The 56,327-nt window shown below is 60.1% G+C and carries 55 protein-coding genes and 2 pseudogenes (1 of these 57 cut by a window edge); 24 read left to right on the forward strand and 33 right to left on the reverse strand.

The window, feature by feature from the left end:
• Positions 1-27, reverse strand: partial view of a DUF6436 domain-containing protein gene (locus M5C71_RS29615; protein WP_247263352.1) — the 5' portion only. 549 nt of this gene lie to the left of the window's left edge; the window shows 27 of its 576 coding nt (coding positions 1-27); it begins with the start codon at positions 25-27; its stop codon lies off the left edge, out of view.
• Between the two features lie 110 nt (positions 28-137).
• Here M5C71_RS29615 and M5C71_RS29620 point away from each other — a divergent pair, with 110 nt between their 5' ends.
• Both M5C71_RS29620 and M5C71_RS29625 read left to right on the forward strand, forming a co-directional pair.
• Entirely contained in the window at positions 138-1,082 is a 945-nt protein-coding gene (locus M5C71_RS29620) for an alpha/beta hydrolase (RefSeq protein ID WP_248769395.1), read from the forward strand.
• A gap of 14 nt (positions 1,083-1,096) precedes the next feature.
• On the forward strand, positions 1,097-1,525 hold the full coding sequence (locus M5C71_RS29625) for a thioesterase family protein (protein WP_103495432.1): 429 nt from the start codon (positions 1,097-1,099) through the stop codon (positions 1,523-1,525).
• Here the strand turns inward: M5C71_RS29625 and M5C71_RS29630 are convergent.
• The 11 genes and pseudogenes from M5C71_RS29630 to yrfG all read right to left on the reverse strand — a co-directional run bounded on the left by M5C71_RS29630 (position 1,510) and on the right by yrfG (position 15,257).
• Positions 1,510-2,166 (reverse strand): response regulator transcription factor, encoded by a 657-nt coding sequence (locus M5C71_RS29630; protein WP_103495431.1) that lies wholly within the window; start codon positions 2,164-2,166, stop codon positions 1,510-1,512. The two genes, M5C71_RS29625 and M5C71_RS29630, sit on opposite strands and share 16 nt — an antisense overlap.
• A 285-nt stretch (positions 2,167-2,451) precedes the next feature.
• The gene (locus tag M5C71_RS29635) at positions 2,452-3,264 is read right to left on the reverse strand and encodes a CheR family methyltransferase (protein WP_103495430.1); all 813 of its coding nucleotides are present in this window, start codon (positions 3,262-3,264) and stop codon (positions 2,452-2,454) included.
• A gap of 834 nt (positions 3,265-4,098) precedes the next feature.
• Positions 4,099-5,001 carry a hypothetical protein gene (locus M5C71_RS29640; RefSeq protein WP_103495428.1) on the reverse strand — a complete coding sequence of 301 codons (903 nt, stop codon included), beginning with the start codon at positions 4,999-5,001 and terminating at the stop codon, positions 4,099-4,101.
• Positions 5,002-5,186: 185 nt separating this feature from the next.
• Positions 5,187-5,651 (reverse strand): hypothetical protein, encoded by a 465-nt coding sequence (locus M5C71_RS29645; RefSeq protein ID WP_103495427.1) that lies wholly within the window; start codon positions 5,649-5,651, stop codon positions 5,187-5,189.
• 207 nt (positions 5,652-5,858) lie between these two features.
• On the reverse strand, positions 5,859-6,941 hold the full coding sequence (locus tag M5C71_RS29650; protein ID WP_103495426.1) for an NAD(P)/FAD-dependent oxidoreductase: 1,083 nt from the start codon (positions 6,939-6,941) through the stop codon (positions 5,859-5,861).
• Positions 6,942-8,966: a LodA/GoxA family CTQ-dependent oxidase gene (locus tag M5C71_RS29655; RefSeq protein WP_248769396.1), complete on the reverse strand. Its 2,025-nt coding sequence runs from the start codon at positions 8,964-8,966 to the stop codon at positions 6,942-6,944.
• Between the two features lie 222 nt (positions 8,967-9,188).
• Positions 9,189-10,646, reverse strand: a complete 1,458-nt coding sequence (locus M5C71_RS29660) for an RNA-binding domain-containing protein (protein ID WP_248769415.1) — start codon at positions 10,644-10,646, stop codon at positions 9,189-9,191.
• A gap of 201 nt (positions 10,647-10,847) precedes the next feature.
• Complete coding sequence (locus tag M5C71_RS29665) at positions 10,848-13,196, reverse strand: FdhF/YdeP family oxidoreductase (protein WP_248769397.1); 2,349 nt, start codon at positions 13,194-13,196, stop codon at positions 10,848-10,850.
• A complete protein-coding gene (gene fdhD, locus M5C71_RS29670; RefSeq protein ID WP_248769398.1) occupies positions 13,193-14,032 on the reverse strand; it encodes a formate dehydrogenase accessory sulfurtransferase FdhD in 840 nt (279 codons plus the stop codon). The genes M5C71_RS29665 and fdhD overlap by 4 nt, the downstream gene beginning before the upstream one ends.
• A gap of 218 nt (positions 14,033-14,250) precedes the next feature.
• Positions 14,251-14,535 (reverse strand): annotated as a pseudogene (locus M5C71_RS29675) (LysR family transcriptional regulator); the annotation flags it as partial.
• 56 nt (positions 14,536-14,591) lie between these two features.
• Complete coding sequence (gene yrfG / locus M5C71_RS29680; protein WP_103495421.1) at positions 14,592-15,257, reverse strand: GMP/IMP nucleotidase; 666 nt, start codon at positions 15,255-15,257, stop codon at positions 14,592-14,594.
• An 89-nt stretch (positions 15,258-15,346) separates the two neighbouring features.
• Between yrfG and nudE the strand changes: the two genes are divergently transcribed.
• Together nudE and cysQ are read left to right on the forward strand one after the other, a co-directional pair.
• Entirely contained in the window at positions 15,347-15,913 is a 567-nt protein-coding gene (gene nudE / locus M5C71_RS29685; protein WP_103495420.1) for an ADP compounds hydrolase NudE, read from the forward strand.
• Positions 15,910-16,752: a 3'(2'),5'-bisphosphate nucleotidase CysQ gene (cysQ, locus tag M5C71_RS29690; RefSeq protein ID WP_103495419.1), complete on the forward strand. Its 843-nt coding sequence runs from the start codon at positions 15,910-15,912 to the stop codon at positions 16,750-16,752. The genes nudE and cysQ overlap by 4 nt, the downstream gene beginning before the upstream one ends.
• 86 nt (positions 16,753-16,838) lie before the next feature.
• On the opposite strand, the gene M5C71_RS29695 is transcribed toward cysQ, so the two are convergent.
• The 7 genes from M5C71_RS29695 to rfbB are packed head-to-tail and all read right to left on the reverse strand — an operon-like array spanning position 16,839 to position 23,931.
• On the reverse strand, positions 16,839-17,294 hold the full coding sequence (locus tag M5C71_RS29695) for a YiiD C-terminal domain-containing protein (protein WP_103495418.1): 456 nt from the start codon (positions 17,292-17,294) through the stop codon (positions 16,839-16,841).
• Positions 17,295-17,316: 22 nt separating this feature from the next.
• Positions 17,317-18,705 (reverse strand): sigma-54 dependent transcriptional regulator, encoded by a 1,389-nt coding sequence (locus M5C71_RS29700; RefSeq protein ID WP_103495417.1) that lies wholly within the window; start codon positions 18,703-18,705, stop codon positions 17,317-17,319.
• Positions 18,702-20,516 (reverse strand): ATP-binding protein, encoded by a 1,815-nt coding sequence (locus tag M5C71_RS29705; protein ID WP_103495416.1) that lies wholly within the window; start codon positions 20,514-20,516, stop codon positions 18,702-18,704. Before M5C71_RS29705 ends, M5C71_RS29700 begins: the two co-directional genes overlap by 4 nt.
• Before the next feature lie 37 nt (positions 20,517-20,553).
• A complete protein-coding gene (gene rfbD, locus M5C71_RS29710) occupies positions 20,554-21,438 on the reverse strand; it encodes a dTDP-4-dehydrorhamnose reductase (protein ID WP_103495415.1) in 885 nt (294 codons plus the stop codon).
• Positions 21,435-21,980, reverse strand: a complete 546-nt coding sequence (rfbC, locus tag M5C71_RS29715) for a dTDP-4-dehydrorhamnose 3,5-epimerase (RefSeq protein ID WP_103495414.1) — start codon at positions 21,978-21,980, stop codon at positions 21,435-21,437. Before rfbC ends, rfbD begins: the two co-directional genes overlap by 4 nt.
• Entirely contained in the window at positions 21,977-22,852 is an 876-nt protein-coding gene (rfbA, locus tag M5C71_RS29720; protein WP_103495413.1) for a glucose-1-phosphate thymidylyltransferase RfbA, read from the reverse strand. Before rfbA ends, rfbC begins: the two co-directional genes overlap by 4 nt.
• Positions 22,849-23,931: a dTDP-glucose 4,6-dehydratase gene (gene rfbB / locus M5C71_RS29725; RefSeq protein ID WP_103495412.1), complete on the reverse strand. Its 1,083-nt coding sequence runs from the start codon at positions 23,929-23,931 to the stop codon at positions 22,849-22,851. The genes rfbA and rfbB overlap by 4 nt, the downstream gene beginning before the upstream one ends.
• A 186-nt stretch (positions 23,932-24,117) precedes the next feature.
• Here rfbB and M5C71_RS29730 point away from each other — a divergent pair, with 186 nt between their 5' ends.
• The 8 genes from M5C71_RS29730 (at position 24,118) to M5C71_RS29765 (ending at position 35,486) form a co-directional block, all read left to right on the forward strand.
• Positions 24,118-27,030: an aminotransferase gene (locus M5C71_RS29730; RefSeq protein WP_248769399.1), complete on the forward strand. Its 2,913-nt coding sequence runs from the start codon at positions 24,118-24,120 to the stop codon at positions 27,028-27,030.
• Between the two features lie 233 nt (positions 27,031-27,263).
• Entirely contained in the window at positions 27,264-28,142 is an 879-nt protein-coding gene (gene aguB, locus M5C71_RS29735) for an N-carbamoylputrescine amidase (protein WP_103495410.1), read from the forward strand.
• A 5-nt stretch (positions 28,143-28,147) separates the two neighbouring features.
• The gene (aguA, locus tag M5C71_RS29740; protein ID WP_248769400.1) at positions 28,148-29,254 is read left to right on the forward strand and encodes an agmatine deiminase; all 1,107 of its coding nucleotides are present in this window, start codon (positions 28,148-28,150) and stop codon (positions 29,252-29,254) included.
• 246 nt (positions 29,255-29,500) lie between these two features.
• A complete protein-coding gene (locus tag M5C71_RS29745) occupies positions 29,501-29,701 on the forward strand; it encodes a hypothetical protein (RefSeq protein WP_103495408.1) in 201 nt (66 codons plus the stop codon).
• 195 nt (positions 29,702-29,896) lie between these two features.
• Positions 29,897-30,589: a DsbA family protein gene (locus tag M5C71_RS29750; RefSeq protein WP_103495407.1), complete on the forward strand. Its 693-nt coding sequence runs from the start codon at positions 29,897-29,899 to the stop codon at positions 30,587-30,589.
• Between the two features lie 306 nt (positions 30,590-30,895).
• Positions 30,896-32,182 (forward strand): OprD family porin, encoded by a 1,287-nt coding sequence (locus tag M5C71_RS29755; RefSeq protein WP_248769401.1) that lies wholly within the window; start codon positions 30,896-30,898, stop codon positions 32,180-32,182.
• Positions 32,183-32,328: 146 nt separating this feature from the next.
• Positions 32,329-33,231, forward strand: coding sequence for an alpha/beta fold hydrolase (locus M5C71_RS29760; RefSeq protein WP_103495405.1), 903 nt, complete (start codon positions 32,329-32,331; stop codon positions 33,229-33,231).
• 176 nt (positions 33,232-33,407) lie between these two features.
• Positions 33,408-35,486 (forward strand): multicopper oxidase family protein, encoded by a 2,079-nt coding sequence (locus tag M5C71_RS29765; protein ID WP_248769402.1) that lies wholly within the window; start codon positions 33,408-33,410, stop codon positions 35,484-35,486.
• A 211-nt stretch (positions 35,487-35,697) separates the two neighbouring features.
• Here the strand turns inward: M5C71_RS29765 and M5C71_RS29770 are convergent, their stop codons facing one another.
• The 3 genes from M5C71_RS29770 to M5C71_RS29780 are packed head-to-tail and all read right to left on the reverse strand — an operon-like array spanning position 35,698 to position 37,894.
• Positions 35,698-36,567: a nucleotidyl transferase AbiEii/AbiGii toxin family protein gene (locus M5C71_RS29770; RefSeq protein WP_248769403.1), complete on the reverse strand. Its 870-nt coding sequence runs from the start codon at positions 36,565-36,567 to the stop codon at positions 35,698-35,700.
• Positions 36,555-37,610, reverse strand: coding sequence for a type IV toxin-antitoxin system AbiEi family antitoxin (locus M5C71_RS29775; protein ID WP_248769404.1), 1,056 nt, complete (start codon positions 37,608-37,610; stop codon positions 36,555-36,557). The genes M5C71_RS29770 and M5C71_RS29775 overlap by 13 nt, the downstream gene beginning before the upstream one ends.
• A 14-nt stretch (positions 37,611-37,624) precedes the next feature.
• Positions 37,625-37,894, reverse strand: coding sequence for a hypothetical protein (locus tag M5C71_RS29780; protein ID WP_177104465.1), 270 nt, complete (start codon positions 37,892-37,894; stop codon positions 37,625-37,627).
• Between the two features lie 70 nt (positions 37,895-37,964).
• Here M5C71_RS29780 and M5C71_RS29785 point away from each other — a divergent pair, with 70 nt between their 5' ends.
• On the forward strand, positions 37,965-38,165 hold the full coding sequence (locus tag M5C71_RS29785) for a hypothetical protein (protein ID WP_248769416.1): 201 nt from the start codon (positions 37,965-37,967) through the stop codon (positions 38,163-38,165).
• A gap of 283 nt (positions 38,166-38,448) precedes the next feature.
• On the opposite strand, the gene M5C71_RS29790 is transcribed toward M5C71_RS29785, so the two are convergent.
• Together M5C71_RS29790 and M5C71_RS29795 are read right to left on the reverse strand one after the other, a co-directional pair.
• The gene (locus M5C71_RS29790; RefSeq protein ID WP_247263354.1) at positions 38,449-38,982 is read right to left on the reverse strand and encodes a hypothetical protein; all 534 of its coding nucleotides are present in this window, start codon (positions 38,980-38,982) and stop codon (positions 38,449-38,451) included.
• Positions 38,983-39,091: 109 nt separating this feature from the next.
• Entirely contained in the window at positions 39,092-39,862 is a 771-nt protein-coding gene (locus M5C71_RS29795) for an NERD domain-containing protein (protein WP_248769405.1), read from the reverse strand.
• Positions 39,863-40,275: 413 nt separating this feature from the next.
• Here M5C71_RS29795 and M5C71_RS29800 point away from each other — a divergent pair, with 413 nt between their 5' ends.
• A complete protein-coding gene (locus M5C71_RS29800) occupies positions 40,276-40,674 on the forward strand; it encodes a carboxymuconolactone decarboxylase family protein (RefSeq protein ID WP_248769406.1) in 399 nt (132 codons plus the stop codon).
• Positions 40,675-40,717: 43 nt separating this feature from the next.
• Entirely contained in the window at positions 40,718-40,996 is a 279-nt protein-coding gene (locus M5C71_RS29805; RefSeq protein ID WP_248769407.1) for a hypothetical protein, read from the forward strand.
• A gap of 95 nt (positions 40,997-41,091) precedes the next feature.
• Here the strand turns inward: M5C71_RS29805 and M5C71_RS29810 are convergent, their stop codons facing one another.
• The gene (locus M5C71_RS29810) at positions 41,092-42,147 is read right to left on the reverse strand and encodes an AraC family transcriptional regulator (protein ID WP_248769408.1); all 1,056 of its coding nucleotides are present in this window, start codon (positions 42,145-42,147) and stop codon (positions 41,092-41,094) included.
• A 239-nt stretch (positions 42,148-42,386) separates the two neighbouring features.
• On the opposite strand from M5C71_RS29810, the gene M5C71_RS29815 reads away from it, so the two are divergent.
• The 4 genes from M5C71_RS29815 (at position 42,387) to M5C71_RS29830 (ending at position 48,225) form a co-directional block, all read left to right on the forward strand.
• On the forward strand, positions 42,387-43,805 hold the full coding sequence (locus M5C71_RS29815) for a glutamate decarboxylase (RefSeq protein ID WP_248745416.1): 1,419 nt from the start codon (positions 42,387-42,389) through the stop codon (positions 43,803-43,805).
• An 89-nt stretch (positions 43,806-43,894) separates the two neighbouring features.
• On the forward strand, positions 43,895-45,583 hold the full coding sequence (gene aspT / locus M5C71_RS29820; protein ID WP_103495393.1) for an aspartate-alanine antiporter: 1,689 nt from the start codon (positions 43,895-43,897) through the stop codon (positions 45,581-45,583).
• A gap of 59 nt (positions 45,584-45,642) precedes the next feature.
• Positions 45,643-47,238, forward strand: a complete 1,596-nt coding sequence (locus tag M5C71_RS29825; RefSeq protein ID WP_103495392.1) for a bifunctional aspartate transaminase/aspartate 4-decarboxylase — start codon at positions 45,643-45,645, stop codon at positions 47,236-47,238.
• A gap of 498 nt (positions 47,239-47,736) precedes the next feature.
• Entirely contained in the window at positions 47,737-48,225 is a 489-nt protein-coding gene (locus M5C71_RS29830; RefSeq protein WP_248769409.1) for a GNAT family N-acetyltransferase, read from the forward strand.
• Between the two features lie 370 nt (positions 48,226-48,595).
• On the opposite strand, the pseudogene M5C71_RS29835 reads toward M5C71_RS29830, so the two are convergent.
• Positions 48,596-48,769 (reverse strand): annotated as a pseudogene (locus tag M5C71_RS29835) (integrase); the annotation flags it as partial.
• A gap of 30 nt (positions 48,770-48,799) precedes the next feature.
• Between M5C71_RS29835 and M5C71_RS29840 the strand changes: the two are divergent.
• Positions 48,800-49,060 carry a hypothetical protein gene (locus M5C71_RS29840; RefSeq protein WP_248745415.1) on the forward strand — a complete coding sequence of 87 codons (261 nt, stop codon included), beginning with the start codon at positions 48,800-48,802 and terminating at the stop codon, positions 49,058-49,060.
• A 419-nt stretch (positions 49,061-49,479) separates the two neighbouring features.
• Complete coding sequence (locus M5C71_RS29845; RefSeq protein WP_248745414.1) at positions 49,480-49,701, forward strand: hypothetical protein; 222 nt, start codon at positions 49,480-49,482, stop codon at positions 49,699-49,701.
• On the opposite strand, the gene M5C71_RS29850 is transcribed toward M5C71_RS29845, so the two are convergent.
• Positions 49,677-49,934 carry an ogr/Delta-like zinc finger family protein gene (locus tag M5C71_RS29850; RefSeq protein ID WP_248745413.1) on the reverse strand — a complete coding sequence of 86 codons (258 nt, stop codon included), beginning with the start codon at positions 49,932-49,934 and terminating at the stop codon, positions 49,677-49,679. The genes M5C71_RS29845 and M5C71_RS29850 overlap by 25 nt on opposite strands.
• Before the next feature lie 188 nt (positions 49,935-50,122).
• Here M5C71_RS29850 and M5C71_RS29855 point away from each other — a divergent pair, with 188 nt between their 5' ends.
• The 3 genes from M5C71_RS29855 (at position 50,123) to M5C71_RS29865 (ending at position 51,760) form a co-directional block, all read left to right on the forward strand.
• Complete coding sequence (locus M5C71_RS29855; protein WP_248745412.1) at positions 50,123-50,455, forward strand: hypothetical protein; 333 nt, start codon at positions 50,123-50,125, stop codon at positions 50,453-50,455.
• 17 nt (positions 50,456-50,472) lie between these two features.
• Positions 50,473-51,090: a DUF2335 domain-containing protein gene (locus M5C71_RS29860; protein WP_248769410.1), complete on the forward strand. Its 618-nt coding sequence runs from the start codon at positions 50,473-50,475 to the stop codon at positions 51,088-51,090.
• Between the two features lie 190 nt (positions 51,091-51,280).
• A complete protein-coding gene (locus M5C71_RS29865) occupies positions 51,281-51,760 on the forward strand; it encodes an RICIN domain-containing protein (protein WP_248769411.1) in 480 nt (159 codons plus the stop codon).
• A 222-nt stretch (positions 51,761-51,982) separates the two neighbouring features.
• Here the strand turns inward: M5C71_RS29865 and M5C71_RS29870 are convergent, their stop codons facing one another.
• The 6 genes from M5C71_RS29870 to M5C71_RS29895 form a co-directional block, all read right to left on the reverse strand.
• Positions 51,983-52,903 carry a phage portal protein gene (locus M5C71_RS29870; RefSeq protein WP_248745518.1) on the reverse strand — a complete coding sequence of 307 codons (921 nt, stop codon included), beginning with the start codon at positions 52,901-52,903 and terminating at the stop codon, positions 51,983-51,985.
• 180 nt (positions 52,904-53,083) lie between these two features.
• Positions 53,084-53,698, reverse strand: coding sequence for a Fic family protein (locus tag M5C71_RS29875; RefSeq protein WP_152737815.1), 615 nt, complete (start codon positions 53,696-53,698; stop codon positions 53,084-53,086).
• Positions 53,695-53,862, reverse strand: a complete 168-nt coding sequence (locus tag M5C71_RS29880; RefSeq protein WP_090234743.1) for a YhfG family protein — start codon at positions 53,860-53,862, stop codon at positions 53,695-53,697. Before M5C71_RS29880 ends, M5C71_RS29875 begins: the two co-directional genes overlap by 4 nt.
• A gap of 370 nt (positions 53,863-54,232) precedes the next feature.
• A complete protein-coding gene (locus M5C71_RS29885; protein ID WP_248769412.1) occupies positions 54,233-54,859 on the reverse strand; it encodes an HAD-IA family hydrolase in 627 nt (208 codons plus the stop codon).
• A gap of 255 nt (positions 54,860-55,114) precedes the next feature.
• On the reverse strand, positions 55,115-55,627 hold the full coding sequence (locus M5C71_RS29890) for a bifunctional diaminohydroxyphosphoribosylaminopyrimidine deaminase/5-amino-6-(5-phosphoribosylamino)uracil reductase RibD (protein ID WP_349294022.1): 513 nt from the start codon (positions 55,625-55,627) through the stop codon (positions 55,115-55,117).
• A gap of 81 nt (positions 55,628-55,708) precedes the next feature.
• A complete protein-coding gene (locus M5C71_RS29895) occupies positions 55,709-56,308 on the reverse strand; it encodes a histidine phosphatase family protein (protein ID WP_248769413.1) in 600 nt (199 codons plus the stop codon).
• Positions 56,309-56,327 lie beyond the last annotated feature (19 nt).

Here is a 56,327-nt window from a genome sequence, read left to right on the forward strand (position 1 = left end):
TAATGTCTTGTGACGCATCTGGGGCATGACGATTATGTCCTCGAAGGTCGCGTAGCTTGCCATGCCTGCCCTGACAGATGAATATCGCAGGTCTGTAAAACGCCCTTGGCGTTGCCGTGCCTTTATCTGGAAAGCCTATGTCCGCCACCTTTGCCGCCGATTCCCTGCGTTCCAGCCTGCGACCCTTGGCCGAGGCGCAGCCGTTGTCGGAGGAGGCACGAGCCTATCAGCGTTTCTATGGCCTCGACTTGCCCCAGCGCAAGTCGCCTGTCGTGCGTCGCCTGGGCCGCTTCAGCAGCGGCACTTTCGAGCTGGCGAGCCAGCTCTGGCTGCCGCCCGATCCGCTGGCCACGCTATTCCTGTTCCACGGCTTCTACGATCATATGGGCCTGTTCCGCCATGTCGTGGACTGGGCGCTGGACCAGGGCTTCGCGGTGATTGCCTGCGACCTGCCGGGGCACGGCCTGTCCAGCGGCGAGCGGGCCAGCATCGATGACTTCGGCCAGTACCAGCAGGCGTTGCAAGGCCTGTTCAACGAGGCCCGCACCCTCGGCCTGCCGCAACCCTGGCACCTGTTCGGCCAGAGCACCGGCGGCGCGATTATCATCGACCACCTGCTCAAACACGGCAGCGACAGCCCGGCCCAGGGCCAGACGGTCCTGCTTTCGCCACTGGTGCGGCCACGGGCCTGGGGCTGGTCGAAGTTCAGTTATTACCTGCTCAAGCCTTTCGTCAAAGGCATCGCCCGGCGTTTCAGCGAGAACACCAATGACCCGGCGTTCATGCCGTTCCTCCAGGCCGACCCCTTGCAGCCGCAGCGCCTGCCGACCGCCTGGGTCGGTGCCCTGGCCCGCTGGATCCCCGGTATCGAGTCCGCGGTGAAAAGCCCGCGCCGACCCCTGATCGTACAAGGCGAGGCCGACATGACCGTCGACTGGACGCATAACCTCGACGTGCTGCGCAGTAAGTTCGACCATCCCGAAGTGCTGATGCTGCCCGGCGCCCGGCACCACCTGGCCAATGAAATTCCGGCCTATCGCGAACGCTATTTCCACTTTATCAGCGAGCACCTGCAGCCATGACCCAAGAGTCCGCCATGACCGACCGCCTGCCGCAACGCGCCGACTATCGCCACTTCCAGCCGATCATCACGCGCTGGCACGACAACGATGTCTACGGCCACGTGAACAACGTCACCTACTACAGCTTTTTCGACACGGCGGTGAACACCTACCTGATCGAAGAGGGTGGCCTGGATATCCATGACGGCGAAGTCGTCGGTTTCGTGGTCAGTTCGGCCTGCGATTATTTCGCCTCGATCGCCTTCCCCGAACACATCGAGATCGGCCTGCGGGTCGGCAAGCTGGGCAATAGCTCGGTGCAATACGAACTGGCGGTGTTCAAAGCCGGTGAAGACGATGCCTGCGCGGCCGGACGCTTTGTCCACGTGTTCGTCGATCGCGCCTCGAACCAGCCGGTGACGATCCCTGCCACCTTGCGCGAGGCCCTTCAGTCGTTGAGCTGAATGATCCCTTCGCGCACCGCGAACAGCACCAGTCCGGCAATATCGTGAATCCGCAGCCGGTGCATGATCTGCGAGCGGTGCGCCTCCACGGTCTTGACGCTCAGGCCAAGCCCCACCGCGATGGAGCGGGTGGTCTCGCCCCGGGCGATCAGCCTGAGGATTTCCAGTTGCCGCGCCGTCAGCGCGACCTGGTTGGCCTTGATCGGCTGGTTGTGGGTCTGGCGCACCGCCTGGTCGACCACCAGCGGCACCACCGCCGAGGACAGGTACTGGCCGCCGTGGCGCAAGGCCTTGAGCGCCAGCTCCAGTTCCAGCACCGTGGCGTTTTTCAGCAGGTAGCCGTGGGCGCCGAGTTGCAGGCACTTCATCACGAAGTGGCTGTCGGTGTGCATCGACAGCATCAGCACCTTGCTGCGCGGCGCGTGCAACGACAGCTCCTTGAGCGCCGCCACGCTGTTCATCCGCTCCATGGACATGTCCAACAACACGATATCCGGCTTGAGCCGTGAGGCCAGCTCGATCGCCGCCTGGCCATCGCCTGCTTCGCCGACGATTTCGTACTCTTGTTGTTTTTCCAGCAGTGCCTTCATACCCGCGCGAAACAGCGGGTAGTCGTCGGCAAGCAGTATTCGACAAAGCATAAGCTCAAGCCCAATGACGCAAAGGGAAGGGCGCAGCCGCCTTGGCGGGCTGCGGTGTTTATGTCGGGTTCAAGGGCCGGATGCCTTGTGTCTGGCCACTGAACGAAACAACACGTCCACCGATGGCTTGTGCCGGGTGACCGGAGGGCCGCCGAGTGCCTTTGCAGCGGATGTTGAACGGTGGCAATTTCCAGACCGTCACATGATTGCTGTTGAATCGGGTGTTCCCGCGACCTTCGTGCCGACCACGGCAGTCGTCGTCGGGGCACGGAAACAGCGGTGCCCTCATAGGCGCTCGTAGACCGCGGGATCAAGCAGCCGTAGCGGCACGTCGAAGCCGTGGATGTTTTCCGCATGACCGATGAACAGCAGTCCGCCGGGACGCAATCGGTTGACCAAGCGTTGCACGATGCGCTGCTTTTCGTCGTTGTTGAAGTAGATCAGTACATTGCGTAGAAAGATCACGTCGAATTGCCCCAGGTCATCGGGCAGCGGCCGGACGATGTTGATTGCGCGCAGTCTGACCCGCTCGCGCAGGGCTCCCTGGACCCGGAAGTGCCCGCTCATGTCACCGGTGCCACTGAGGCAATGGCGGTGCAGCCAGTCGTGGGGAAAGTACTTGGCCTGAGCCATGTCGTAGATAGCGGCGGCGGCCTTCTCCAACATGCTCTGGCTCAGATCGCTGGCGAGGATCGACCAGTCGCCGTTGTGCAAATGTTCCTGGGCGACCATGGCCAGGCTGTAGGGTTCTTCGCCGGAGGAACAGGCCGCGCTCCAGAATCTCAGTGGGCCTCGCCGACCGGCCAGCCAGCTGCCGAGATAGTCGAAGTGCGGATGCTCACGGAAGAAATAGGTTTCGTGACTGATCAGCAACTCCACCGCCAGCCGCCGCTCCTCGAGGTGGCGTGGTTGGTCGAGCAGGTACAGGTAGTCGGCGTAGCTGTCGAGTCGGTAATGGTGCAGGCGCGGAATCAGGCGCCCAGCCAGCAGTGGCCCTTTGGCCGGTGCCAGGATGATACCTGAGTCCTCGGCCATGAGCTTTTGCAGCCGGCGGAAGTCGCTGTCGCCCAGGATGGGCAGCTTGAGCTCGCTGGACATTTCAGCAGTCCCGGGTTTCGAACAATGTGATCACCCTGGCCGCTGCTGCATGGCGGGCGGCGGCGGCTGGGGTCGGAACGATTTGACGATCCAGGCGGGTAGTGGCACCGGGCAGGAACCTGAGATCGGCCGCGTCGCTATCGGACAGTGGAGTAAGGGGAGGGACCGGCCCGGCGCTCCGACGTTGGCTGGTGCGCAGGGCGGGGGAGGCCATCGTGACAATGACCGGGCCTGCTCCAGTGAGGAGGGACTGATCGCAGAACAACCTGACAGTGCTTATCCCGATGCCTAGCCAACCTCCAAGATAGATCCGCATCTCCTGCTTCCATTGCATAGCTCAAGATCGGCGGATCATATCGGTAGCATATTGATATCAATATCGGGATAACCCTTAATCCGAAAGGGCGGGAGGTCCAGTTTTCGGGGGGGTAAGCCGCTTTTCAAATTGACTGCCCGGCTAGCTATTTGCGCTGGCGGTCAATAACTATGCTGGTTGCTGGGAGAATGGCGCAACGGCTCTAGTCGGCGGTTTCTAGGAATTAGGCTTAAGGTTCGGTAACGGAAAAGATGTAATGGAGTGTAACCCCTTCAAGCACACCACCGACCCTGTAGGAGCCTGGCTTGCCAGCGATGAGGCCCGTAAGACTTGCAGCGAATTTGCGGACGCCTTCGCTGGCAAGCCAGGCTCCTACAGGATTGCGTGTTGTCAGGCGGCTTAGGTGGCCGCCTTATAACGCGTGTTGTCAGTGCACAAACAACGCAATCAGGATGATGACCGGGATCGGCACGCCTAGAAAAAATAGCAGTAATGAGCGCATTTTTGTTCTCCTTGGGTTAACTCAGCGTCGTTGTGTGGGCTGGGTAGTCGGTGCTTTCGACAAAGTGCACGCCGTCGCGCTGGCGTCCGCCGAAGGTGGCGGCCAGGCTGGCGAAGAAGGCGCCGATCAGCAGGGCGATAAAGAGCCACAGGGTCGACCAGGCGGCCACTTTCGCGGCGCTGTCGGCCGCCTGCTTGGCCTTGTTGGTGGCGGCGTCGACGTCCTGGCGGGCTTCGCCGTAGACCTGGTCGACCCGCTGTTCCGCCTGGGTGCGCGAGAGGTCGGTGCGCTGGGTCACCAGTTGCGCCAGGTAGGCATGGTCTTCGACGCTCAATGGGCCAACACTCAGGTTGCGGGCAAGGATGCGTGTGGCCACGCCATGGGCGGCGTCTTCACTGACGGCCACGGGGCGACCATCACGAAACAGCTTGTCGATGTAGTAGTCGCCGCTGTCCGTCACCGTGTTCAGCAGGACGCTGCTGCCGGCCGTTGCCCCCCCGGCCTTGATCCCGCCGCCCATCAGGCCGCTGACGGAGCCGGCGACCAGGGTGACCGTCACCAGGGTCGCGACGGCCCAGGCGAGCAGGCCATGGGCGGTATCGCGGAAGTAGACTTCGTCGTCATGCAGGTTGACCCATTTCACCCGCAGTCGACCGGCCAGGTAGCCGCCCATGCCGGAGGCGAGGATCTGGGTCACGGCCAGCCAGATAATCGCCGACACGCCGAGGCCCTTGGCGCCGAGGCCTTCGCCGGCCCAGGGGGACATCGTCGAGAAGCCCAGCCCGGCACCGAGCATGAGTAGCAACAGGGACAGTGCCGCGGCCGCAGCGGCGCCTGCGAAGATCGCCGCCCAGGACACCCCTGAGTGAGTCGACGCATCGTGGCGCATGGCAGATGGGTATTGAGTGTGCTCGATCATTGTTGTTCTGCTCCATGAATGAAAGACGTGCAGCCTTCATGCAGGACTGAGCAGAGCGCGTGCCAACCTGTTTTATTGCTGAATTATCAGTGTTATCAACAGGTTGGATTTTCGAGAGGGTCTGAAGCCCATGCAAACTGCATGATTGGACGCAGGGTGACGGGCTTTATGCATTGGCCGGGCGATCAGTCATCCCAATGTCGGCGATGCTTGCGATGGCCGTAGCCATGACCGCGGTGTTCGCCGTGGTAGTCGCGGCGATCGCCACGGTAATGGCGACCTTCGCGTTCGCTGGAGTTGCCCATGTAGTTGCCCAGTGCGCCACCCGCGCCACCGCCGGCCGCCGCGCCGAGCAAGGCGCCATTGGTACCGCCCATGTTGCGACCGACAACGTTGCCACCGGCTGCGCCCAGGGCACCGCCGATGGCGGCTTCGCCACGGCTGTGTTTATTCGCGCCGACTGCGCTGCCACCGGCGCCGCCGAGGGCCGCGCCGATGGTCGAGCCGGTGTTGCCGCCCAGGGACTGACCGACGGCCGAACCGAGTACCCCGCCCAATGCGCCACCGATACCGGCTTCGGCGGTACCACCGGCTGAGGCGAAGCCACTGGCCAGGCTCAGGGACAACAAGAGAATCGACGAGAACTTCATGTGAGAGGAGCCTCCAAGGGATGACGGCGCGATCCTGAGGCTTGTGTAGGAATAGTTACAATGGAAATCCGACGAATAACATGGGTTGTATACAAAATCATAACTTACTGTTTTTACTGGGGAACTTAGTCGATTTTAGTCAGTCTCACGTCGCTTGAACTCGCCTGTTTTGCGCGTCCTGCGCCGCTGAAAAGAGCTTTTCCGGACCTAGCGCCGGTTCCAGAAAATTGATTCGCTCCAGCGTTTTTCCATCCCATAGAACTGCTGCCGGTTGCCCAGGTAAGCGGCGTAGATCCGTGTCAGCAGATCGGCATAACCGGGCAATGCCTCGGGGTCGCCTTGCAGCGCGGCATGCACGGCCTGGGCGCAGTGTTGGCCGCAGTAAAGGGCGGTGGCGATACCTTGCGAGGACAACGGATCGAAGGACAAGGCCGCATCCCCGACCGCCGCCCAGCGTTCACCGTGGAACAGCGAAAGCCGCCCGCTGCTGGCGTCCATGCCGTGGACCGAGGTTCCGGGTCGGTAGCCGTGGGTTTGGCACAGTCCCCATAGCAGGCGAGTCTGTGCCAACTGCTGCCACAGACCTTCGCTGCTCAGCAGTTGCTGGCGATCCAGCAGGTCGAGATCGCTGAGGTAGGTTACCAGCCGTTCCCCCGACGGCAGCAGCACGCTGTACCACCAACCGTGCTCGACCGCCTCGACCAGGGTCCGACCGTCCTGGTCGCTGCCTTGTGAACTGTGCAGCAACAGATAGAACGCCACCAGTCGATCATCCGTCAGGCGTTGCGCGCCCTGCTGGCGTGCGAATACGGCCGGGCGGCCGCCGGCGTCGATCAGCCAGCGGCTGTGGGCCAGGTGTTCGTGGCCGTCGCGGCTCAGTTGCAGCTGGAAACCGTCTTCGGCGGCGCTCTGGCTCAGTCGTGTGGAGGCGTGCACCGATACCCCGGCTTGTCGCGCCGCCGCACGCAGTTGCTGGTCGAAAGCCGCACGGTCCAGTTGATAGCCCTGGCCGTGGGTGTGAAAGATGAAGTCATCCGCGTGTGGCTCATCCGAGCCCCACACGGAGACATTGCCGTAGCTGGTGCGATGCCTGGCGTCGAGGAAGCCCTCGAGCACTCCCAGATCACTGAGCAGCGAGCGCGCCGAAGGCGGAAAACCTTCGCCCACCCGAAAGCGCCCGGCGGGCGCCGAGTCGGCCAGCAGCACCCGCCAGCCCAGGCGAGCGAGGGTAATCGCGGTCGCCGAGCCGGCCGGGCCGCCACCGATAATGGCGACGTCGTAGTGCTCCATCTAGACCGGACGGCTTCCGGGTTTGACGGCGCGAGGGGCCTGCAACGCTTCTTCCGGGCTGCTGAAGTTGGCGCCTTTGGGCGGACGCGGGCCCGCGCTCGGCGGACGGCCCGCCGCGGCGAAATCGGCGGCCAATTGCGGGCTGGCAAAGGTCTGCGCCTGGGTGATGGCCGGCCCATAGCTGGCGACCATCATCGTGTCGGGATACACCGGGTTACCGGGGATGCCCTGGCGCACTTCCAGCAAACCCATGGAGCCGAAGATATCGACCATGGTCTGCATCTGGACGGCGGTCGGGGTCTTTTTCGGATAGTTGATGTCCAGCGGTGCGTTCCAGTTGCTGCGATCGGCAAAGGCGTCGCGACGTTGCTCCGGTGCCACCGAGGGATCGATGACCAGGGCGTAATCGGCATCGCTGAGGACCTGGTTGGGTACGCGGGCCGGCCAGAAGGTCGAGGTGAACGGGTTGTAGGCCTGGTCGTAGCCGCCACGGCAATACGCGGTGTCGGCCTGCCAGGGCAGCCCCATCCAGCGGTTGAGGTCGCCGGGGGCTTGTCCGTACAGCGGACCGCCGACGGCCAGCGCCTGGGTCTGGTCCAGGGTCGCCCCGTAGTCGGGCTGCGGGCTGCCCGCCGCGCGTTGGCGGATGCGCCAGGGCTTGGCGTACAGCGGCAGGTGGCGCATCGGCCAGGTCAGTTCGCAGCCGGGGTGGAAGGCATCGGCCAGGCAGAAGTCGAGGGCTGCGCGGTCGAGCATCGCCGGCTGTTCGGCCAGGGGCACCGAGTCGAGGTGACCCGGGGGCGGCTCGCGGGTCCAGTCGGCTTCGAAGGTCCCGGCGGCCCAGCTGGAGAGGACCAGGTACTGGGTCTGGGTAATCGCCGAATTCTGCCGTGGGCTCTGGTTGGGCACCGAGCTCATGAAGTCGCCATAGATCCATGGCCAGGGCAGCACGTTGCCATCGGTCGGTTCGGGCTGGCGGAAACTGTTGAAGATCTGCCGGCGGGTTTCGGCGAACAGGTCATAGTTACCCGGTGCCGGTTTGCTCGCCAGCTGGGCGATAAAGGCCGGGTCTTCGAAGTTGTAGCGGCCGTGGTGGCCGAACTGGGTGGCAAAGCCCTGGTTGACCCATTGCAGGCCCGACAGGCGTTGCAGGATCGGATAGACGTCATGGCGAAACGACACCGAGGTGTTCGGCGTCAGCCAGCCGGCCTGGATAAACAGGTCGTAGGTCAGGTCATACAGGGTGCGCACGGCCTTGACCTGCGGCGCGTAGTTCGGTGGCGCGGTGACGACCCAGGCCGACTCCACCGGGATCGAGCGCCCGCCGATGCTGACCTGGGCGCTGACCGGGCCATCGGAGGTGTCGTCGAACCAGCCGTCGGCGTTGATGAAGCTGTTGCCGTCGGCGGGATTGAAGATCGGCGTGCCGGCGGGCGAGGCCGAGACACCGCGCCCGCCGAGGAACAGCAGCCGACCCTGGGCATCGGTGCGCAGTTCGCCGAGGTTGACCGGGGTGTCTTCGTACTGCCCGTTGAATTCGACGCCGCTCTGGTTCGGCCCGCTGATGCTTTGCAGGCCGCCGTCGATGGTCAGGGCCGCGCGGGCCTTGGGGTCGGTGATCTTCGCGTTGCGCAGGGGCAGCACCACGGTGGCGGCTTCGGGGATGTCCATCGCCAGTTGCCACTGGTACCACTGCGCCTTGCTGTTGGCGACATGGGCCGACCAGACGATATCGGCGTTTTCCACGGTCAGCTCGGCGACCACTTCTCCGGCCAGGTTGTAGCCATACAGCCGGAACTCGGCGGCCTGGCGCTTCAGCGCCCCCTGGGCATCGCGGTAGAAGCCCAGGGGCTCGGGTCGCGGTGAGGTCACCAGGGGGCCGACAAAGTATTCCGCCTCGCTGTTGCCGACCCGCGCCACGCCGATGGCGGGGTGGATCGCGGCGCTGACGATGCGATTGTCTTTGCTGGGGGAGGAAGGGGTGTCGCCGTGGTAGTGCGTGGTATGACCGGGCGTGATAGACATAAATGCGCTCCGCAATCCGTGCTGGGAGGACGGGCCCGACGGGCGGGCAGGGTCCCTGGGCGGGTGCCGGACATCACATTCGCAGCACCGTCCGCAGACTCTAGTAAAGGGCCCGCGGTTTGTCGAATGGCCTTTTGCTATTGCCCAGGCGGCTATCCGACGCCCTGGTTATAGAGCGCCTCGCGGGGTGTCGATCAGCTCGCCTTGGCCATGATCGGCCTATTACTGTCGAGGCGAGGGGATAGGAGATATTCCTTGTTCCGCAAGCCACAGGCGGCCGGCCTCGGTTGTTCGATAGGCCTGTTGCGGGTGATTGACCACTTCGGGATGTAGGTATTCCAGAAAGCCTTCTTTGTCGCGCAGTGGGTTGATATGCCCAGTCTTCAGCGGCCCCATCTGCCTGTGTAATTGCCTGGCCAGCTGTTCGGCGCTGTGTGGCCGGATTGAGCAAAGCCAGAGGATTAAAGGCCACAGCTTTTCCTTGCGCGCTTTGGATGAGAGCGTCTTGATCGCGACCAGCAGTGTAGGGGGGAACTCGCTTGTATTCGGGGTGAGGTCACTCGTATTTGGGATCAGGTCACTCGTATTTGGGGCCAGGTCACTCGTATTTGGGACCTTAGTGGCGTCGGTTGTGACTATCGAGGTGGTTTGTCGTGCGTCGAAAGATGGAGGTGCGGGCAATTCGGCGAGTTGGTAATAGGTTGAGGGACCACCACCGCCTTTTACCAGCAGGCCGCGATCATGATGCAGCCTGCGCAACACTTGGCTGGCCGCCAGCGTGTCGAGTCCACTGATATCACGCAGGGCCGCATTATCAACCGCGTCAAGAATCGTGGCCTCCAGTCGTGCTATCAGTCGAATCAATGGTTCGCGGAAATCCAGGGTGGTCGCAAAACGTTGTGTCGGATCTTGCACCCATTGCACACCCTGGATTCGCACATAATCCACGCGCACGGCTGGCAATAGACGACGAAGAGCCAGAGACTTGCCTAGTAATAGAAGTCCTGCAACGTTAGGGCGTAGGCGCCCGTTGGTTTCCTTGACGAGATTGAGTGCGCGCAGCATTTCCTCGTCGTTAGCCAGCAACTCCTCTGCCTGCGGACGCACCCTTGCGCGTAGCTGGCGATACAGAGAAATGGTGCCAGAATCCAGGTCCTCCCACTCGGCATCCGGGAGAACGACCTGCTCGAAACTCAGTCCTGACTTAGCCAGTAACAGAGGCTCAAGCTCTTGCTGGGAACATTCGTAATCACCATTGAGACCGCGCCGCCAGACGCCAGTCTTACGTTTGTTTTTGCTGTCGAATTTGCCCTTGAACACACAAGGCTTTGCCGCTGCGTCCAGCTCGGGCACATAAACGGCGATGATCCGTTTGCCTTCCAGCACTACGGCTTCGCATTGCACCGGAATGGGAGCTTCGAATTGTTCACGGCAATTGACCTGAGTGTCATTCAGCAGCTTGTCGATGTCTGTTACGCCATCGAGCCAGAACTTATCGTGCAACTCGTCCGGCTCGCACACGCCCAGCAGTAGATACCCGCCACCCAACCCTGGTTCATTGGCGAAGGCACAGAGGGTCTGCATGATTGAGCTACCAACTTGTCCGGCACGTTTCGCCTCGATGCGCGGGTGCTCATCGAGTAGACGAAGTTCATCAAAAAGAGACTCGACCGATTGCATCAGCACAGATCACCTCCACCCCGTGTACCCGCGCAGGTTGGCGGCGCTGAGGCATGGGCTTTGGGGCTGATCATTCACCAACAGGTTCAAAAGGTGGATGCAGAAAGAGCTCTTTTACTTGCCTGAATTTTCCTGGAAGTCCGCAGCCCGTTGCTTCTGCCATTTGGCAGGGCGCCGTTGCAGCGCCCCGCCATTCGCGGATCAGCTTGCTTTTGCCATGATCAGACCGGTTTCGCTGGCCTGCTCCAGGACAATGGCGACGAACTTGGAGGTCGGGGTGTGGCTGCCGTCGCCGATGCTTTCCAGCGGCACCAGCGGGTTCACTTCCGGGTAGTAGGCGGCGGCCTGTCCGGCGGGGATGTCGAATGCCAGCAGGGTGAAGCCCTTGACCCGACGTTCGCGGCCGTCTTCCCAGAGCGAGACGATATCGGCCTTCTGGCCCGGCTTGAAGCCCAGGCGGATGATGTCCGCCTCATTGACGAACAGCACGTCGCGCTGACCCTTGACCCCCCGGTAGCGGTCATCGAGGCCGTAGATGGTGGTGTTGTACTGATCGTGGGAACGCATCGATTGCATGATCAGATGTGGCACCTTGCCGGTGGCATGGATGCGCTCGTGGATCAGGTCGGCCGGCAGGATATTCGAGCGGAAGTTCGCCCGGCCCGACGGGGTGTGCCAGCGGCGTGTGCCGGCGGCGTTGCCCAGATGGAAACCACCCGGGTGCGCGAGGCGCTGGTTGAAGTCCTTGAAGCCGGGAATGGTGTCGGCGATCAGGTCGCGGATGCGCCCGTAGTCGGCCACCAGCCAGTGCCAGTCCACCGGCTGGGTACCCAGGGTCGCGGCGGCAATGCCGGCAATGATCGCCGGCTCCGAACGCATCTGCTTCGACAGTGGCTGCAACTGGCCATTGGAGGCGTGGACCATGCTGAACGAGTCTTCGACGGTGACGGCCTGCGGACCCTCGCTCTGGATGTCGATGTCGGTACGGCCCAGGCACGGCAGGATCAGTGCTTCCTTGCCGTGGGTCAGGTGGCTGCGGTTGAGCTTGGTGCTGATCTGCACGGTCAGCTCGCAATTGCGCAGGGCTTCGAAGGTCCTTGGGCTGTCCGGGGTCGCCTGGGCAAAGTTGCCGCCCAGGCCGATAAACACCTTGGCCCGGCCGTCGAGCATGGCGTGGATGGCTTCGACCACGTTATGGCCGTTGCTGCGCGGCACCTTGAACTGGAAGCGTCGCTCCAGGGAGTCGAGGAACGCCACCGGTGGACGCTCGTTGATGCCCATGGTGCGGTCGCCCTGCACGTTGCTGTGGCCACGCACCGGGCACAGGCCCGCGCCCGGGCGGCCGATATTGCCGCGCAGCAGCATCAGGTTGGCGATTTCCTGGATGGTCGGCACCGAGTGCCGGTGCTGGGTGATGCCCATGGCCCAGCACATGATGACGTTCTTGCCTTTGACGTACATCCGCGCCGCTTGCTCGATCTCCACCAGGGGCAGGCCCGATTGCGAAACGATCTGCTCCCACGGGGTGTCATCGATGGCGGCCAGATAGTCGAGGACATTGGCGGTGTGTTCGTTGAGGAAGTCGTGGTCGAACACCGACGGCTCATTCGCCGCCTGGGCCTCGCGCTCCCATTGCAGCAGGAACTTGGCCATGCCGCGCAGCACGGCCATGTCGCCGCCCAGGGCCGGGCGGAAATAGGCGGTGTTGGTCGGCTTGTCGCCATTGGTGAGCATTTCCAGCGGGTGCTGCGGATGCTGGAAACGTTCCAGGCCGCGCTCCTTGAGCGGGTTGATGCAGACCACCTGGCCACCGCGCTTCACCGCTTCACGCAGCGGTTCGAGCATCCGTGGATGGTTGGTGCCGGGGTTCTGGCCCCAGACGAAAATCGCGTCGGCGTGTTCGAAGTCGTCGAAGGTCACGGTGCCCTTGCCGACCCCGACACTCTGGGCCAGGGCCACGCCGCTGGCCTCGTGGCACATGTTCGAGCAGTCGGGGAAGTTATTGGTGCCGAAGGCCCGCACGAACAGTTGATACAGGTACGCCGCTTCGTTGCTGGCGCGGCCCGAGGTGTAGAACTCGGCCTGGTCGGGGCTGGTCAGGTTGAGCAGGTGCTTGGCCACCTTGGCGTAGGCGGCTTCCCAACTGATGGGCTTGTAGCGGTCGGTGAGCGGGTCGTAGCTCATCGGTTCGGTCAGGCGGCCCTGGTATTCCAGCCAATAGTCGCTCTGCTCGAGCAGCGCAGTGACGCTGTGCTTGGCAAAGAATGCGGCGTCCACCTGCCGTTTGGTGGCTTCCCAGTTGACCGCCTTGGCGCCGTTCTCGCAGAACTTGACCATGCCGCTTTCCGGCGAGTCGCCCCAGGCGCAACCCGGGCAGTCGAAGCCACCGTTCTGGTTGGTCTTGAGCATCATGCGCAGGTTCTTCAGCGCGTTATCGCTGGTCAGCCAGGCCTGGGCCACGCTGATCAGCGCGCCCCAACCACCGGCCGCGCCCTTGTAGGGCTTGTAGCGCGGGGTGGGGGTCTGATCGGCTTGTTGATGATTGCTCACGCGGGTTTCTCCATCGCAGGGCTGTAGACCCGCGGCGCATTCTTTTGCGGCAGGTGGATGAGATTGAGGTTGTGCCGGCGCGCCCACTGCAGGGCCAGGCCGGTAGGCGACGACAGGCTGACCAGGGTCTGGATGCCGGCGCGCAGGACTTTCTGGATCAGTTCGAGGCTGCAACGGCTGGTGACAATGGCCAGGCCGCCAGCGGTCGGGATGTTCTGCCGGATCAGCGCGCCGATCAGCTTGTCCAAGGCGTTGTGCCGGCCGATGTCTTCACGGCCCAGCAGCAATTCGCCCTGGTCGTTCATGAACAGGGCAGCATGCACGGCCCCGGAATATTGCCCCAGGGGCTGGAAGGCGCCGATGCGTTGGCGCAGGCCGTCGAGCCAGGCGGCTGGCGGCAAGGGCGCGCCGGGCAGCACCTGGAGTTCGGGCAGTGCCTGTTCCAGCGCTTCCACGCCGCACAGGCCGCAGCCGCTGGTGCCGGCCAGCTGGCGGCGTTGCTGCTTGAGGTTCCAGAACGCGCGACTGGCGATTTCCACCTGGGCGTACTGGGCCGAGCCGCTGCCGCTGAGTTTCAGGTCGTAGATTTCAGAGGCGTCGGCAATGATGCCGCTGCCGATGCTGAAGCCGACGATAAAGTCTTCGAGGTCCGTGGGGGTGACCAGCATGACCGCCTGGCTGATGCCGTTGTAGGCAATCGCCAGGGCCACTTCTTCGGCAAGCGCCGTCTCAGCGGTTTCGCTGCGATCGAGGTCGCTGTACTGGTAGCTCTGGCTGGCGGCGGGCACGGCTGTCGAGGCGGCAGGGAGCGCGCAGGTGGGATCCTTGGCGTTCATGGGGGCATTACCGGCGGAATATCCAGTGTCAAGATTAGGCGCGACAAAGGGTCGCGTCTAATCGCTAGTACTGATCTGCCGATAGAGCCCGTCGATCAAGCCTTGTTCGATGATCGTTGGTGGAGGGCGAAACAGGCTTCCGCCAAGGCCGAGCGTGGTGCTCCCCGGCGCATGATCAGGCCGAGGCGGGCCAGGGTCCGGGCTTCGGCGATGGGTTGCAGGCGCAGGGTACCGACCAGATTGCCGCGACAGGCGGCGGCTTCGGCCTGCAGGCCGTCGTAGGCCGCCAGCACGGTACGAGCCCAGGCCAGGACCCGTTCGCCAGGGGCGGTGAAATCTTCGAAACGCTGGCCGCGGTTGACCAGTTGCAGGTCGAGTTCTTCTTCCAGGCTGCGCAGGCGCATGGACAGCGTCGGCTGAGTGATGTGGCAGCGCGCTGCCGCCTGGCCGAAGTGTCGGGTCTCGTCCAGGGCAATCAGGAATTTCAGCTGTTTGATGTCCATCGTCGCTCCGCGGGCTGTACAGCCGGGGATTCTAGCGCGCCTGGCTTCGAACTTGCTTATTCCAGGCCTTCGATCAAGGTCCGGTAATCACCTACGGCGTTGAATTCCTCGGTGTCCTTGGGGCCCTTACGGCTGTCCGGCTCGCTGACCGCGAGCAAGTGCGCCACGCCGAAGCGCCGGGCGCTGCGCAGGATCGGCAAGGTGTCGTCGATAAACAGGCTGCGGGCCGGGTCGAAGTCGATATCGGCCTGCAAGGCGTCCCAGAACTGCGGGTCTTCCTTGGCGAAACCGTAGTCATGGGAACTGATCAAACGCTCGAAATACGGCGCCAGTTCGATGCGCTCCAGCTTCAATGACAAGGAATCGCGGTGGGCGTTGGTAATCAGGATGACCCGCTTGCCAGCCCGACGGATGGCTGCCAGGAAGGTATCGGCATCCGGGCGCAGCGCAATCAGATGGGCCGTCTCCAGCTTCAACTCACGCACCGGCAGCTTCAACTCGGCGCTCCAGAAGTCCAGGCAGTACCACTTCAACTGGCCGGCATGGTCCCTGAACAACGGCGTCAGCTCCTGCTCGGCCAGTTCCCGGCTGACACCATGCAGATCGGCATACCGCTGGGGCAGGTGCTCCATCCAGAAATGGTTGTCGTAGTGCAGGTCCAGCAGGGTGCCGTCCATATCCAGCAGAACGGTGTCGATGTCGCGCCAGGGCAATGAGGGCATGGGAAACTTCTCGAACGGTAAAGGATATCCGACACAGACAATCGGAAAAGCCACGGTATAGTAACCCGTTCACGCCCAGGAGCCGCCCCATGCGCCAGAAACCCACCGTCCTCGCCCGCGAAATCGTCGCCAGCAGCCGTTTGTTCCGTGTCGAAGAAGTGCAACTGCGCTTTTCCAATGGCGTTGAGCGGACCTACGAGCGCCTGGTCGGCCGAGGCGCCGGTTACGGGGCGGTGATGATCGTGGCGATGATCGATGCCGAGCATGCCCTGCTGGTGGAGGAGTATTGCGGCGGCACCGACGAGTACGAGCTGTCCCTGCCCAAGGGTCTGATCGAGCCGGGCGAGGACGTGCTGGCGGCGGCCGAGCGTGAACTCAAGGAAGAAGCCGGTTATGGCGCGCGGCAACTGGAGCACCTGACCGAACTGTCCTTGTCGCCCGGTTATATGAGCCAGAAGATCCAGGTGGTCCTGGCCACTGACCTGTATGAAGAGCGCCTGGAAGGCGACGAGCCGGAGCCGATGCGGGTCGAGCGCGTCAATCTGCGTGAGTTGTCCGCCCTGGTGCAGAACCCGCAGTTCAGCGAGGGGCGGGCCCTGGCGGCGTTGTACCTGGCGCGAGACCTGTTGACCCAGCGTGGAGTTTTTCAATCGTGAGTGAGTTTTTTTCGAATCTGCCGCACCCCTACCTGGCCCCGGTGATCGACCTGGCGCGCCGCGCCGGCGAGGTGATCCTGCCGTTCTGGCGGGCGAATGTGCAGGTCATGGACAAGGCCGATGCCTCGCCGGTGACCGCCGCCGATATCGCTGCCCATCACCTGATTCTCGATGGGTTGACGGCGCTGGACCCGAGCATCCCGGTGTTGTCCGAAGAGGACGCCGATATCGCCCTGGCCGTGCGGGCCGGCTGGCAGCGCTGGTGGCTGGTGGACCCGTTGGACGGCACCAAGGAATTTATCGCCGGTAGCGAAGAGTTCACGGTGAACATTGCCCTGATCGAGCAGGGCCGAGTGGTGTTTGGCGTGGTGTCGATGCCGACCAATGGTCGCTGCTATTTCGGCGGTGCCGGCCTGGGCGCCTGGCGTGCGGATGCCGACGCGGCGCCGCTGCCGATCCGGGTACGTGACGTGCCGGCGGCGGGCGAGGCGTTTACCGTGGTTGCCAGTCGCCGGCATTCGAGCCCGGAGCAGGAAAAATTGTTGGCGGGGCTGAGCAGTAGCTTGGGGGAACTGGCGTTGGCAAATATCGGCAGTTCGTTGAAGTTCTGCCTGCTGGCTGAAGGCGCGGCGGACTTTTATCCGCGCCTGGCGCCGACTTCGCAGTGGGATACGGCGGCGGCCCAGGGCGTGCTGGAAGGCGCGGGCGGCGAGGTGCTGGAGTTGAGCGGCGAACGCTTCAGCTATCCGCCGCGCGAATCATTGCTCAATCCGTTTTTCCTGGCGTTGCCGGCCAATGCGCAGTGGCGTGGGCAGCTGCCGGACTTGTTGCGTAGCTGAAAGCAGCGCCGAACCCTGTGGGAGCAGGCTTGCCCGCGAAGAGGCCTCGCAGCCTTGCGCCGTCTACACGGACACCGCCGCACTCCTCAGCGGTGCAGCACGTACTGCCCGCTGAAACGCACCGCCGCGTCCTCACTGCCCTCATTCACCACCCGCGTCTCCAGGGTCAACCGCGCCCGTCCATAACGCTGGTAAGTGGCCAGGAATTTCTTCCAGACCTTTTCCTGCGGTGCATCACAGATCGCCTGGGCATCCCCCGTCACCGGCAGTGGATAACCGATCTGCCCTTCCTGGATCACGATATGCCCATCCTCGATCCCGGCCTCGCGCAGGCTCAGGTGCAACCAGCCCCAGCCGGCCAGCACCGCGCCGCAATAGAGGCTGCCACCGAACATGGTGCTCTTGTGGTTGACGTTGGGTTCCAGCGGCAGGTGCAGGCGCAACTGCCCGGCCTGCCAATCCAGGACCTTCAGCTTCATGTCGCGGGTAAGCGGAATATCGTGATGGAGAACGGATTCCAGGTAACGACTGTCGCGGTTCATGCACTGACCTCTTGGCGGTGATTCATTCGAGTTCGTCGCTGGCGGCGGTGCCGACGCTGTCGAAGCTCAAACCGTGTTTGCGCAGCTTGTCGTGCAGAGTCTTGCGCGGAATACCCAAGGCTTCGGCCAGGCTGCGCAGCGAGCCGTGAGCGCGTGCCAGTTCGGCGGCGATCAGGGATTTCTCGAAGTGCTCCACCTGCTCGCTCAAGTTGCCGCCCGGGTGCCCGGCAATGTTCGTATCGAGATTTTCCGGCGTGTTGTCCAGGGCCAGTTCCAGGCCCAGGGCGAAGCGCTCCGCGGCATTTTGCAGTTCGCGGACATTGCCCGGCCAGGTATGCCGCAACAGCAGGCCGCGTTGCGCCGGTTGCAGGGTATGGGGCGGCAGGCCATGGCGCGCGCTGGCTTCGTCGGCAAAGTACTGGAACAGTATCAGCGCGTCTTCACCGCGTTCGCGCAGGGGCGGAATCCGCAGCGGCGCGACATTCAGGCGGTAGTACAGGTCAGCCCGGAAGCGCCCTTGGTCTGCCGCCTGGCGCAGGTCTTCCTTGGTGGCGGCGATCACGCGGATATCCAGGGGGATCTGCTGGTTGCCGCCGAGGCGTTCGACCACCCGCTCCTGCAACAGCCGCAGCAGCTTGACCTGTACGTCCAGGCTCATGCTTTCGATTTCATCGAGGAACAGGGTGCCGCCATTGGCGAATTCGAACTTGCCGATCCGGCGTTTCTGCGCCCCGGTAAAGGCCCCCGGTTCATGGCCGAAGAGCTCGCTTTCCACCACCGACTCGGCCAGTGCCCCGGCGTTGATCGCCACAAAGGGACCGTTGCGGCGGTTCGACAGGTCGTGCAGCGCCCGCGCCACGACCTCCTTGCCGGCGCCGGTCTCGCCGAGAATCAACACATCGGCGCGGGTCGCCGCCAGGGCGCCGATCTGTTCGCGCAGGCGCAGCATCAGCGGCGAGTGCCCGACCAGTCGCGCACTGAGTTCCTGGCGGTCACTCAACGCCAGGCGCAGGCTGCGGTTGTCCAGCACCAGGCGGCGCCAGGCCAGGGCCCGGCGTACGCTGTCGAGCAAAGCATCGCTGGCGAAGGGCTTCTCGAGGAAGTCATAGGCGCCGGCCCGCATGGCCTCTACGGCCAGGGGCACATCGCCGTGACCGGTGATCAGCAGCACCGGCAGTTCCGGGTCCTGGTCATGCAGCTCCTTGAGCAGCTCCAGGCCATCCATGCCCGGCATGCGGATATCGCTGACGATCACGCCTGGCCAGTCGCGCTCGATCTGCGCGGCCAGGCCCTGGGCTTCGGCCAGCGGCAGGATCTTCAAGCCGGCCAGGTCCAGGGTCTGGCTCAGGGCCTGGCGCAGGTGGGGATCGTCGTCGATCAGCACCACCTGGATCTGGTGGTCGATTTTCATACACTCGAGTCCTCGGGTGGTTGCAAGCTGACCCCGGGCGCGCCGGCGCGCATCCGCAGGGTGATCAAGGCGCCGCCGTCGCGGTGGTTGGCAAACAGTAACTCGCCACCGAAGGCGCGCATCAGCGAATCGCAGATCGCCAGCCCCAGGCCCAGGCCTTGGGTCCGCGTCTTGGTGGTGTAGAACGGCTCGCCGGCGCGGTCCAGGGCTTCCAGGCAGAAGCCCGGGCCATTGTCGCGAATCGTCAGGCTGACGCCCTGTTCGGAAGATTGCGCACTCAGCCAGAGCTTACGCGGCGGGCCCTTCTCAGTCAGGGCATCGAGGGCGTTGGCCAGCAGATTACCGAGCACCTGGCGTAGCCGGGTTTCGCCGGCCTGGACCCACAGGGCCGCCGCCGGCAGGTCGCGGATCAGTTCGACTTCCATGGCCCGCCGGCGCTTGGCCAGCAAGGCCAGGGCATCGTCCAGGGCCGGTTGCAGGGCCACGCTTTCCGGGGCATGCCGGTCGCGGCGGGCGAAGGCGCGCAGGTGGGCGATGATCGAGGCCATGCGTCCGGTCAGTTCGCTGATCAGCTTGAGGTTGCCGCGAGCGTCGTCGGTGCGTTGGTGGTCGAGCAGTACTTCGGCGTTTTCCGCGTAGCTGCGGATTGCCGCCAGCGGCTGGTTGAGTTCGTGGCTGATACTCGCCGACATGGTACCCAGGGCCGAGAGCTTGCCGGCCTGGACCAGGTCATCCTGGGCGCGCACCAGTTCCTGCTGGGCGTGTTCGCGCTCCAGCACTTCCTGTTTGAGACGACGGTTGAGGCCTTCCAGGTCGCTGGTCCGTTCAGCGACGCGCATTTCCAGCTCGCGTCGGGCCTTGGCCTCGAAGGCGATCCGCTCCAGGTAATGACGGCGCCGTTGCATCATCAGGCCGAGCAGCAGCATCAGCACCAGCAGGGTTGCGCCGCCGACCGCGACGACGGTGCGCACCGGACGGTCGACCAGGGTCCGCGGCGCGAGGATGCTCACGTTCCAGCCGGTTTCCTCGATCTGCTGGGTCTGGGTCAGCCAGGCATCGGGGTTGATGTTCAAGGGCTGGGGATTGCGGGTCGGGTAAGGTTGCACGGCGGTGATCGCATCGCGTTCCTGTTCGCTGAGCACGCGGGTCGAGCGGAAGCGCCATTCGGAGTGCGAGGTGAGAATGACCACGCCGTTATGATCGGTCATCATCAACTGCTCCGGGGTCCTGCCCCAGAGGCTTTCGGTGCGGTCCAGATCAACCTTGACCACCAGCACGCCGATGATCTTTTGCCCTTCATGCACGGCCGCGGCAAAGAAGTAGCCGCGTTTGCCCGACGTGGTGCCGAGACCGAAGAAACGCCCCAGGCGCCCGGCCATGGCTTCGGTGAAGTAGGGGCGGAAGGCGAAGTTGCGATTGACGAAGCTGTCGTGTTTGTCCCAGTTGGAGGCCGCCAGGGTCTTGCCGTTGGTGTCCATCAGGTACATCACTTCGGCGCCGGTCTGGGCGCAGATACTCTCCAACAGGTTGTTGGCATTGGTCAGGCGCAGGCTCTGGTCCGGCTCTGCCAGGGCGTCGCGCAGGGCCGGCAGGTCGCCGAGGATTTGCGGCAGGACCTCATAGCGGTGCAGGGTGCCCAGCAGGTTGGCGACATAGAGGTCGAGGGTCTGGCGGTTCTGGCTGACCAGTTCGTTGCGGTAGTAGCGCTCGGCCAGGTGCTCCAGCGGCCACAGCAGCGGCGCCAGGCACAGGAACAGCAGGGCGAGGCTGCGCCAGCGGGGTCTGCGGGGAAGGGTGGGGCTCGTGATCATGAAGAGAATGCGCCGGTAGAGTCCGACGCATTATGTCTCAGCCCTGCTCTGCAAGACACTCGCGTAATGCAGTGTGCCAGTCGGGCTGGGCAACCTGCCATTCGCGCAACAGGCGGCTGCAATCCAGGCGCGAGTTCAGCGGCCGGCGGGCAGGCGTCGGGTAGGCGCTGGAGGGGATGGCTTCGATCAGGGCGCAGGGCTTGTTCAGGGCCAGCAGTTGCTCGCCGATGGCCTGGGCAAAACCGAACCAGGAGGTTTCACCGCTGGCGGTCAGGTGATAGGTGCCCCAGGCCCCGGCGTGGCCGGCCTGCCAGCGTTCGATCAGGGCCCGGGTGCTGTTGGCGATGGTGCCGGCCCAGGTCGGCGCGCCGATCTGGTCGGCGACGATGCGCAGCTCCGGCTTTTCCTGCAACAACCGTTGCATGGTCAACAGGAAATTGCGCCCGTGATTGGAGTAGACCCAACTGGTGCGCAGGATCAGGTGCTGGCCCCGGGCCGCGGCGATGGCCCGCTCGCCGGTCAGCTTGCTGTCGCCGTAGACGCTCAACGGGTGGGTCGGGTCGTCTTCGGTGTAGGGTTCTTCCTTGCTGCCGTCGAACACATAGTCGGTGGAATAATGGATCAGCGGCACGCCCAGGTGGGCGGCTTCCTGGGCGAAGATGCCCGGCGCCGTGGCGTTGATGGCGAATGCCAGGTCGGGTTCGCTTTCGGCCTGGTCGACGGCGGTGTAGGCCGCCGCGTTGATGATCAGGTCGGGGCGCAGGGCGCGGACCTGTTGGCGAATCTGCTCCGGGTGCGCCAGGTCGAGCTGGTCGCGGCCCAGGACAATCAGTTCGCCCAGATCGGCGAGCCGCTGTTGCAGTGCGCGGGAGACTTGGCCGTGCTGGCCGCTGATAAGGATTTTCAGGGCTGAAGTACTCATTCGAACAAGTCGGCCTCGTGCAGGGTTTTACCGTTCAGGTCCTTCGCCGACAGCTGGGGGACACCGGCGAACTCCCAGTCGATGGCCAGGCTTGGATCGTCCCAGCGAATGCAGCGTTCGGCGCTGGGGGTGTAGTAGTCGGTAGTCTTGTAGAGGAACTCGGCGGACTCGCTGAGGACCACGAAGCCGTGGGCGAACCCCTCGGGTATCCACAGTTGGCGGTTGTTTTCGGCGGACAGGCGCACCGCCACCCACTGGCCAAAATGGGCTGAGCTGCGGCGAATGTCCACGGCCACATCCAGTACTTCACCGGCAATCACCCGCACCAGCTTGCCCTGGGTGTTTTCCAACTGGTAATGCAGGCCGCGCAGGACCCCTTGCTGCGAGCGCGAGTGGTTGTCCTGGACGAACGAAACGTCGAGTCCCGTCGCGTCCTGGAACGCCCGGGCATTGAAGCTTTCATAGAAAAAACCGCGCTCGTCACCAAAGACCTTGGGTTCGAGAATCAGCACCCCTGGCAGGCGGGTCGGCGTTGCTTTCATCGGTGTTCTCCCGCGACGGTATACAGGTATTGCCCATAACCGGTCTTGCCGAAGTATTTGGCCCGCTCCAGCAGATACTCACGGTCGATCCAGCCGTTCTGGTAGGCGATCTCTTCCAGGCAAGCGACTTTCAGGCCCTGGCGATGCTCGATGGTCTGCACGTACTGCGAGGCTTCCAGCAGGCTGTCGTGGGTGCCGGTATCGAGCCAGGCAAAGCCGCGCCCGAAGCGTTCGACATGCAGATCGCCGCGCTTGAGGTAGGCGTTGTTGACGTCGGTGATTTCCAGCTCGCCGCGAGGCGAAGGCTTGACCGCCTTGGCCACCTTGATGACGTCGTTGTCATAGAAATACAGGCCGGTGACCGCATAGCTGGACTTCGGCTTGGCCGGTTTTTCCTCGATGGAAAGGGCACGACCTTCGCTGTCGAAATCGATCACACCGAAGCGTTCCGGGTCCTTGACCCAGTAGCCGAAGACCGTCGCACCGCTCGGCCGCCGCGCGGCGTGTTTCAACTGGTCGCCAAAATGCTGGCCGTGAAAGATGTTGTCGCCCAGGATCAGGCACACCGGATCGTCGCCGATAAAGTCTTCACCGATCAGGAACGCCTGGGCCAGACCGTCCGGGGACGGCTGTTCGGCATAGCTCAGGTGCACCCCGAACTGGCTGCCGTCGCCCAGCAGGTTGCGGTATTGCGGCAGGTCCTGGGGCGTGGAGATCACCAGGATTTCGCGGATGCCGGCCAGCATCAACACCGAGATCGGGTAGTAGATCATCGGTTTGTCGTAGATCGGTAGCAGTTGCTTGGAAACGCCGAGGGTAATCGGGTGCAGCCGGGTACCCGAGCCGCCCGCGAGGACAATGCCTTTCATCATGCCAAGAGTTCCTTATGGTCAAGCGCGCCGAGGCGCTCTCCTTGATAGCTACCATCCTGGACGCGACGGCACCATTCCAGGTTCTCCAGATACCACTGCACGGTCTTGCGCAGACCGCTTTCGAAGGTTTCCTCAGGGGTCCAGCCCAGCTCGCGCTCGATCTTGCCGGCGTCGATGGCATAGCGCAGGTCGTGGCCCGGGCGATCCTTGACGAAGGTGATCAGGTCGGCGAATTTTTCCACGCCGGCCGGGCGCGTCGGCGCCAGCTCTTCCAGCAGGCCGCAGATCCCGCGTACCACATCGATATTCTTCTGCTCGTTATGGCCGCCGATATTGTAGGTCTCGCCCACCACGCCGTCGGTCACTACCTTGAACAGGGCGCGGGCGTGGTCTTCGACATACAGCCAGTCGCGCACTTGCAGACCGTCGCCATATACCGGCAGCGGCTTGCCGGCCAGGGCGTTGAGGATCACCAGCGGGATCAGCTTTTCCGGGAAGTGGAACGGGCCGTAGTTGTTCGAGCAGTTGGTCAGCAGCACCGGCAGGCCGTAGGTGCGGTGCCAGGCGCGGACCAGGTGATCGGACGCCGCCTTGCTCGCGGAGTACGGCGAGCTGGGGGCGTACGGGGTGTTTTCGGTGAACAGGTCATCGACGCCGTGCAGGTCGCCATACACTTCGTCGGTGGAAATATGGTGGAAGCGGAACGCGCTTTTTTCGGGTTCGGGCAGTTTCGACCAGTAGCCACGGGCGGCTTCCAGCAGGCTGTAGGTGCCGACGATATTGGTCTGGATAAAGTCCGACGGGCCGTCGATGGAGCGGTCGACGTGGGATTCGGCTGCCAGGTGCATGATGGCATGGGGTTCGAAGCGCGCCAGCACCGCGCTGACGGTGGCCTGGTCGACGATATCGGCCTGGACGAACTCATAGCGGCTGTCCGTGGCGATGCTGCTCAGTGATTCCAGGTTGCCGGCGTAGGTGAGCTTGTCCAGGTTAAGGACCTCGTGCTCGGTATGGCGGATCAGGTGCCGGATCAGGGCCGAGCCAATAAAACCGGCACCGCCGGTGACTAGAATTCGCATATCGGTGTGCCTTCTTTCTTAAGCAGACTCAAGCTGGATGGAGCATAGCTTGTGGGTAGGCGTTCGGCGGTGCAAGTGCGATGGCGATGTATCCATTTTCAGACGGCTGACTTTAGTGCCGTACTTGCGTCTTGGCGGCACCAATGGCGATATAGGCAGCCAATAAAAACTTCAGGGAGTCGTTCCATGTTGCTCACCACGTTGATTCACCGCGCCAGCCTGCCCAGCCCGAATGTCTCGGCGCAGCAGGCGCTGAACCTGCTTGAGGAGCACTATGGCCTCTCTGGAACGCTGCAGGCACTGGGTAGCCAACAGGACGTCAATTACCGTGTCGACAGCGACCAAGGCCGTTTTGTCCTGAAAATCTGCCATGGCGACTACGCCACGCTGGAATTACAGGCCCAGCATGCCGGCCTGGCTCACCTGGAGGGGCGCGCCGGCTTGCGGGTGCCGCGGGTGATTGCCGCGCGCAACGGCCAGGACCTGCTGTCCCTGGTGCTGGACGGCCAGCCTGTGCACGTGCGATTGCTGGAGTATATCGAAGGCCAGTCGCTGACCCATCTCAAGCATCTGGGCCGTGACCTGGTGGTGGGCCTGGGGCAACTCTGCGGGCAAATGGACCTGGCCCTGGCCGACTTCCAGCACCCGGGCTTGACGCGCACCCTGCAATGGGATCCCCAGCATGCTGCCGCATTGATCGAGCACCTGCTGCCGGTGCTTAAGGATACGGATCAGCAAACGCGGGTTCGTGACGCCGCCGCACAGGCCCGGCACCGTCTGCAGCCTCTGGTCGAGGCCTTGCCGGTCCAGGCCATTCATCTGGATATCACTGACGACAACGTGGTCTGGCGCCGTGATGCCCAGCGCCACTGGCAACTGCAGGGCGTGATCGACTTCGGCGATCTGGTCCGGACCTGGCGCATCGCCGACCTGTCGGTGACCTGCGCGGCGCTGCTGCACCATGCCGAAGGCGACCCCTTTGTGATTCTGCCGGCGCTCCAGGCCTATCACGCGGTCAACCCATTGCAACGCGAAGAACTGCTCGCACTCTGGCCGTTGATCGTGGCGCGGGCGGCGGTGCTGGTGCTCAGCGGCGAACAGCAGGTCGGCATCGACCCGGGCAACACCTACAGTCGCGATAACCTGGCCCACGAGTGGGAAATCTTCCAGGTGGCGACCTCGGTGCCATTTGAACTGATGGAGGCCGCGATCCTGACGGCCGTCGAAGAGCGCCTGGCGCCGGTCGCCGGCGAGGGTTTCGCGCCCTTGCTGCCCGGGCTGGTGGGCCGCGAGTTCGCCTTGATCGACCTGGGTGTGCTCAGCCCGCATTTCGAGGCGGGAAACTGGGAGCAGAGCGGCATCGACGAACGCTTGCTGGCCGAGGCGGCTGCGGCCCATGGCCTGGCGGCCAGTCGCTACGGACAATATCGCCTGTCGCGCACCCGGCCCGACAGCGCCAGCGAGCCGGACACCTTTCCCTTGCATGTGGACTTGCAGGTACCGGGCGGCACCACCGTGGAGTCGCCATTTGCCGGGACCCTGCGGATCATGGCCGATGGCGCCCTGCTATTGGCCAGCGCGCAACTGAGCGTGCGGCTGTGGGGCGTGAAGGCGTCCCTCAGGTCCGGTGCCGCCGTGGTCAAGGGCCAGGTACTGGGCGAGGCCGGCGGTGCTCTGCGGGTGCAACTGTGCCGCCACGCCGATCTCACTCCACCGTTGTTTTGTACACCGTCGCGGGCCGCCGCCTGGCAGGCGTTGTGCCCGTCGCCGGCGACCTTGCTGGGACTGGCCTGCGATGCCGAGCCCGAGCTGGACTCGGCGGACCTGCTGGCCCGCCGGGACGCCAGCTTCGCCCGCACACAAAAGCACTACTATGTCGACCCGCCGCGCATCGAGCGCGGCTGGCGCAATCACCTGATCGACATGCAGGGCCGTTCCTACCTGGACATGCTCAACAACGTCGCCGTGCTGGGCCACGGTCATCCGCGCATGGCCGCCGAGGCGGCGCGGCAGTGGTCGCTGCTCAATACCAACTCGCGCTTCCACTACGCCGCCGTGACCGAGTTCTCCGAACGACTGCTGGCCCTGGCGCCGGACGCCATGGACCGGGTGTTCCTGGTCAACAGCGGCACCGAGGCCAACGACCTGGCGATTCGCCTGGCCTGGGCCTACAGCGGCGGACGCGACATGCTCAGCGTGCTGGAGGCCTACCACGGCTGGTCGGTGGCGGCGGATGCGGTGTCCACTTCCATCGCCGACAACCCCAAGGCCCTGAGCAGCCGCCCGGACTGGGTGCATCCGGTGACCGCACCCAACACCTATCGTGGGGCGTACCGCGGCAGCGCCAGTGCGCCGGACTACGTGCGCAGCGTGGAACACAACCTGGCCAGGCTGGCGGAAGAAAATCGCCAGTTGGCGGGCTTTATCTGCGAGCCGGTGTATGGCAATGCCGGCGGTATCTCGTTGCCGCCGGGTTACTTGCAGCAGGTCTATGCGCTGGTCCGGGCCCAGGGCGGCGTGTGTATCGCCGATGAGGTGCAGGTCGGCTACGGACGCATGGGCAAGTTCTTCTGGGGTTTCGAGGAGCAGGGCGTGGTGCCGGATATCATCACCATGGCCAAGGGCATGGGCAACGGCCAGCCCCTGGGCGCGGTGATCACCCGCCGGGAGATCGCCGAGGCGCTGGAGGCCGAGGGTTATTTCTTCTCGTCTTCCGGCGGCAGCCCGGTCAGTTGCCGGATCGGCATCGCCGTGCTCGACGTGATGGCCGAGGAAAAACTCTGGGAAAACGCCCAGGTGGTGGGCGACTATTTCAAGGAGCGCCTGGAGGCACTGATCGACCGCTATCCGCTGGTGGGCGCGGTGCACGGTTCCGGTTTCTACCTCGGCGCGGAGCTGATCCGCAACCGCGAAACCCTGGAGCCGGCGACCGAAGAGACCGCGCTGCTGTGCGATCGCCTGCGTGAACTGGGGATCTTCATGCAACCGACCGGCGACTACCTCAACATCCTCAAGATCAAGCCGCCGATGTGTACCAGTCGTCGTAGCGTGGATTTCTTTGTCGACATGCTGTCCAAGGTGCTCGACGAAGGCCTGTAAAAAGCATCGCCGGCTTGCCGGCGATAGCGATAGATCAGTCAACATAAATCTCGATTCTTATCGGTAAAAATAACATCCGATACATCTATTTTTAATTTTTTATCTTTAAAAGCCGATTTTTATCGGCTATAAAGTCGCCATCACCTTGGCCGGACCCATCACGCCCGGCTATTCTCAATCTGTCATCGGTCGATGCCTAGAATCGCCCACCGCATTCGCCCAGGAGATGATCCATGAGTCGTATCGTTACCGTTGCCGCCACCCAGATGGCCTGTTCCTGGGATCTCGAAGCCAATCTCGAAACCGCCGAGAAACTGGTGCGCGAAGCGGCCGCCAAAGGCGCGCAGATCATCCTGATCCAGGAACTGTTCGAAACCCCGTACTTCTGCCAGAAGCCGAACCCGGACTACCTGCAACTGGCGACCCCGGTGGAAGACAACATCGCCATCAAGCACTTCCAGAAGGTTGCCAAAGAACTGCAAGTGGTGCTGCCCATCAGCTTCTTCGAACTGGCCGGCCGTGCGCGCTTCAACAGCATCGCGATCATCGACGCCGATGGCAGCAACCTCGGGGTTTATCGAAAAAGCCATATCCCGGACGGCCCTGGCTACCACGAGAAGTACTACTTCAATCCGGGCGACACCGGTTTCAAAGTGTGGGACACCCGCTACGCGAAGATCGGCGTGGGCATCTGCTGGGACCAGTGGTTCCCCGAATGCGCCCGCAGCATGGCCCTGCAAGGCGCGGAAATCCTCTTCTACCCGACCGCCATCGGCAGCGAGCCGCACGACAAGAGCATCTCTTCGCGTGACCACTGGCAGCGCGTGCAACAAGGTCATGCCGGCGCCAACCTGATGCCGCTGATCGCCAGCAACCGCATCGGCAACGAAGAGCAGGACGGCTACGACATCACCTTCTACGGCTCCTCATTCATCGCCAATCAATTCGGCGAGAAGGTCGAAGAACTCAACGAAACCGAAGAAGGCATCCTGGTCCACCGCTTCGACCTTGATGAACTGGAACACATACGCAGTGCCTGGGGCTCGTTCCGCGACCGCCGACCGAACCTGTACGGCGCACTGAAAACCCTCGACGGATCCCTGGAGTCCTGATCGCCATGACCACTTTGAACAGCACACCACGCGCCGACGGCTTCCATATGCCCGCCGAATGGGCGCCACAAACCCAGGCCTGGATGATCTGGCCCGAGCGCCCGGACAACTGGCGCCTGGGCGGCAAGCCGGCGCAGGCCGCCCATGCCGCCGTGGCCCGGGCCATTGCGCGTTTCGAACCGGTAACGGTGGCGGTGTCCGCCGCTCAGTATGAAAACGCCCGGGCGCGTCTCGACGTGCCGAATATCCGTCTGGTGGAAATGTCCAGCGACGACGCCTGGGTCCGCGACAGCGGCCCGACCTTTGTCATCAACGACCAGGGTGAAGTGCGCGGCGTCAACTGGGGCTTCAATGCCTGGGGCGGCTTCGACGGCGGCCTCTATGCGCCGTGGAACCGCGACGAACAGGTAGCCGGCAAGATCCTCGAAATCGAGCGCTGCCCGCGTTACCAGACCGAAGGCTTCGTGCTCGAAGGCGGCTCGATCCATGTCGACGGCGAAGGCACGGTGATCACCACCGAGGAATGCCTGCTCAATCGCAACCGCAACCCGCACCTGACCCGCGAAGCCATCGAGCAGGTGCTTGCCGAGCACCTGGCGGTGGACAAGGTGATCTGGCTGCCGGACGGCTTGTTCAACGATGAAACCGACGGCCATGTGGACAACTTCTGCTGCTACGTGCGCCCGGGTGAGGTGTTACTGGCCTGGACCGACGATCCGCAAAACCCGAACTACCCACGCTGCCAGGCGGCCATGAAGGTGCTGGAAAGCAGCCGTGATGCCAAGGGGCGCACCTTTACAGTGCACAAAATGCCGATTCCGGGGCCGCTGTATGCCACTGAAGAGGAGTGCGCCGGAGTGGACGCGGTGGCGGGCAGTCAGGAGCGTAATCCCTCGGTGCGCCTGGCCGGCTCCTACGTGAACTTCCTGATCGTCAACGGCGGCATCATCGCGCCGAGCTTCGATGACCCGCAGGACAGCGTGGCCAAGGAAATCCTGCAGAACCTGTTCCCCCAACACGAGGTGGTGATGGTGCCAGGGCGCGAGTTGTTACTGGGGGGCGGAAATATCCATTGCCTTACACAACAACAACCTGCACCACACAAAGGTTGAGTGAAGTTGTAACAAAAGAGGCATTGCTACAAATGATGGCACTTTTCAATCACCGTTAAGCGACCCCCTGTCAAACCCGCAGCCCTTACAGACTGCGGGTTTTTTTTGGTTTTCCGACTGCTGAACTGGCACTTTGGCATAGCTCTTGTATCGGCTTGGTTTATATGACGGAGCGTTTTCTACAATTCAACGTTCTGTCATAAACCTTAAGTAAGTTAGCCGCTCATGAACCAGGAGAGCGCTGAGATGAACGTAGCCAGTGAGCGGGTTTCGCACCCTCTGTCGGTGACGAGCGAGTCGCTTCAAGTCCTGGCTCAGTGGTTGAAAAGCAATGGAACGCGTACCACCCGTGCTCAGGATCCTCGTCGGATGATTACCGACCGTTACCCCGCAGGCTTGTTCAGCGATGCTGAATTGGAGGTCTTGCTCGGGGTTTTACAGGGTTAAAAGGACTTTGCAGAAAAACGCCGCTGGCCGGAGCGATCCGGGCAGCGGCGTTTTTTTATGGCTGTTCCCTGGGGGGCGGGTCGGTTGATTCGACCGGTTTGCGCAATAAACCAGGAGTCATTCCGGCGTTTTTCGATGGGCCGCCAGCGACTAGTCTGGAGGTATCGAACTCATTGATACCTTCGGGAGATCTCCATGGCTGCCACGAGCGTCCTTCACTACATCTACGATCCCTTGTGCGGCTGGTGCTACGGCGCCAAACCGCTGATCCAGGCCGCCAGTCAGGTGTTGCCCGTGGCCTTGCATGGCGGCGGCATGATGGCCGGTAACAACCGCCAGTTCGTCTCCTCTAACCTGCGCGACTACGTCATGCCCCACGACCGGCGGATTGCCGAGTACACCGGCCAACCGTTTGGCCAGGGCTATTTCGAGGGGTTGCTGCGTGACTCGTCGGCGATCTTCGATTCCACGCCGCCGACCCGTGCAGTCCTCGCGGCTGAACAACTGCAAGGGCGCGGGCTGGAGATGCTGGGCCGCCAGCAGACCGCGCACTACGTCGAGGGGCAGCGCCTGGCCGATGTGGAGGTCCTGCTGGCGTTGGCCGCCGAACTGGGCTTTGAAGCGCAAGCGTTCAAGGCCGCTTTTGAGCGGAACAGCGATGCGGTGGCGGTGGAACATTTCAAGCAAAGCCGTGCCTTGTTGTCCCGGGTCGGCGGCCAGGGTTTTCCGACCCTGGCGCTGGAGCAGGAGGGGCGTTTCAGCCTGATCGATATCGGTCCTTACCTGGGCAAACCCGACGCCTTCGTCGCCTGGCTCAGTCAATCGCTGGCGCCCGCCACCCCGGCCGCCACGGGGCCATCCTGTGGCCTGGAGGGGTGTTCGTCCTGAAACAGGCGAGGTCATGAGGGGAAAGCGACGTCGCCCGGAGATAAAGGACGGTCGGTGGCGGATATGCCTTTTTTCGAGGTTGTCTCGCTAATCCCTTCTATTCTCAGGTGTTTCACGAAATTGACACAATACTCGTGTCGCGGATAGGATTCGCCCTACGCCTGTGGCTATACGCCATACACTTAAAATAATAAAAGGCCCGCTGCATTCATTGCAGGCGGGTCTTTTTGTTTTTGCGTGAAGCATCAACACAACATTTCAGCTCGAAGCCGCAGGGCGTTTCATCCAGAGATTAAGGAATAAAACATGTTGAACAAACGGATCGGCCTGCTCGCATTGGGCATCCTCGGCGCTACCCAGGCCATGGCCAGTGACCAATCGGACTCCAAGGGTTTCGTTGACGACAGCCACCTGAACGTCCTGCTGCGTAACGCCTACATCAACCGCGATTACAAAAGCGGCGCCGACGACAAGATCGAATGGGGCCAAGCGGCTATCGCTACCTTCAAGTCCGGCTTCACCCAAGGCACCGTAGGTGTGGGTGTTGATGCTTTCGGCCAGTACGCTGTGCGTCTGGACGGCGGTCGCGGCGAAACCGGCGCGCAAGGCATCGACTTCTTCAAGAAGGACAACAACGGCAACCCGGCCAAGGACCTGGCTCAGGGCGGCGCCGCGGTTAAATTCCGTCTGTCCAACACCGTGCTGACCTACGGTGACCAGATGCCGGCTCTGCCGCTGCTGAACTACGACAACTCCCGCCTGCTGTCGGAAAGCTACACCGGTACCTTGATCACCTCCAAAGAGATCAAAGGCCTGGAACTGAATGCCGGTCACTTCACCGCCGAATCGCGCAAGAGCGCCGAAGGTCGTGACAGCGGTGGCCTGAAAGGCATCGACATCCTGGGTGGTAGCTACCAGTTCACCGATCAGTTCAAGGCAGCCTTGTACGCTTCCGACGTCGACGAAGTGCTGAAGAAGCAGTACCTGAACCTGAACTACGTGTTCCCGATTGCGTCCGACCAGTCCCTGACCCTGGACTTCAACGGCTACCGCACCCAGCTGGACCGTGGCTACGCCGCGGAGCAGAACGCTCAAGGTCGCGACAACAAGATCTGGAGCCTGGCTGCTACCTACGCCCTCGGCGCTCACTCGTTCACCATCGCCCACCAGAGCAGCACCGGTTCGAGCGTGCTGGGCTACCCGTACGGCGGTTACCAGCAAGGTCAGGGTCGCGTTGGCGACGGTGGCAACACCATCAACCTGGCGAACTCCTACTGGTCGGACTTCAACGCTGCTGACGAGCGTTCCTGGCAGGTGGGCTACGGTCTGGACTTCGCCACCTTCGGCGTTCCTGGCCTGACCTACAACGTGGCCTACGTCCGTGGCGACAACATCACCACCTCCACCAGCACCGGTGGTACCGAGCGCGAGTTCTTCAACCAGGTCAAATACGTGGTCCAGAGTGGCCCGGCGAAAGACCTGAGCGTGAAGCTGCGTAGCTCGATCCTGCGTGTCTCGGAGAAATCCAGCGAGTACAACGTGGGCGGTAACGAAGTACGTGTGTTCGTCGACTACCCGATCAACGTGTTCTGATCGAGCGACATGGCTGTAGCGACCTGATCCCAGGTTGAAAAAAAACGCCCCGACTGGTTCGGGGCGTTTTTGTTTGTGCGCGCGCTTGCGAGTAATCTGTCGGCTTTGTGAGCCAATGCATTCCTTGCAAGCGAGACCCGGGCGCCATGACCCTCAGAACCTTTATCGCCCGTCGCCGCTGGTTGTCCCTGGGATTGCTGGCGGTTTTTCTTGCCGTCGGGCTGCCTTATGGCTGTTCGCGGCTGGCTTATAAAGAGCGCGAGTTGCTGTTCAATGTCCAGCCAGGCACGGCGAGCTGGTTCAGCGGCGTACCGGCGGGGGTCAGGGAGCTGCGGATTCCCATCAGCGACGGGCTGGCCGGTTCCGACTATCTGCATGCCTGGTGGTGGCCGTCGAGCCGGGCGAATGCGCCGGCCATCCTCTACCTGCACGGCACCCGTTGGAACCTGACGGCGCAGGTCGGGCGGATCACCCAATTGCGCGACCTGGGTTTCTCGGTGCTGGCCATCGACTATCGCGGTTTCGGCGACAGCCCCGGCAGCCTGCCTTCCGAGCGCAGCGTCTACCAGGACGCGGACAATGCCTGGAAGCGCCTGGTGCAACTGCAACCCGATGTCCACAAACGTTATATCTACGGCCACTCCCTGGGTGGCGCGGTGGCGGTGGACCTCGCCGAACGTCTGGCCGGCGACAAGGCGGCGCCCAAGGCCACGGGCTTGATCATCGAGTCGACCTTTACCGACCTGGGCGATGCGGCCCGGGCGGCGATCCCGACCTCGCTGCCGGTCAGCTGGATTCTCTCGGAGAAATTCGACTCCATCGACAAGATCAACCAGATCGATATCCCGGTGCTGATCGTCCATGGCACCGACGATCCCTATGTCCCCTCGCGCTTCAGCCAGGCCCTGTATGAAGCTGCCGTGCAGCCCAAACAATTGCTGCTGATAAAGGGCGGTAACCATATCAACAGCATGACCCTTGGCAGCCGCGAATATGCCAAGGCCTTGCGGCAGGCATTCGAAGGTTTTGCGTCGCCCGTGGCGCGATAACGTTTCGGGCAAAAAAAACGCGCAAACCCCAATAGACATTGCGTTCCGTGGATAAGGTACTAGCTTTATGCCTGCACGGATTGCAGCTGTTGGATGCTTATGCCATTGCGCCTGCTCCCCGCCTCTTTCCTGTGCCAAAACCACGAAGTTCACGGTTGCTCCGCAGGAGAAACACCATGACAGGAATGCGCAAGGACAGGCCCCTTTATCCGTACGCTCTGGGGCTGCTGGCCCTGGGAGTGATGGGGGCCGCCACCACGGCACAGGCAGTGGAAGCCTCCCGGCTGTTCAACAACCCGCCGCCCCTGGAACAGCAGGCACCGACGGCCAAGGTGGTGGAGGGCACGTTGATGCTCAAGTCCACTCCCACGCCCTTGGCACCCCAACCCCATGTCGGGCGTGAGCGGCAGTTGGACCTGATCATCAAGTACACCAAGAACGAGATATTCGATCCGGCCACGGGCGCGCAAGTGCCGGTGATGTTGCGTAGCTACGTCGGCACCGGTGTCGACCCCAAGGCACCCTTTATCGCCCCCACCATCGACGTGACGCCGGGCGACACCGTCCGCATCAGCCTCAACAACCAGTTGCCCCCCGACCCCAGCTGCACCGCCCACGACAGCAGGCCGGACGTGCCGCACTGCTTCAACGGCACCAACCTGCATTCCCACGGGTTGTGGGTCAGCCCCACCGGTAACAGCGACAACGTGCTGCTGTCGATCAACCCCGGGGTCAGCTTCCAGTACGAATACAACATCCCGGCCGACCACCCGGCGGGCACCTTCTGGTATCACCCGCATCGCCATGGTTCCACCGCGATCCAGGTCGCCAGCGGCATGGCCGGTGCGCTGATCATCCACGGCGATCGCAAGCCGACGGCCGACACCAACGGCGATATCGACACCCTGCTCAAGGGCGCTGATGGCAAGTCTTTCAAGGAACGCTTGCTGGTGTTCCAGCAAATCCCCTATGCATGCCGGGACACGGCCGACAAATTCCGCTACAAGCCGGTGAGGGACAAGGACGGCAATATCGTCAAGGACAAGGATGGCAAGGACAAGATGACCCTGGACTGGACCTGCAAACCGGGCGAGGTGGGGGTTGTCGAGTCGTTCGACCAGTTGCAGCCTTCCAGTTGGCCCGACTCGGGGCGCTACACCAGCGTCAACGGCCTGGTCCAGCCGATCTTCGACGATGCACGGCCCGGTGAGGTAGAACGCTGGCGCCTGGTCCACGCGGGGATTCGCGACACCATCCGGCCGCTGTTCCGCAAACTCAAGGACAGCGCCAAGCCGGCCAGTGACAAGGGCATCGCGGCCCTGGCGTCGGCCAATTTTATCGAAGAGCAATGCACCGGCCAGCCGGTCGAATACCAGGTGATCGCCTCCGACGGCCTGACCATGGAACAGGCCCAGAGCCGTCAGGTCATCACCCTGCAGCCGGGGTATCGCAACGATCTGCTGATCGTCTTTCCCGAGCCTGGGCGTTACTGCGTGACGGATGAACCTTCCACGGCTTCAGGCGGGGTCAGCCAGCAGGCCAACGGTCGTCAATTGCTCGGCTTTGTCGATGTGGGCCCTGGGGAGAAAGTGGCGAACACCAAGGCTCGCCTGACTGAGGAACTGCTGGCGGCGGCGGAGCGCAACATGCCGGCGGACATCAAGGCCACGGTGGTGGCGGATCTGAAAAAAGACCTGCGCTTTGACAAGTTCATCCCGCACCCGAGCATTGTCGACAGCGAAATCAAGGGTGAACAGAAACTGGTGTTCCTGATCGATACCAAGGACCCGAACCACACCAAGTTCGCCGTGGGCACTACGGCGGAAAATGCCGTGCCTTATCAGCCGGGGGTGATCGATCGTCATCTGAAGCTGGGGGATGCGCAAACCTGGATCCTGCAATCGGCGTTTGCCAGTCATCCGTTCCATATTCATGTGAACCCATTCCAGATCGAGAAAATCATCGGCCCGGATGGCGTGGATCTCAGTGAGCCGGGTGCGGTGGACAAGACGGACAAGAACGACGCGCAATATGCGGGGATGAAAGGAGTGTGGAAAGACACGTTGTTCGTCAAAGGCAAGACGGATGGCAGCGGGATGTACACCTTGTATGTGCGGACTCGGTACCAGCGCTATATCGGTGAGTTCGTGCTGCATTGCCACATTCTTGATCATGAGGATCAGGGGATGATGCAGAACGTGAGCATCGAGCTGCCGGATGGGGTGGGGGGGACTACGATGGGGGCGCATCACTGAGGCGAAAGAGCTCGGCCTTTTCTGATGGCTAAGGTATGAAATCGGCCCTGCTTACGGTTGTGTGAGGAGGGCCGTGTCATTTGGGGCTTGGAAATATGTGAAATTATGCTGGAAAACATAATTATGGTTTTTCACATAATTTGGCATAACCGGACCTCCGGAATGCGGATGGTGTCTTGGTTTCAGGATCAGTTGAATGACCCAGGCAGCCTCATTTTCTCAAGTCCAGTTCACGTAGAAGTGCATCCACCTGCCCGAATGCATCCTGTTGCCATTGATCCGCTGTTCGCTCACCCAGGATCTGCGTGTCCTCGACAAACCGGCGCACGGAGGTGGGCCCATAGCCTTCGACCACATCAAATTTATCGGCGATGTATCGGAACCCCTGCTCACCACTGTCCCGTTCCAGCACCGGGCGGCATTCGCGAGCGAGTGCTTCAATGCCGTCAGGGTAGTTTCGAACGCAATAGTAGATGTCGTAGGCATCTTTCTGTTTGTGTCGGCCGGCCAGCGCATAGCCCTTCATCGCCAGCAAGGCGGGAATGGAGCACACCGCGATTTCTACGCGGTTTTTACCGCCCGTTGGCATGGGGCCTTCAATAGCCACCATTTGGTAGAAACGCATTGCCAGGTCAGCACCATCGGCACGCTGTACCGCGAAGTCACTCAGGATCGGCGGCACGTTGCGAATGATCTCGGCATCGCGGGGCATTAGAAAGTCTACGATCACGTCGATGGGAGCATCGCCCTCCTGCACGGTGATCTGGCGGCTCAGTTGAAAGCGTCTCAGCTCGCCACGTTGCTGATAGCCATGTCCCATCAGAGTACCGATCAATGTCGCGTACTCCCCATCACCCAGCGCCTCGGCATCCAGGCTCAGATCAATATCCAGTGTTCCCACATGCTGCATATCCTCATTGGCGAGCAGCAGCCAAGGGACGGCGCCGCCGATGACCGCGAACTTGCCGCGGAAGCTGCCAAGGATCTGGCCGATCTCCACCAGCACGGTCTTGACTGCGTTGGTGGTCCGATCATCGTAGTCGGCCGCAGATTGCGGCTCTTTTGATATCACTGGCTCCATCTGAATTTTTCCTGTCGTAGGTAATGGGCGGCTTCTTGTCCGCGCTCCCCTGCGATGGAAAGATCCAGATAGGTTTGGATGGGGTCGGTGCACAGGACACCGGGGGAGGGCTCAACCGTATCGAAGAGTAGGGCTTTATCCTTCGGCAAGGTAATGACGATATTGTCTCCTTTGGTAACTGGAGTCAGCTGTAGCGCCTCTTTCAGCACCTCCAGCCCTTGGTGATCGGCGTAAAAATGCAATGTGCCAACCCGGGCGTAAGGGGCGATCCAGTTCGAGGCGGAGAACGAAGAAAAACAGCCATGGCCCTTTAAATCCTGATTGAACGCGCGGCGTGCTGCGTCCTCTAGAAGGGAGCCATGCAAGGGGCTATAAAAGCGCTTTCGCTCGCCAAGTGGGGCTTCGTAGCCTGAGCTCCAGGCGTCCAGCAACTCGTCGGGGGCAGATAGATACAGGCCAGCGCTCGTGGTCCGTGCCCATTCCCGATCCAGCAGGGCGGTTCGTACATTGCTGACGTGTCCCAAGCTCACGCCGGTAGCTTCGACCAGCTCAGTGACTCGCCATGCTTTCTCTGGTTCACGCAGCATGGCGCGCAGCAGTCGTGCCGATTTAGGCTTGAACAAGGATTTGAGCGCTCGGTGCTCGGTGGTTGGCTTGTCGGTGACCTGGCGTTCGATAAAGACCCCATCGAACGCTATCCAGGCATTACCTTGCAGGTCGAGGAATCCCACCTGTTTATCGCGGCACATTGCTCTGGTCGCAGGTGACAGGTAGGGGGCTACAAGTACCGGGATGGAGTTTTTTTTGTAGGCGACATGTTCATGCAATTGCAGAAGGGCGTTGCGTACGTGTCGCGGCTGTCCGTTGGGCAGCACCTTGCAGACCAACGTATGTGCCGTTTTCGCCGTTTTGATGTGAGCGAGCAGATCGGCAGCGTCGGTCGCCTCGGCAACGTTCTGCTCCAGGCTTTCGATCTCGATGATCGATACCTGGCTCAGAAGCTGGTGCAAGGCTTCGCGGGCTTGAGTGATCATCTCTTTCATAGAAAACCTATATTTCAGCGTTTGCTGAAATTAGTTAGTTTAGTGAAATAAGTCAAAATTTCACCAATTCTGCCTATTTCAACGTTTGCTGAAATGGCGCGGTTTTCGTGGGGCACGCTGGGCATGCAGCGTTGCCAGCTACCCATACACATTCGGCTGCGGTAAGCGGGTATGACAATGAACTGCGTTGGCGTGAGCTCGAAACGGCGGAACTCAATGGCGACGAGATCAGCCTGCATACCAATCCCGTCGAGCGGGCATTGTTCTGGGGCTCGTTCAAGCATGAAGTGCAATCTATATCAGCAGTCACCGCTTTTGATGGCTGCTGAGTTTCCCAATACAGGAGTCCCCGTGATGGTAGTCGCCGAGAAAGCCAGTCGGTCCCTGTCCACTTGGATAGACGAAGAAGAGCTCCGTCGGATGACCTACGAAGCTTTGGCCGATGTTGATGCCGGTCGTTTTATTGAGCACCAGACGGTCCAGACCTGGGTCAGCGGTCTCAGTATCGATATCCGCAACTGCGGGCCTTACAATGGCGTACTCCCTTCAAGGTGATCTGTGAAACCTGGACTCAAATCCAGACCGTTTCACAATTAATCCTCACCCTCTCATTTCGGGACCGAACACCTAGGTGCTTTCCGTGCTGGGGATGTAGCATTCGGGGGAGGTGACGTGAGAAATAGGATCTGCGCTTAGGCAAGCATCGCCGCCAGAAATAAATCTCTTCTCTTTGACTGGTATTGTTGGATTTTATTGTTGCTCGAGTTTAGCGGAAATGCTCGACTCGTTTGAGTTTTGGTGTGGGCGAGGTAGCTTGGTTGAGTTGAGAGTAAGTTTGCTATTGTTTTTGTGTGTTTTTTGTAAATAGGTTGTTCCACTCCTGGATCAGGAATATGTCGTGATAATTTCTCTCGCATAAAGATTGAAGCGTGTTGAGCTTTTCTTGGTCTTTTTCAGACAGGTTTGTGATTTCAACAGTGGGGCATTTGTCTCTTTTTTCTAGCGCGGGGGTTAGAAGTTTGTTTGAGTTCAGCATTCTAAATGCAGGGGCGCTCAATTGGTCACCGGCCTTTGAGGTGAAGTGAATCGGGGCACTGACGTCAATGATTTCGACAGCCCACTTCCTAATATCATCATCTCCGCCCGTGCGGGGTTCTTGTAGGATTTTTAGAGCCATTTGGACGTAATCCTTACGTATTCCGGTTTCTGAAATAGAGCGCTGTGCACTCCAGCCAGCAACTGCAATTATTAAGGGTATTACTATTAAGGCAAAGGTTTGTGCTAGCTTATAACTCTTGTCAAGTGCTGATTCGGAAAGCGCTTTTTTTAATGGGTTTTTATAATTTCTTTTTAGGGGGTCGTGGTTTTGCAACGGTATGTTCCTTTTTGTAGGAAGCTAATATTTTTTGCCTTTGCCGAATCCATCGATCTCAGCGATAGTCCACTTCACCCAACTCTATCAGCTCATGTCCGAAAGCTAACTATAGGCCTTGCCTTACTCTGCACTTGGGAAATTTCGAACAGCCCCAGAATTGCTGTCCTGCCTTCGTGCCAGAATTCACGGTGCGGATCACCAGCTTGTTGCCGCATTTCGGGCATTGCCGCTCGGCGTTTGGGTCGCTACGGCGTTTCAGGTTTTGTACATGTTCGCGGTGGGTCGCGAGGGATGGGGCGCGCCGGCTGGTTTGCAGGGCCAGCATGAGGGCGTCGACTTCGGCCTCACTGAATACCCTCTGCTGGAATGATTTGATGTAGCGGATAAAGCCAATGCCCTGGGTGACGTTGGTCGGCATCTGAGTCTTGAAGGTGCTGCCGCCGATGAAGGTGATGACCGAGTGCAGGTGCGCGGCGCTAACGCCAAGGGTGGCTTCCAGGGCTTTGAGGTGTTTGTAGTTCTGTCGCAGTGGGTTCTGGAACTTGAACGTGCGTTTGTAGAGCTTTTGCGTCCACTGTGGCTGGTTCTCGCTGCCAAAAATCCAGCCCCTCATGTTCTTCGTTTCCAGCACGAAGATACCGTAAGGCGAGAGGAAGACGTGGTCGATCTGCGTGGTGCCGTCAGGTGTGCTCAAGGTGACGTTGTGCAGACGGCGGTAGGTCTGCTTATCCAGTTGCCAATGGGCGAACAGACGCACCAGGAGTTCGCCGATCTGACCCTTGACCCAAGGCAACTTGAGCAAGCCGATCAGCAGAATCAGCGGGATCAGCCAGCCAAACGTGCTCCAGAGCTGCGCGATGATGGGGGTGAAGTCCATTTCTTAACCTTCAGCAATTCAAAGAGTCCTTCAGCGCTGAGCGGCTGTAGCGCCGCTGGTAGCTGTTTTGGCGATGGTGATGCAGGTGCTACAGGTAGCGAATCCAACGACCAAAGAAGCCTGAGCCATCATATTGGCATTATCGACGTTTAGAAAGTCGGAATTAACCAAGTGCTTTCAGTGGGGCTCGCGCAAAGGGTAACGCCGTGGCTTGTCCCCGCCACGGTTGATAACCCGAGGTACCTAGTGGTGCGTCATTGCGCCAAAAAAATCTAAACCCATCTTGTTGTTTCTACGATGTTTAAACGTTTATTGCCGGAGCCATCCTGCCGCCGGCTTGGGCCTGGCCGCCAGCGAACTAAACTGGATGTACCTCTGAAGCAGATGTCTCCAGAGAGGTCAGGAGGTGTCAGATGGCCATTTATGATACTTATCGGGAAATTGAAGAGGCCCTCGGTGTGGTACCGGAGTGGATCAAGCAGATGCCGGAAGGTGGAGCGAACGGATTCTGGGGAGTGGCTCGGGACTTTTGGCTGGCAGATACCAAAATCCCGAATAAGTACAAGGAGTTGATTGGTCTGGCGGTCTCCGGGGCAACCCGTTGTAAGTACTGCACCCTGTTCCATACCGAAGCCGCGCGCTTGTTTGGCGCAAGCGACGAGGAAATTTCCGAAGCCAGCTTGATGGGCGCGGTGACCATGATGGGCAGCACCTTTATTAACGCCCAGCAAATCGACTACGAGCAGTTCCGCCAGGAAACACTGAGTATCGTCCGCTATGTCAAAGATCACTCGCAACCCAAGGCCGCTTGAGCCGTTGCGGGAACCAGCCCTTCGCCAACTGACGAAGGATCACTTGATTGCAATCACCGGCGATGGTCCGAGGACCACCGCCCGGTGGCAAGCGGCGGTGCTGCGCGCCATCAGTGAACTGATGCGATACAGCGATACCGCCCGCGAAGATAACCAGGACCTGCGCATTCCATTCGCCAAAGCACTCCATGACCTCTATGCGGGACGCAAGTCCGACGCCGAGTTGACGGAAATGGTGTTGCTGATGCTGGAAGTGGAAAGCGCGCCCTTGCTCGGCAAAGGCCCCGAGGCGGGAATGGCATCTGGGAACAATGATCTCTGAGAAGTGGACAGGGCCAAAAGAGAGTCTGAAGAGGAGTGATGGGACACCCTCCAGCCCTTCTGCCCGTCACAAAAGTGTGTAGCGCTCCTCAAAAATCACGAGAGCCCGCTAGCCACTGCATCCCCCAACAAACCCTCCCTCGCATCCCGAGTCTTCGACGTCAACAGCATCCGATACTGCCCCGGTGTCATGCCAAACCACTGGTGGCAGGCACGATAAAAGCTACTCAGTTCCCGAAACCCTACCCGATACGCCGCTTCCTGCAAGGTGCAGCACAGATTACCCAGATGAAACTCAGCCTGGCCCCGGCGCGTTTCATTGGCCAACTCCTTATACGGCTGACCGGCCTTCTGCAGCAGCCGTTGCAAGGTACGCTTGCTCATGCACAGCTTCCTGGCCATGTCTTCGATATGCGGGACGCCCTCGCTCAGCGACTCCAGAATCATCTTGCGTACTTCCCCCGGTACCGAGAAATAACGGCGGGTCGACAGGTGCATCTCGGCAACCAGTTCATGCAAGGTTGCCAACTCCTTGTTCGCCGACGAAAGCGGTTTTTCCAGATCGCTGTTGGCCAGCACAATCGAATAGCAGCTTTCGCCGTACTTCACCGGGCAATGGAATGTGTGCTCATACACCGAGACATCCGCCGGAATCGAATGCATCACGCCGACTCCGCGCAACTGAAGCGCCGGGCCGACCAGCATTCGACACAGCCCGAACATCGTGGCAATGCCGGCATCGCCGTATTGGCGCGGGACCTGGTTCGCGTCCAGAAAGTGACAGGAGAACCGATGCTGCCCGCCCTCCTTGTGCAAGGACATGGCGATAGAGGTGTCGAGCAGGGCCACGAAGTGCACCAGCCGTTCCAGCGCCGCGTGCAACGTGGCGCTGGACATCATCACATAACCCACCACATCGAAGATGCCGGGGCCGGTCTGCGAGGTGGCGCGCAGACCGATGTCGGGGTCGTGGGACAGTTCGGCGGCCAGCGTATAGAGGCGGTAGAGCTTGACCCGCGGAATCCATGACTCGTCGAAGCTCAAGGCCTGCACGTCCAGGTCCACGGTCTGGCAAAAGCTGTCGATGTCCAGCCCCGTCGACCGCAAGGCGTCGATCATGAAATGCGCTAATGAGGGGATGACCTCAGGCATGGATGTTCCTTGATGGTTGCTGTGAAGCACAGCGCGCGCTGGCGATAGACCATCGAACGCTGCCGTCGTTCAGGTCACGGCGCTGTCCCTCTCAAATGAAGCAGATGGCGCCAGATGCCAAGGCCATGGCGCCGTAGGCGATTGCCGGCCAGTGCGGCGAGGGTCAGATTGAGCCCCGGGCCGAGCCCAAGCACGCCCTACTGTTTGCCTGGCTCCGTTGCCGATTATGGAGTTACTTCATGGCTTTGCACCAGACCGTAGAAACGCGCGACCCCTCCATTGAAGACGTCTACTCAAGCGGTGCCTCAGAGCGCCGCCTGCCCAAATACCGACTGCCCGACCACTCCACCGCACCCTCGACGGCCTATAACCTGGTGCGCGATGAGTTGCTGCTCGATGGTAATTCCCGGCAGAACCTGGCGACCTTTTGCACCACCTGGGTCGAGCCGGAAGTCCAACAGTTGATGGCCGACTCCATCGACAAGAACATGATCGACAAGGATGAATACCCGCAGACGGCTGAAATTGAAAACCGCTGCGTGCATATCATCGCCGATCTCTGGCACGCGCCGAAGTCGTGGCAAACCGTGGGCTGCTCGACCACGGGCTCCAGTGAGGCGGCCATGTTGGGCGGCCTGGCCCTGAAGTGGAGCTGGAAGAAACGTCGCGAAGCCGCGGGCCTGCCGACCGATAAACCCAACTTCGTGTGCGGCCCGGTGCAGATCTGCTGGAAGAAGTTCGCGCGTTACTTCGACGTAGAGATTCGCGAAGTGCCCCTGCGGGACGGCGCGCTAGGTCTACGGCCCGAAGACTTGCGTGAGTTCTGTGACGAAAACACCATTGGTGTGGTGGCGACGCTGGGGGTCACCTTTACCGGTATTTACGAACCCGTGGCGGCACTGGCCCATGAACTTGACAGCCTCCAAAGTGAACTGGGACTGGATATTCCCATCCATGTCGATGCGGCAAGCGGCGGCTTTATCGCGCCCTTCATCCAGCAAGAACTCAGCTGGGATTTCAGCATCGAGCGGGTCAAGTCGATCAACGCCTCGGGCCACAAGTATGGCCTGGCGCCCCTGGGCGTCGGCTGGATTATCTGGCGAGCCAAGGCCGACTTGCCGGAAGAGCTGATCTTCTACGTGGATTACCTGGGCGGCAATATGGCCACGTTCGCCTTGAACTTCAGTCGCCCGGGTGGCGAGATCATCGCCCAGTACTACAACTTCCTGCGTTTGGGCCGCGAGGGTTATACCCGTATCCAGCAAGCCTGTTCGGACACCGCCCAATGGCTGGCGTCGGAGATCGCCAAGATCGAGCCGCTGGAATTGGTCTACGACGGCAACGGTGGTCTGCCGGCGGTGTGCTACAAGCTCAAGGACGGTATCGAGCACGGCTTCACCCTCTATGACCTTTCCGAACGCGTACGCATGCGCGGTTGGCAGATTGCCTCGTACCCACTCCCGTCCGATCGCCAGGACATCGTGGTTCAGCGAGTCCTCGTACGCCACGGTGTCAGCCGGGATTTGATCGCGATGCTGCTGGATGACCTGCACAAGGCCATCGCCTTCCTGCAGAAAAATCCGGTCCCGCATTCCGAGGCCGGGCCTACGTTCAACCATGGTGCCCTGTCGGCCGCCGATACCACGGCCAACCTTTAGCCCCGCCTGACTCCGACCACCCGGGGCGCGCCTTCCATTGCGCCCCGGGTGGTCGTGCCCTTTATTGCAAATAGCTTAAGGAAAGCAATGTGAATTGGCTCCAAAGCACTCTGCGTGCCTACCCGGAGATGGCGATTTTCCTGTCCCTGGGTTTGGGATTCTGGTTTGGCGGCAAGTCATTCAGGGGGTTCAGCCTCGGCGCGGTGACCTCCACCTTGATTGCCTCACTGATCATCGGCCAGGCGGGGATTGTCATCTCGCCCAACGTCAAGAGCACCTTCTTCCTGATGTTCCTGTTCGCCGTCGGTTATGGCGTGGGCCCGCAGTTTGTCCGTGGCATCGCCAAGGATGGTTTGCCACAGGCGTTGTTTGCCGTGGTCATGTGCGTCCTGTGCCTGGCGGCACCGTTACTGGCCACCTGGATCGCCGGTTATGGCCTCGGCTCGACGGCCGGGATGTTCGCCGGCTCGCAGACGATCTCCGCCTCCATGGGGCTGGCAACCGATGCGATCAATCGGCTGGGCCTGGACGCCGAGCAGGCCCGCCAGCAACTCGATGCCATGCCCGTGGCTTACGCGGTCACCTACATTTTCGGTACCGTCGGTTCGGCGCTGATTCTGGCGTTGCTGGGGCCCAAGCTGCTGCGCATCGACCTGGTCAAGGCCTGCAAGGATTACGAGCTGAGCATGGGCGGGCATCAGGACATCGCCAGCGAAGGCACGGCCTGGCACCGCTACGTGCTGCGGGCCTACAAGGTGCCGGAGCACAGTGCATTTATCGGCCTCAGTGTCGTCCAGGCCGAAGCGCATTCCCATGGCAAGCGAGTGTTTATCGAGCGGCTGCGACGCGGGGGCAAGATCGAGACCTTCACTTCCGCCACCACCCTTATGGCCGGGGACATCCTGGCGGTGGGTGGCCTGAACGCCGACATCCTGGAACTGCTCGGCCATTCCGAAGCCGAGGTGGACGACCCGGAGTTGCTGGCGGTGCCGGTCGAAGGGGTCGATATCTTTGTCACCAATAAACAATACGATGGCCAGACGCTGGAGCAACTCTCCCACCTGCCGGGGGCCCACGGGGTGTTTATTCGCCGGATCAAGCGCGGCGCAATCGCCGCCGAGTTGCCGGTATTGCCCAAGACGGTCATTCACCGTGGCGACATCATCACCCTGGCCGGGCTGACCTCGGACACCTCCGCAGCCGCGAAGGAGTTGGGCCAACCCGACCGCAAGAGCGACATGGCGGATGTGGCGTTCATAGGCCTGGCGATCTTTATCGGCGCGCTGATCGGCGCTGTGGTGTTCACCGTCCATGGCGTGCCGATCACGCTCTCCACCGCCGGTGGCGCGTTGATCGCCGGTCTGGTCTTCGGCTGGTTGCGCTCGATTCACCCGACCTTCGGCAGAATCCCCGAGCCCACCGTCTGGTTCATGAACTCGGTGGGCTTGAACGTCTTCATTGCCGTAGTCGGCATCAATGCCGCGCCGGGCTTCGTCCATGGCCTGCAGACCCTGGGTGTGAGCCTCTTCCTCTGGGGCATCTTCGCCACCTCGGTGCCGCTGATCCTCGGGATGTTTATCGCGCGCTACGTCTTTCGTTTCCATCCCGCCCTGGTGTTGGGTTGCTGCGCCGGTGCGCGAACCACCACCGCCGCGCTGGGGATGATCTGCGAGACCGCTAAAAGCAACGTCCCGGCCCTGGGTTACACCGTGACCTATGCCGTCGGCAACACATTGCTGACCATCTGGGGAATGGTGCTGATCGTCATTCTTTCCTGAGATTGCCCTTCCGTATTCCCGCGCGGCCACTGGGTCGCACGTCAGACAAGGCCCCGTTCATGACCCATGATTACAGCCAATACGCAGCGCTGAGCCCCTTTGAACTCAAGGATGAACTGATCAAGGTGGCGAGCAGCCGAGAAAATCGCCTGATGCTCAACGCCGGTCGCGGCAACCCGAACTTTCTTGCCACGCTGCCGCGCCAGGCGTTTTGCCAACTGGGGTTGTTTGCCAACCACGAGGCCGAGCTGTCGTTTTCATTCCTGGGCAATGGCATCGGCGGCTTGCCGAAAGTCGAGGGCATCGAAGCGCGCATGGACCGCTTTCTGGCCGACAACGCCAGCCAGCCAGGTGTTGATCTGCTGATGAAGATCACCAGTTATGTGCGCGACCAACTGGGCCTGGACGGCCCGGCGTTCCTCCATGAAATGGTCGAAGGCATCCTGGGCTGCAACTATCCGGTACCGCCGCGCATGCTGAGCATCAGCGAGAAAGTGGTGCGTGAGTATCTGGTCAAGGAAATGATCGGCGGCACCGTCTCGCGGGACGACTTCGATATTTTCGCGGTCGAAGGCGGCACGGCGGCCATGACCTACATTTTCAACAGTCTCAAGGAAAACAAGATCATCCGCGCGGGCGATAAGGTGGCGATCGGCATGCCGACGTTCACGCCTTATTTCGAGATTCCGGTGCTGGAAGATTACGGTCTGGAGGTCGTGCATATCGACGCCTCACCGGAGCTGGACTGGCAGTATCCGCAGGCCGAACTGGACAAGCTGCTGGACCCGGCGATCAAGGTGTTCTTCGTGGTCAACCCGAGCAACCCGGCGTCGGTGCGCATCGATGACCGCAGCCTGGCTTATATCGCCGAGTTGGTGGAAAAGCAGCGCCCGGATCTGTTCATCATCACCGATGACGTGTACGGCACCTTTGCCGACAACTTCACCTCGCTCTTTGCCACCTGCCCACGCAATACGGCCCTGGTGTACTCGTTCTCCAAGTACTTCGGTTGCACCGGTTGGCGCCTGGGGGTGATTGCGCTGCACAAGGACAATATTCTCGACCAGCAAATCGCCGCGTATGACGAGGATAAGCACGCCGCGCTCAACCTGCGTTACCAGACGCTGGTGCCCGATACCTCGAAATTGAAGTTTATCGACCGGCTGGTGGCGGATAGTCGCTCAGTGGCGCTGAACCACACCGCCGGCCTGTCGACGCCTCAGCAAGTGCAGATGGTGTTGTTCTCGTTGTTTGCCCTGATCGACAGTACCGACAGCTACAAGCAGGTTCTGAAAAAACTGATTCGTCAGCGTCACCACGCCCTTTACCGTGAGCTTGGGGTGGCTATTCCGGTGGACGCGTTCGAGGTGGAGTACTACACGCTGCTGGACTTCGAGCAGATCACCGAAGAGCTGTACGGTGAGGCGTTTGCGCGTTGGGTTCATGACAATGTTGACCCGAATACGCTGTTGTTCCGGATCGCTGATGAGACGGGGATCGTTATGCTCCCGGCCACGGGGTTCGGCACCAAGAAGCCGGGCGGGCGTTTGTCCCTGGCCAATCTCAATGAGTATGACTACGCCAATATCGGCAAGGCTTTGCGCAAGCTGGCGGATGGTGCTTACGAGCACTACAGGGCGTCGTTGGAAAAGTGAGAGGCATCTGAAGGGGGGGCTCAATCGGCGCGGAGTTGAGTTTGTATGGTGCGGTACCAAGGGGGCGAGCCCAGGACGTGGTTGACCATCCATGTCTACACCTCCCTGGATTTGCTCGGTAAGAGGAAAATCATCGAGCCCTCTGCGGCCGCGCTCTTCATAAAGCTGCCCGACCAGATCTTCCTGGGCGGGTGCCCTACTTTCGTAGTGGACTGTGTTTTGATGCATATCAGTCATGACTGAGGGCCCGGTGTATGCGTCCGGCCAACACACCTTCCTGACCCCGACACCAAAGGCGATGGTATCCACCTGATTTATGATCTGACCCCGCAATGTTGGACATCAACTGAAGGACGCCCTCACGCGCCTGTTGACGCAGCGCGCAAGTGAGATTGCGGAGCTGCTGCCGCATCAGTGGGCGCCCCGATAACCAGGCAAGGTGTTTGAGCAAATAGTGGTGAGCTAGAATGCCGAATGCATAGACCTCAAGGACGCGCGATGATATTGCAACACAGGCCAGTGAAGGCTGATGACATCAAAACTATCTGTAGCTTTCCCCTTAACGCTCAGGAACTGTTTTATATGTTCCCGAAAGCTCAATACCCTCTGACTGAAGCTCAGCTGTCTAACGCTATTACTCAACGATTCGACTCGACGATTGTGGAGGCCGGGAATAGCGTCGTCGGCTTTGCTAACTTTTATCGGGTTGAAACGGGTGGGGTTTGCTGTATCGGCAATGTCATCGTTGCCCAAGAGGCAAGAGGTAGAGGTGTGGCGACCTTCATCGTGGAGACGATGACTGCCCTGGCGTTCGACCGCTATGACGCCACAGAGGTGCAGATCTCGTGCTTCAACGAAAATACAGCAGGCTTGCTGCTTTATCCAAAACTGGGCTTCTTGCCCTTTGCTGTCGAAGAGAGATCTTCTCTGGATAGTCGTAGGTCAGCACTCATCCATATGACCCGCAGCAGAGCAGGCCGACCATAACCTCACCTTGAAAGTCCGGTTAATACAGCTGCTTTTAGGTATTCAGTCAACTGCGTTGTTTCTGGTGTGTCAGTGCTGAGTGGGCATCACTGTACAGCCTAAGGATCAAGGGATGGGATTACTGGACGATTACGGCCCGGTTCAAAAGATCGAGTTATACCAGCCTCCCAAAGCTTTATGAGAATGCCGATTGCAAAAAACGGCAGCCACCGAGAACGGTGGCTGCAAATGGAGATAGCACTTCCTGCGTGCGGCGGGCCGTACCTGCTGATCAGGGACCCAACCACCGCGTGTGCCAGCTCGATCAAACGAGCGGTTGCCTACGGTGATGCGTGATGGTGTGAGGTCGACCCTTCAAGCAGCGCATCTACGGTGTCCATCGAACAATATTGTCCCGGCTACCTTTTCGGCGATTGGTCAGAATGCCTTCTTCCAGTTCATTCTCATCGGTCAGGGTAATGACCTCTATGCCGCGCAGCCGACACAGGTAGGCCAGCTCCATGACGTAACCGAGGTATTCAGGGCAGCCGCCTTTTTCATTGCGCGTGAGCAACCCGTCGATGTCGAGAGCCTGGTGAAAAGCCTGTACCACGGACAAGTGCCGATCTACCGGGCCAGCCCGGCCCGTGAAAAGCAGGCCCGGTTACAGCTCGGCGTGACCTCGGCTTTTCACATCTACCACGCCAGCCATGTGCTGGAGGTCTACACGGCGTTCGGCGTGTTCCAGGTGCAACTGCCCCGACATGAGTTCCTGGTGGGCATGGTCGATGCCCTGAGCACCCGGCGGCTCGGCATGGTGAGGTTCGAAGGCATATCGGATAAAGACGGTTGGTAGAACGTCAAAAACGCTGAACCAAGGCAGGGGGCGTTGACTGATTAGGCATTTAATCTCGAAGAAAATAACAAACAGGATGTAGGATTTTATCCGCCAATCATATGGAAGAAGCGAAAGCTAAATGCCGCGACGGCCAACACGAAGGAAATCAAGAAGATCACCATCAGATTCCCCTGACAAATTTTCAATAATGAATAACCGGACCACATAAAAAAGAGAGTTATTTGTCAGAGCAATATCTAAAGAAAAAAACACTTACAAAATAAAATTACACTTAAAAAACAATCAGTTAAAAGAAAAGGCGTCGCATCGAAATATACTCACACATCCACAGCCCCCTTCAGCTACAGCCTTGACTGTTTATTTTATTCGTCCGTAAAGTATGCCGGAGTCTTCCGACTATTAAAGGAGAAATAAGTTTGGCAAGCTTGGACTGCAAAGTAATAATAGAAGCATTGGACACCATCGGCGAAGTCTCGCGTGTTGTGACCTGTATGGGCGTGACGGTCGCCGCCAGGTCCCTGGATGAATACGAAAGCAGCGGTGTCACCGCCGTGCTCAATTGGTCGACTCAACGGCTCGATAACTGCTTGAACGTGCTGAAGGGAGCCATGCTTCAGGAAGGTAAAGCGCCCAACTGATCGAACAGCTCTCGCTGCTTGGCCGCCGGCAGCTCACGCAGGCGGTCAAACAGCAACTGATCGCCACTTCCGGCCGGCGGTCGCAGGCTATGGGAGTAGGTCAGGTTCATGACGAACGTATGACCACAGACAGGGTCCAGACATTGGCAATACAGCTTGGTGAACGCAGACGAAAGCTGCTCCCGCGAAGCGATACGGCCCTTGGCCCCGCAACTGCCACAATAGATACGCAATGACCTGTCCCCCGACGTATGGCGTAACACACTGAAAACATAATATATGGGGGACTTTAACATCTCGGACACCAAATCTAGGCGCCGAGCTAACATCTTGAATAGGTTTAGCCCTTTACGCTGTTACGCTTTTGGCTATATTTTCAGTACATGTACCCATTCAATGTTTTAAACGCAGAAGAATGGACTTGTCCTACAAAACCGCAGGGCAAGCACGACGAGGCACCGCAGACATGGCGAAGTACAAACTGGATTTCGACGCATTTTCCTCCGTTCTAAACCTGTATCCCGACGGCGACCCCTATGAGGAAGCCGACCAACTGGCCAAGAAGGTCAGTGAAGGTTCACCGGTCACTCAAGACCCCCGGACAGTGTCCGCATTGAAATCAATCGTTGATATTGATCGCTATAGCAGCGCCCGTAGTTTGGGAAGTGATATCAAAAGGTTGACTGACGACTATCAAGCCGCCTCCAAACAATTTTTTGCAACGGTGCGCAACGCCAGGCGAACTCAAGCCTAAGGATCGATCCTTAACCGATGATCAAACAGACAGAACCTAAAGCATCGGGTGAAAAAGAAACAACACTCGAATTAGACCCCGCCGCTGACTCCGGCGAAATCGTAGAAGAAGTCTCCGCCGCGCTGCAAGCGTTGGGGGAATACGATCCCGCCATCAGTGCACTGCTCAACAGTAGCCAAAGCAAAGCCACGCTCGACGCCATCTCTATGGTCGCCATTTCGATTGCTGAAGAGCGCCACCTTGCGGGTACTCTGTCAGCACGACAACTGAGGGAATACGAGTCCGTTGTAGAAGGCGGCGCCCACCTCATGTTCGAGTTGATGAAGAACGAACAAACCCATCGGCACAAAATGGAGATGGGTATGCTTGATGTTCGTAAAGAGGAACTTACTGCAACGTTAAACAATCAAGCGACAGACCTGACCGTTAGGTCTAATTCATTGCACCTGATTGAGCAACGTGAACGGCGAGGCCAAAACATCGGTGGCGCTTTGGCTTTCGGGGTGTTGGTACTGGGCGGGTATCTCATCCACCTAGGGCATCCTGAAATCGGTGCTGGCATGATCGGCTCCACGATGGTGGCCATCGCCGCCGTATTCGTGACGCGCAGACGCCCTAAAAAGCCCGGCCAATAATCGCCCCAAAACACCGGCATGGAGGCGCATGATCCTCACGCGCGGCGCGTGGGCAAGCTTGCGTTTCTCAGCACTCAGCTACACTGAGTGCTCGGGTATTATGTGTCAGCCAGTTGTTGGCAAGCGCTCTACTCTTCGCCATTGCTGTATCCATTGTTGTTACCTCACCAGTAAACAAAGGAGAACTGCAATGAGCAAGAGTACCGATACCCCCGATTCTACAACGTCAGATCAGGCACATACATATGGCTCGAACCGGGCGGTAACCATTCCAACGGGGCCAGTGAAAATATGTACAGCTTTAAACGAAGCTTTTTTTCTCGAGTTTAAAAGTGCCGAGGATAATGCCATAAAAATTATTAGCACGGCCACTTCGTTATTCCCGCTCTGGGTGTTTAAACCTAGCTCGATAGTAGGTGCATACGAAATTCAATTCTTCACGGCGCCTAGCATGTATATAGCTACGGGACAGTCTGGACAAGATGTCGTCGCTAATACTTGGGGGAGCTCTTGGGATATTTGGGATGCGGGAGACGGCCTTGTATATATCCAACAGATTGGTTACGGTAGGGTTCTAAGTGTTTGGGGGGGAGGCGCCTTTGAGGGTAACCGCATCGTCCTCAATGAGAGAGGCGGGATCACAGCTCAAAAATTCAGGTTAAAGGCCTAGCCCAGCATGATTCCATCCGACGGCAGAGGAAAATACGATTGCGACCCTCGATACTTTCTTAGTGAACTGCGCCCGATGTCTATCGGCACTACTGAGAGTCCGGAAAATTAAGTCATATCAAGTACGAGTTTTTTTTGAGCAAGCTTCTGCAAGAATGGGGACGTAAAAGCCCCATTCTTGCAGCCGTTCTCACGTGCGAGAATATCCAAGGATGTCTCTAGGTCACTTTATCTCTAGCCACTCGACCCGTTGCTCACTCCTCAAACACCCATTCACTTGTAAAAACAGCTGCCTAATCGGTCGTATTTCATTATTCATATAAACCCGGTCGATCTTTTCAATGTCCCCAAAACCTGCCGCATTTTCCGGCATCACCCCGGCCAACGCTGGGTTCATCCTCCACGCGGCGATCACGTCGTTGCGCGTGATGTTCTTCACCCGCTCGAATTCGTCTTTCGTCGCAATATCCCCCACCGGGATGATCTGAATCGCCTTGTCGCTCCCCCCCGGAATGTTCACGAACAACGAACGAAAATTCCCGACGCCCTTGCTCCCGGCAATCTGGTGTTTCAGCCGTTTCTCGTCCTCCTCCGACAGGTCGGGGTCGTTGGTATAAAACACATACCCTGCATGGGCCCCGTTGTTGTAATAGCGGCGCCGAAACAGGGTCGCTGACTCGTTCAGCAGTAACGCATGCATGCCCCCCAGATAATCCGGCACGCCGTAGATGTCCTGCTCAACGTCGTACTCCTTCACGTGCTCCACCTCGTCTGCGTCAAAGTGCAGCTCCTTCCCATGGGGCAACAGCATCACAAATCCGCCGCCGACCTTGCAGCGCATATTGATCGCCGGCAGATGACGCAGCTCCAGCACCTGCCCAATCACATTGCGCAGCCGCTGAAAGTACGCCTCCCCGAACACCATGAAGTCCAGTGCAGCGCGCCCCATCGTCTCTGCACTGCACCCCGCCGAGGGCTGGAAGTCACGCAGCAAAAGATTGCGCTTGAAGCGCGGGATCGTGCCGTGATGCGCGTTGGCGCGTAGCAACCGGGCCAACCCGGTGCGAGACACTGGCGGCGTATACAGCCGACCGTCGTGGCTGGCGAACACGCCGAGATATCCGCCCAATTCGTTGGACAGCACCGGCTCCGGCTCGCCAAAACTGAACACCTGCACCGGGCGCTTCTCTTGAGGTTGCTGCTTGAGTACGGTCATCACGGCCTCCTCACAGCAAAAGACTAAGTTCGCACCTTGAATTTTGCGCCACCTCCGTGAGGTGGGGAGGCCGGCCAGATGATTCTCAGATTTATTTTTTCGGTGTGTTTAGGAGTACGTGTCTTCCATGATCGGCAGACCAATGCAGCGGTCAAATATCTGGATCAGTTGGTCATCATCACCATGAAATGACTGATGATTCGCTTCAATCCATTCTTGTTTGTCGACTTCCCACCAATTGATCTCGTAGCCCGCGTTGACGATGATCCATTCGAACAGCATTCGCTGGGCTCGCCCGTTACCTTCTCGGAAAGGGTGTGCGACGTTCAACGTACCGTAGGACTCGGCGACGGCTGTGACCAGCAAGTCGCGTGAATAGCCTTCAAACCAGCCGTTGGACTCGATTTTTCGGAATTCTCTGGCGGCTTCCGGCTCTATGCGATCAGGGACGCAGAACTGATTTCCACCTTTGCTGATCTTCACCGTCCGGATCTCGCCGGCCCAACTATAGATAGATGAGAATAGGGTGCGATGAATTTGTTTCAGAGTATCCAGGCTGTAGGGTGGCTCTATGAACTCAAGCCGCTCTGCGGCAGTTTCAGTGAGATAGCGTTCGGCCTCGTTGAGGTCGTCCTCTTCATGCAAATCAAGTAGATTTTTGAGGATGCCTGTTCCCGGGTAACAGTAGGGGTCCTGATCGACCCCGTATTTGTCGTTACTCAAGCTTTGATTTGCCGAACGGCCATGAGCGCAGCTTCGCGAGTGGGAAGCTTGTGATCGTCATTCGGGGAGGTCGTAAACCCCTCGAGGCGCAAGCTGGCCGCGAAGTTGGATTTACGGTGTTTGGCGAAGTAGGCTTTTTTGGCTTGAAAACTCAGCTTTTCCACGTCTGCTCTCCACGGATGGGTGCCCGAGAGTATAGCTTATTCAACTACCTGTTTGGCTCCGCATCAGCGGCACTCGTCGCCTTGGGAGGCGTGCCCCCCGAAAGCCAAGCTGGCAGGACATTTCGTCAGGCAAAAAAAAGCCTCGCATCGCTGCGAGGCTTTTTAATATGGTGCGGCACCAGGAGTCGAAGCGAACCATAACTTGCTGATAAGTGGCGTTTTATAAAGCCTATGAGAGCAGGCTTATCTCTAAATCTACCCTGATGATGTCATCGACGCTCTCGCCCGGCCAGGCAACGCCTGTCCCTACAGCACCTCTATTTCAGCGAGCACTATTCGCCGTTGCATTGAGGCCAGAAATCAGGTCGAGTTACCCAATACGCCTCGCGGCCAATTGCAGCGTGTCTATTTGGCCCGCGAGCGTGCTGGACTTATTCCACTCAATAGCATTCCATCCCAAGTTGCGCGCAGCCAAAACATTTGCGGGGGTATCGTCTATCAGGAGTAGCTGTTCGGGCCGGAGTCCAGACAACTCGGTGACTTTTTCATAAAAATGGGTCTCTGGCTTCCTGCAAGACAGCGCAGCGGAATAGAAAATACCGTCGCAATACTGAGCTAGGCCAATCGACTCCATCAGATACCTTGCACGAAGGTGCTCCTGATTGGTCGCAAGATACACCTTGACGCCATGACACCGTTGTTCGTCGAGCTCAGCGAGCAATCTCAGGTCAAGCCGGGCATCATTTTCAAACCAATACTTCAATAATGTTTGTGGCGAAAGACCCGGTGCGATGCTCGGCAGCACGGATTTCAGCGTCGCCTCCAAGCTTAATTTACCTGTGACTATGTCGCCCCAATGCGGCTCGAAGAGCACCGCATGAAGATCTGAGAATGCCAGCCCAAGATCCTCTTCAAGAGAGGAAGCCCAGCCCTCTCCATCGGAGGGTCGACCATTAACAATGACGCCATCCACATCGACCATAATCGCGTGTATCACAGTTGCCTCCGTGAGGTAGTCGTGACTGTCCCTGAGTACATTTCTGATCTCCATTAACCGATGATGCTTCTCGGGGGTGAACATATAGGTACGGCTAACGTCGGTATAAGATTTGTTATGCATAACCTTAGGAGCAGCTGGGTTCTGGGTGACTTCGCCAGATGCTTATGGGTAATGGACGAAAACTGATGAGCGCTGCGCGGGAATGGGCGTAACCGTCCGGGCATCTCCACCTTGCGCTGAGATACCAACGATTTACTGATCATTGCGATCCGACGATCCACGCGGTTTGCTTACCAAAAAATCAGCTAAGTCCTCAGCAGCTTGCTCCGCCAAAAAGCCGACAATGACTGTAAGGCCTGCATCTCGTAGCATTCTTATTCCCGCTCCAGAGTTTCTTGGATCGGGATCAAGCAGCCCAACAAACACTGTCTCAACTCCGCTGTTTATCAGTGCCAGAGCACAGGACGGAGTTCGACCATGAAAGGAGCAGGGCTCAAGCGTGACAAAAGCAGTCACCCCGGAGCAGTCACTCGATAAGCCGCTTAGAGCCATTGCTTCCGCGTGATGGAACCCAGGTGCTTGTGTATAGCCTTGGGCTATCACGACGTTGTCCTTGACCAGCACGCAACCTACCGGCGGGTTTGGAAGGCATTCAGGTAAGGCTAAACGCCCTTGGGCAAGAGCAAGCTGCATGAAATGGGTGTTGGAGGGGGGACTAGCCATATTCGATGGGTGCTCATCCTTGGTAGCCGACTCTTGGCACATCGGCTTAGTCAGTGCTGTACAGACGACACTATGTACTTACATTCAAATTCATGCGGGCGCCCATTCATGCAGTAGCCAGCATCACACCAGAGGCAGCGAGCCTCTCAGAATGTCAGTATCAAGCGTTGGAATCTCGAAACTCTCCAAGATCAGCATGCGGCCGTTTGAGAGCTGCCAGTGGTAAAAATCTGAAAAATCCCCTTTGGCCATCGCGCGGATGACCTTTGCAACGAAGCCGTGCGCGACGAGCAAAACAGTTTTTGACGAGTATTTCGATTCCAGCTCAACCAAACCGCTTCGTACTCTCTTCACTACGTCTGAGATCGACTCACCGCCGGTTGGTCCGGCATCCCAACGTCGAGTGATATTTTGCGACCAAAGCTGCGGGTATTGCTCTCTTGCGTCAGCTTGAGTCAATCCCTCAAAAACTCCGACATCCCGCTCTCGGAAACACTCCATAATCTCGATCGGGAGCTTCAGCCTTTCGTTAATGATCCTCGCAGTTTCTTTAGCCCTTATGCGAGGGGAGACGACGAGTGCATCAAGATTCTTGGGCAAGTATTCGCCAAGCGCTTCAGCTTGCCGCCGCCCCAGTTCGGTCAGCGCTGGATCAAGTGAACCGAGATAGCGCTGTTCGGCATTGGCCCAGGTTTCCCCGTGCCGTACGACGTATAAATGCATGAAATCCATCTTAATGAGT

The organism is Pseudomonas sp. MWU12-2345 (genome assembly GCF_023242385.1).
In the GTDB taxonomy this organism is placed as follows: Bacteria; Pseudomonadota; Gammaproteobacteria; order Pseudomonadales; family Pseudomonadaceae; genus Aquipseudomonas; species Aquipseudomonas gingeri_D.

Excerpts from the sequence above, each read along its gene's own strand:
- fdhD (WP_248769398.1), bottom strand. The coding sequence starts at position 14,032 with ATGAACGCCAAGGATCCCACCTGCGCGCTCCCTGCCGCCTCGACAGCC.
- M5C71_RS29770 (WP_248769403.1), bottom strand. The coding sequence starts at position 36,567 with ATGGAGCCAGTGATATCAAAAGAGCCGCAATCTGCGGCCGACTACGAT.
- M5C71_RS29860 (WP_248769410.1), top strand. The coding sequence starts at position 50,473 with ATGATCAAACAGACAGAACCTAAAGCATCGGGTGAAAAAGAAACAACA.
- M5C71_RS29650 (WP_103495426.1), bottom strand. The coding sequence starts at position 6,941 with ATGGAGCACTACGACGTCGCCATTATCGGTGGCGGCCCGGCCGGCTCG.
- M5C71_RS29830 (WP_248769409.1), top strand. The coding sequence starts at position 47,737 with ATGATATTGCAACACAGGCCAGTGAAGGCTGATGACATCAAAACTATC.
- M5C71_RS29755 (WP_248769401.1), top strand. The coding sequence starts at position 30,896 with ATGTTGAACAAACGGATCGGCCTGCTCGCATTGGGCATCCTCGGCGCT.
- M5C71_RS29640 (WP_103495428.1), bottom strand. The coding sequence starts at position 5,001 with ATGATCGAGCACACTCAATACCCATCTGCCATGCGCCACGATGCGTCG.
- M5C71_RS29745 (WP_103495408.1), top strand. The coding sequence starts at position 29,501 with ATGAACGTAGCCAGTGAGCGGGTTTCGCACCCTCTGTCGGTGACGAGC.
- nudE (WP_103495420.1), top strand. The coding sequence starts at position 15,347 with ATGCGCCAGAAACCCACCGTCCTCGCCCGCGAAATCGTCGCCAGCAGC.
- M5C71_RS29800 (WP_248769406.1), top strand. The coding sequence starts at position 40,276 with ATGGCCATTTATGATACTTATCGGGAAATTGAAGAGGCCCTCGGTGTG.
- M5C71_RS29705 (WP_103495416.1), bottom strand. The coding sequence starts at position 20,516 with ATGATCACGAGCCCCACCCTTCCCCGCAGACCCCGCTGGCGCAGCCTC.
- rfbB (WP_103495412.1), bottom strand. The coding sequence starts at position 23,931 with ATGCGAATTCTAGTCACCGGCGGTGCCGGTTTTATTGGCTCGGCCCTG.
- M5C71_RS29620 (WP_248769395.1), top strand. The coding sequence starts at position 138 with ATGTCCGCCACCTTTGCCGCCGATTCCCTGCGTTCCAGCCTGCGACCC.
- M5C71_RS29780 (WP_177104465.1), bottom strand. The coding sequence starts at position 37,894 with ATGCTTGAACGAGCCCCAGAACAATGCCCGCTCGACGGGATTGGTATG.
- rfbC (WP_103495414.1), bottom strand. The coding sequence starts at position 21,980 with ATGAAAGCAACGCCGACCCGCCTGCCAGGGGTGCTGATTCTCGAACCC.
- M5C71_RS29660 (WP_248769415.1), bottom strand. The coding sequence starts at position 10,646 with ATGCAATCGGTCGAGTCTCTTTTTGATGAACTTCGTCTACTCGATGAG.
- M5C71_RS29775 (WP_248769404.1), bottom strand. The coding sequence starts at position 37,610 with ATGAAAGAGATGATCACTCAAGCCCGCGAAGCCTTGCACCAGCTTCTG.
- M5C71_RS29760 (WP_103495405.1), top strand. The coding sequence starts at position 32,329 with ATGACCCTCAGAACCTTTATCGCCCGTCGCCGCTGGTTGTCCCTGGGA.
- M5C71_RS29655 (WP_248769396.1), bottom strand. The coding sequence starts at position 8,966 with ATGTCTATCACGCCCGGTCATACCACGCACTACCACGGCGACACCCCT.
- rfbA (WP_103495413.1), bottom strand. The coding sequence starts at position 22,852 with ATGATGAAAGGCATTGTCCTCGCGGGCGGCTCGGGTACCCGGCTGCAC.
- M5C71_RS29895 (WP_248769413.1), bottom strand. The coding sequence starts at position 56,308 with ATGCATTTATACGTCGTACGGCACGGGGAAACCTGGGCCAATGCCGAA.
- M5C71_RS29810 (WP_248769408.1), bottom strand. The coding sequence starts at position 42,147 with ATGCCTGAGGTCATCCCCTCATTAGCGCATTTCATGATCGACGCCTTG.
- M5C71_RS29825 (WP_103495392.1), top strand. The coding sequence starts at position 45,643 with ATGACCCATGATTACAGCCAATACGCAGCGCTGAGCCCCTTTGAACTC.
- M5C71_RS29630 (WP_103495431.1), bottom strand. The coding sequence starts at position 2,166 with ATGCTTTGTCGAATACTGCTTGCCGACGACTACCCGCTGTTTCGCGCG.
- M5C71_RS29695 (WP_103495418.1), bottom strand. The coding sequence starts at position 17,294 with ATGAACCGCGACAGTCGTTACCTGGAATCCGTTCTCCATCACGATATT.
- M5C71_RS29645 (WP_103495427.1), bottom strand. The coding sequence starts at position 5,651 with ATGAAGTTCTCGTCGATTCTCTTGTTGTCCCTGAGCCTGGCCAGTGGC.
- M5C71_RS29890 (WP_349294022.1), bottom strand. The coding sequence starts at position 55,627 with ATGTGCCAAGAGTCGGCTACCAAGGATGAGCACCCATCGAATATGGCT.
- M5C71_RS29700 (WP_103495417.1), bottom strand. The coding sequence starts at position 18,705 with ATGAAAATCGACCACCAGATCCAGGTGGTGCTGATCGACGACGATCCC.
- M5C71_RS29765 (WP_248769402.1), top strand. The coding sequence starts at position 33,408 with ATGACAGGAATGCGCAAGGACAGGCCCCTTTATCCGTACGCTCTGGGG.
- yrfG (WP_103495421.1), bottom strand. The coding sequence starts at position 15,257 with ATGCCCTCATTGCCCTGGCGCGACATCGACACCGTTCTGCTGGATATG.
- M5C71_RS29795 (WP_248769405.1), bottom strand. The coding sequence starts at position 39,862 with ATGGACTTCACCCCCATCATCGCGCAGCTCTGGAGCACGTTTGGCTGG.
- rfbD (WP_103495415.1), bottom strand. The coding sequence starts at position 21,438 with ATGAGTACTTCAGCCCTGAAAATCCTTATCAGCGGCCAGCACGGCCAA.
- M5C71_RS29750 (WP_103495407.1), top strand. The coding sequence starts at position 29,897 with ATGGCTGCCACGAGCGTCCTTCACTACATCTACGATCCCTTGTGCGGC.
- M5C71_RS29730 (WP_248769399.1), top strand. The coding sequence starts at position 24,118 with ATGTTGCTCACCACGTTGATTCACCGCGCCAGCCTGCCCAGCCCGAAT.
- M5C71_RS29625 (WP_103495432.1), top strand. The coding sequence starts at position 1,097 with ATGACCGACCGCCTGCCGCAACGCGCCGACTATCGCCACTTCCAGCCG.
- M5C71_RS29635 (WP_103495430.1), bottom strand. The coding sequence starts at position 3,264 with ATGTCCAGCGAGCTCAAGCTGCCCATCCTGGGCGACAGCGACTTCCGC.
- aguB (WP_103495410.1), top strand. The coding sequence starts at position 27,264 with ATGAGTCGTATCGTTACCGTTGCCGCCACCCAGATGGCCTGTTCCTGG.
- aguA (WP_248769400.1), top strand. The coding sequence starts at position 28,148 with ATGACCACTTTGAACAGCACACCACGCGCCGACGGCTTCCATATGCCC.
- M5C71_RS29785 (WP_248769416.1), top strand. The coding sequence starts at position 37,965 with ATGGTAGTCGCCGAGAAAGCCAGTCGGTCCCTGTCCACTTGGATAGAC.
- M5C71_RS29865 (WP_248769411.1), top strand. The coding sequence starts at position 51,281 with ATGAGCAAGAGTACCGATACCCCCGATTCTACAACGTCAGATCAGGCA.
- M5C71_RS29815 (WP_248745416.1), top strand. The coding sequence starts at position 42,387 with ATGGCTTTGCACCAGACCGTAGAAACGCGCGACCCCTCCATTGAAGAC.